Origin of the sequence: Paenibacillus vandeheii (genome assembly GCF_030433635.1) — a bacterium.
Classification (GTDB): Bacteria; Bacillota; Bacilli; order Paenibacillales; family Paenibacillaceae; genus Paenibacillus; species Paenibacillus vandeheii.
This window is the reverse complement of sequence record NZ_JAROCD010000017.1, coordinates 1-57,671: the sequence shown is the minus strand read 5'-3', so window position 1 is coordinate 57,671 and position 57,671 is coordinate 1. Positions and strand designations below refer to the sequence as shown.

General features: G+C 44.3%; 51 protein-coding genes and 1 pseudogene (1 of these 52 running past the window's edge). 19 read left to right on the top strand and 33 right to left on the bottom strand.

Annotated features, from left to right (window positions below):
- From P5G61_RS27410 to lpdA, 4 genes are all read right to left on the bottom strand, one after another.
- A protein-coding gene (locus tag P5G61_RS27410; protein ID WP_301249410.1) for a DUF4317 domain-containing protein crosses the window boundary here: on the bottom strand, positions 1-361 show its 5' end (the start). 812 nt of this gene lie to the left of the window's left edge; the window shows 361 of its 1,173 coding nt (coding positions 1-361); the start codon lies at positions 359-361; the stop codon falls past the left edge of the window.
- A 228-nt stretch (positions 362-589) separates the two neighbouring features.
- Positions 590-1,762: an ABC transporter permease gene (locus P5G61_RS27405; RefSeq protein ID WP_301249409.1), complete on the bottom strand. Its 1,173-nt coding sequence runs from the start codon at positions 1,760-1,762 to the stop codon at positions 590-592.
- Positions 1,746-2,378 carry a biotin/lipoyl-containing protein gene (locus tag P5G61_RS27400; protein WP_301249408.1) on the bottom strand — a complete coding sequence of 211 codons (633 nt, stop codon included), beginning with the start codon at positions 2,376-2,378 and terminating at the stop codon, positions 1,746-1,748. Before P5G61_RS27400 ends, P5G61_RS27405 begins: the two co-directional genes overlap by 17 nt.
- Before the next feature lie 55 nt (positions 2,379-2,433).
- The gene (gene lpdA, locus P5G61_RS27395) at positions 2,434-3,819 is read right to left on the bottom strand and encodes a dihydrolipoyl dehydrogenase (RefSeq protein WP_301249407.1); all 1,386 of its coding nucleotides are present in this window, start codon (positions 3,817-3,819) and stop codon (positions 2,434-2,436) included.
- Positions 3,820-4,209: 390 nt separating this feature from the next.
- Here lpdA and P5G61_RS27390 point away from each other — a divergent pair, with 390 nt between their 5' ends.
- The gene (locus P5G61_RS27390; protein ID WP_301249406.1) at positions 4,210-4,785 is read left to right on the top strand and encodes a TetR/AcrR family transcriptional regulator; all 576 of its coding nucleotides are present in this window, start codon (positions 4,210-4,212) and stop codon (positions 4,783-4,785) included.
- A 307-nt stretch (positions 4,786-5,092) separates the two neighbouring features.
- Entirely contained in the window at positions 5,093-5,173 is an 81-nt protein-coding gene (locus P5G61_RS31975; RefSeq protein ID WP_363325771.1) for a putative holin-like toxin, read from the top strand.
- A 230-nt stretch (positions 5,174-5,403) separates the two neighbouring features.
- Here the strand turns inward: P5G61_RS31975 and P5G61_RS27385 are convergent, their stop codons facing one another.
- Positions 5,404-6,111 (bottom strand): DNA alkylation repair protein, encoded by a 708-nt coding sequence (locus P5G61_RS27385; protein WP_301249405.1) that lies wholly within the window; start codon positions 6,109-6,111, stop codon positions 5,404-5,406.
- 411 nt (positions 6,112-6,522) lie between these two features.
- Between P5G61_RS27385 and P5G61_RS27380 the strand changes: the two genes are divergently transcribed.
- Positions 6,523-7,686 (top strand): glycoside hydrolase family 27 protein, encoded by a 1,164-nt coding sequence (locus P5G61_RS27380; protein ID WP_301249404.1) that lies wholly within the window; start codon positions 6,523-6,525, stop codon positions 7,684-7,686.
- A gap of 164 nt (positions 7,687-7,850) precedes the next feature.
- On the opposite strand, the gene P5G61_RS27375 is transcribed toward P5G61_RS27380, so the two are convergent.
- Complete coding sequence (locus P5G61_RS27375) at positions 7,851-8,702, bottom strand: AraC family transcriptional regulator (RefSeq protein ID WP_301249403.1); 852 nt, start codon at positions 8,700-8,702, stop codon at positions 7,851-7,853.
- 209 nt (positions 8,703-8,911) lie between these two features.
- On the opposite strand from P5G61_RS27375, the gene P5G61_RS27370 reads away from it, so the two are divergent.
- Entirely contained in the window at positions 8,912-10,438 is a 1,527-nt protein-coding gene (locus P5G61_RS27370) for a carboxylesterase/lipase family protein (protein ID WP_301249477.1), read from the top strand.
- A gap of 94 nt (positions 10,439-10,532) precedes the next feature.
- Here P5G61_RS27370 and P5G61_RS27365 read toward each other — a convergent pair whose 3' ends face one another.
- From P5G61_RS27365 to P5G61_RS27350, 4 genes are all read right to left on the bottom strand, one after another.
- Complete coding sequence (locus P5G61_RS27365; protein WP_301249402.1) at positions 10,533-11,138, bottom strand: GNAT family N-acetyltransferase; 606 nt, start codon at positions 11,136-11,138, stop codon at positions 10,533-10,535.
- A 236-nt stretch (positions 11,139-11,374) separates the two neighbouring features.
- Complete coding sequence (locus tag P5G61_RS27360; protein ID WP_301249400.1) at positions 11,375-11,953, bottom strand: DUF4256 domain-containing protein; 579 nt, start codon at positions 11,951-11,953, stop codon at positions 11,375-11,377.
- Positions 11,954-12,143: 190 nt separating this feature from the next.
- Positions 12,144-13,484, bottom strand: coding sequence for a HAMP domain-containing sensor histidine kinase (locus P5G61_RS27355; RefSeq protein ID WP_301249399.1), 1,341 nt, complete (start codon positions 13,482-13,484; stop codon positions 12,144-12,146).
- Complete coding sequence (locus tag P5G61_RS27350; RefSeq protein WP_301249392.1) at positions 13,477-14,169, bottom strand: response regulator transcription factor; 693 nt, start codon at positions 14,167-14,169, stop codon at positions 13,477-13,479. Before P5G61_RS27350 ends, P5G61_RS27355 begins: the two co-directional genes overlap by 8 nt.
- 158 nt (positions 14,170-14,327) lie before the next feature.
- Here P5G61_RS27350 and P5G61_RS27345 point away from each other — a divergent pair, with 158 nt between their 5' ends.
- On the top strand, positions 14,328-15,071 hold the full coding sequence (locus P5G61_RS27345; RefSeq protein ID WP_301249390.1) for a TVP38/TMEM64 family protein: 744 nt from the start codon (positions 14,328-14,330) through the stop codon (positions 15,069-15,071).
- Between the two features lie 82 nt (positions 15,072-15,153).
- Positions 15,154-15,708, top strand: coding sequence for a GNAT family N-acetyltransferase (locus P5G61_RS27340; protein WP_301249389.1), 555 nt, complete (start codon positions 15,154-15,156; stop codon positions 15,706-15,708).
- A gap of 130 nt (positions 15,709-15,838) precedes the next feature.
- Here the strand turns inward: P5G61_RS27340 and P5G61_RS27335 are convergent, their stop codons facing one another.
- The 3 genes from P5G61_RS27335 to P5G61_RS27325 all read right to left on the bottom strand — a co-directional run bounded on the left by P5G61_RS27335 (position 15,839) and on the right by P5G61_RS27325 (position 18,878).
- Entirely contained in the window at positions 15,839-16,999 is a 1,161-nt protein-coding gene (locus P5G61_RS27335; RefSeq protein WP_301249388.1) for a cobalamin-independent methionine synthase II family protein, read from the bottom strand.
- Between the two features lie 304 nt (positions 17,000-17,303).
- Positions 17,304-17,873: an SF0329 family protein gene (locus P5G61_RS27330; protein WP_301249387.1), complete on the bottom strand. Its 570-nt coding sequence runs from the start codon at positions 17,871-17,873 to the stop codon at positions 17,304-17,306.
- A gap of 15 nt (positions 17,874-17,888) precedes the next feature.
- Positions 17,889-18,878 carry a tRNA dihydrouridine synthase gene (locus tag P5G61_RS27325; RefSeq protein ID WP_301249386.1) on the bottom strand — a complete coding sequence of 330 codons (990 nt, stop codon included), beginning with the start codon at positions 18,876-18,878 and terminating at the stop codon, positions 17,889-17,891.
- Positions 18,879-19,280: 402 nt separating this feature from the next.
- On the opposite strand from P5G61_RS27325, the gene P5G61_RS27320 reads away from it, so the two are divergent.
- The 8 genes from P5G61_RS27320 to P5G61_RS27285 all read left to right on the top strand — a co-directional run bounded on the left by P5G61_RS27320 (position 19,281) and on the right by P5G61_RS27285 (position 25,889).
- The gene (locus tag P5G61_RS27320; RefSeq protein ID WP_301249385.1) at positions 19,281-19,787 is read left to right on the top strand and encodes a stalk domain-containing protein; all 507 of its coding nucleotides are present in this window, start codon (positions 19,281-19,283) and stop codon (positions 19,785-19,787) included.
- Between the two features lie 94 nt (positions 19,788-19,881).
- Positions 19,882-20,586 carry a response regulator transcription factor gene (locus P5G61_RS27315; RefSeq protein ID WP_301249384.1) on the top strand — a complete coding sequence of 235 codons (705 nt, stop codon included), beginning with the start codon at positions 19,882-19,884 and terminating at the stop codon, positions 20,584-20,586.
- Positions 20,586-21,626 (top strand): sensor histidine kinase, encoded by a 1,041-nt coding sequence (locus P5G61_RS27310; protein ID WP_301249383.1) that lies wholly within the window; start codon positions 20,586-20,588, stop codon positions 21,624-21,626. The genes P5G61_RS27315 and P5G61_RS27310 overlap by 1 nt, the downstream gene beginning before the upstream one ends.
- Positions 21,627-21,658: 32 nt before the next feature.
- Positions 21,659-22,384, top strand: coding sequence for a cytochrome c biogenesis CcdA family protein (locus P5G61_RS27305; RefSeq protein WP_435874298.1), 726 nt, complete (start codon positions 21,659-21,661; stop codon positions 22,382-22,384).
- Positions 22,385-22,402: 18 nt separating this feature from the next.
- Positions 22,403-22,951, top strand: a complete 549-nt coding sequence (locus P5G61_RS27300; RefSeq protein WP_301249380.1) for a TlpA family protein disulfide reductase — start codon at positions 22,403-22,405, stop codon at positions 22,949-22,951.
- A gap of 16 nt (positions 22,952-22,967) precedes the next feature.
- The gene (gene msrB, locus P5G61_RS27295; RefSeq protein ID WP_301249379.1) at positions 22,968-24,050 is read left to right on the top strand and encodes a peptide-methionine (R)-S-oxide reductase MsrB; all 1,083 of its coding nucleotides are present in this window, start codon (positions 22,968-22,970) and stop codon (positions 24,048-24,050) included.
- 526 nt (positions 24,051-24,576) lie between these two features.
- Complete coding sequence (locus P5G61_RS27290; protein ID WP_301249378.1) at positions 24,577-25,452, top strand: GNAT family N-acetyltransferase; 876 nt, start codon at positions 24,577-24,579, stop codon at positions 25,450-25,452.
- Positions 25,453-25,682: 230 nt separating this feature from the next.
- Complete coding sequence (locus P5G61_RS27285; protein WP_301249377.1) at positions 25,683-25,889, top strand: DUF2536 family protein; 207 nt, start codon at positions 25,683-25,685, stop codon at positions 25,887-25,889.
- Between the two features lie 201 nt (positions 25,890-26,090).
- On the opposite strand, the gene P5G61_RS27280 is transcribed toward P5G61_RS27285, so the two are convergent.
- Complete coding sequence (locus tag P5G61_RS27280; RefSeq protein ID WP_301249375.1) at positions 26,091-30,548, bottom strand: endo-1,4-beta-xylanase; 4,458 nt, start codon at positions 30,546-30,548, stop codon at positions 26,091-26,093.
- Positions 30,549-30,889: 341 nt separating this feature from the next.
- On the opposite strand from P5G61_RS27280, the pseudogene P5G61_RS27275 reads away from it, so the two are divergent.
- From P5G61_RS27275 to P5G61_RS27265, 3 genes and pseudogenes are all read left to right on the top strand, one after another.
- A pseudogene (locus P5G61_RS27275) lies at positions 30,890-31,032 on the top strand (GNAT family N-acetyltransferase); the annotation flags it as partial.
- A 409-nt stretch (positions 31,033-31,441) separates the two neighbouring features.
- A complete protein-coding gene (locus P5G61_RS27270; RefSeq protein ID WP_301249373.1) occupies positions 31,442-33,097 on the top strand; it encodes a leucine-rich repeat domain-containing protein in 1,656 nt (551 codons plus the stop codon).
- A complete protein-coding gene (locus P5G61_RS27265) occupies positions 33,081-33,248 on the top strand; it encodes a DUF2536 family protein (RefSeq protein WP_301249371.1) in 168 nt (55 codons plus the stop codon). The genes P5G61_RS27270 and P5G61_RS27265 overlap by 17 nt, the downstream gene beginning before the upstream one ends.
- Positions 33,249-33,415: 167 nt before the next feature.
- Here P5G61_RS27265 and P5G61_RS27260 read toward each other — a convergent pair whose 3' ends face one another.
- The 11 genes from P5G61_RS27260 to P5G61_RS27210 all read right to left on the bottom strand — a co-directional run bounded on the left by P5G61_RS27260 (position 33,416) and on the right by P5G61_RS27210 (position 47,684).
- Positions 33,416-33,808: an S-layer homology domain-containing protein gene (locus tag P5G61_RS27260; protein ID WP_301249476.1), complete on the bottom strand. Its 393-nt coding sequence runs from the start codon at positions 33,806-33,808 to the stop codon at positions 33,416-33,418.
- A gap of 428 nt (positions 33,809-34,236) precedes the next feature.
- On the bottom strand, positions 34,237-34,449 hold the full coding sequence (locus tag P5G61_RS27255) for a hypothetical protein (protein ID WP_301249370.1): 213 nt from the start codon (positions 34,447-34,449) through the stop codon (positions 34,237-34,239).
- 571 nt (positions 34,450-35,020) lie between these two features.
- Positions 35,021-36,673: a type I restriction-modification system subunit M gene (locus P5G61_RS27250; protein ID WP_301249369.1), complete on the bottom strand. Its 1,653-nt coding sequence runs from the start codon at positions 36,671-36,673 to the stop codon at positions 35,021-35,023.
- Positions 36,674-36,694: 21 nt separating this feature from the next.
- Entirely contained in the window at positions 36,695-37,933 is a 1,239-nt protein-coding gene (locus P5G61_RS27245; protein ID WP_301249368.1) for a restriction endonuclease subunit S, read from the bottom strand.
- Positions 37,934-37,946: 13 nt separating this feature from the next.
- On the bottom strand, positions 37,947-38,852 hold the full coding sequence (locus P5G61_RS27240; RefSeq protein ID WP_301249367.1) for an AbiJ-NTD4 domain-containing protein: 906 nt from the start codon (positions 38,850-38,852) through the stop codon (positions 37,947-37,949).
- 41 nt (positions 38,853-38,893) lie between these two features.
- Complete coding sequence (locus P5G61_RS27235) at positions 38,894-41,950, bottom strand: type I restriction endonuclease subunit R (RefSeq protein ID WP_301249365.1); 3,057 nt, start codon at positions 41,948-41,950, stop codon at positions 38,894-38,896.
- Positions 41,951-42,535 carry a restriction endonuclease subunit S gene (locus P5G61_RS27230; RefSeq protein WP_301249364.1) on the bottom strand — a complete coding sequence of 195 codons (585 nt, stop codon included), beginning with the start codon at positions 42,533-42,535 and terminating at the stop codon, positions 41,951-41,953.
- An 894-nt stretch (positions 42,536-43,429) separates the two neighbouring features.
- Positions 43,430-43,825, bottom strand: a complete 396-nt coding sequence (locus P5G61_RS27225) for a hypothetical protein (RefSeq protein WP_301249363.1) — start codon at positions 43,823-43,825, stop codon at positions 43,430-43,432.
- A 21-nt stretch (positions 43,826-43,846) separates the two neighbouring features.
- Positions 43,847-44,182, bottom strand: a complete 336-nt coding sequence (locus tag P5G61_RS27220; RefSeq protein ID WP_301249362.1) for a hypothetical protein — start codon at positions 44,180-44,182, stop codon at positions 43,847-43,849.
- Positions 44,183-44,948: 766 nt separating this feature from the next.
- Positions 44,949-46,661, bottom strand: a complete 1,713-nt coding sequence (rlmD, locus tag P5G61_RS27215; RefSeq protein WP_301249361.1) for a 23S rRNA (uracil(1939)-C(5))-methyltransferase RlmD — start codon at positions 46,659-46,661, stop codon at positions 44,949-44,951.
- Positions 46,662-46,802: 141 nt separating this feature from the next.
- Positions 46,803-47,684: a diacylglycerol kinase gene (locus P5G61_RS27210; protein ID WP_301249360.1), complete on the bottom strand. Its 882-nt coding sequence runs from the start codon at positions 47,682-47,684 to the stop codon at positions 46,803-46,805.
- A 623-nt stretch (positions 47,685-48,307) separates the two neighbouring features.
- On the opposite strand from P5G61_RS27210, the gene P5G61_RS27205 reads away from it, so the two are divergent.
- Positions 48,308-49,024 (top strand): NPP1 family protein, encoded by a 717-nt coding sequence (locus tag P5G61_RS27205; RefSeq protein WP_301249359.1) that lies wholly within the window; start codon positions 48,308-48,310, stop codon positions 49,022-49,024.
- 135 nt (positions 49,025-49,159) lie between these two features.
- On the opposite strand, the gene P5G61_RS27200 is transcribed toward P5G61_RS27205, so the two are convergent.
- Entirely contained in the window at positions 49,160-49,576 is a 417-nt protein-coding gene (locus P5G61_RS27200) for a DUF4395 domain-containing protein (RefSeq protein ID WP_301249358.1), read from the bottom strand.
- Positions 49,577-49,700: 124 nt separating this feature from the next.
- Positions 49,701-50,642 carry a ketopantoate reductase family protein gene (locus P5G61_RS27195; protein ID WP_301249357.1) on the bottom strand — a complete coding sequence of 314 codons (942 nt, stop codon included), beginning with the start codon at positions 50,640-50,642 and terminating at the stop codon, positions 49,701-49,703.
- Positions 50,643-50,810: 168 nt separating this feature from the next.
- On the opposite strand from P5G61_RS27195, the gene P5G61_RS27190 reads away from it, so the two are divergent.
- Entirely contained in the window at positions 50,811-51,371 is a 561-nt protein-coding gene (locus P5G61_RS27190) for a TetR/AcrR family transcriptional regulator (protein WP_301249356.1), read from the top strand.
- Positions 51,372-51,395: 24 nt separating this feature from the next.
- Here the strand turns inward: P5G61_RS27190 and bioC are convergent, their stop codons facing one another.
- From bioC to bioA, 6 genes are read right to left on the bottom strand one after another with little or no spacing between them, the layout of a single operon-like run.
- The gene (gene bioC, locus P5G61_RS27185) at positions 51,396-52,259 is read right to left on the bottom strand and encodes a malonyl-ACP O-methyltransferase BioC (protein WP_301249355.1); all 864 of its coding nucleotides are present in this window, start codon (positions 52,257-52,259) and stop codon (positions 51,396-51,398) included.
- Entirely contained in the window at positions 52,249-53,037 is a 789-nt protein-coding gene (locus P5G61_RS27180) for an alpha/beta hydrolase (protein WP_301249354.1), read from the bottom strand. Before P5G61_RS27180 ends, bioC begins: the two co-directional genes overlap by 11 nt.
- On the bottom strand, positions 53,034-54,212 hold the full coding sequence (bioF, locus tag P5G61_RS27175) for an 8-amino-7-oxononanoate synthase (RefSeq protein ID WP_301249353.1): 1,179 nt from the start codon (positions 54,210-54,212) through the stop codon (positions 53,034-53,036). Before bioF ends, P5G61_RS27180 begins: the two co-directional genes overlap by 4 nt.
- 13 nt (positions 54,213-54,225) lie before the next feature.
- Positions 54,226-55,215 carry a biotin synthase BioB gene (bioB, locus tag P5G61_RS27170; protein ID WP_435874297.1) on the bottom strand — a complete coding sequence of 330 codons (990 nt, stop codon included), beginning with the start codon at positions 55,213-55,215 and terminating at the stop codon, positions 54,226-54,228.
- A gap of 15 nt (positions 55,216-55,230) precedes the next feature.
- Positions 55,231-55,965: a dethiobiotin synthase gene (bioD, locus tag P5G61_RS27165; RefSeq protein ID WP_301249351.1), complete on the bottom strand. Its 735-nt coding sequence runs from the start codon at positions 55,963-55,965 to the stop codon at positions 55,231-55,233.
- The gene (gene bioA, locus P5G61_RS27160; RefSeq protein WP_301249350.1) at positions 55,962-57,317 is read right to left on the bottom strand and encodes an adenosylmethionine--8-amino-7-oxononanoate transaminase; all 1,356 of its coding nucleotides are present in this window, start codon (positions 57,315-57,317) and stop codon (positions 55,962-55,964) included. The genes bioD and bioA overlap by 4 nt, the downstream gene beginning before the upstream one ends.
- Between the last annotated feature and the right edge of the window lie 354 nt (positions 57,318-57,671).

Sequence of the window (57,671 nt, the reverse complement as noted above, 5' to 3'; positions counted from 1 at the left end):
CCCGTTCATACTTGGCATCCACCAACATCCTTTCCACCAACAGCAGCATCAGGTCCTGCCATTCTTCCGGGTCCCCTGTCACCAGCGCTTGGTGAAGCATCACCTGGGCCGGCTCCTCCGCTTGCTCCTGAAACTTCAACTCGAACAGCTTCTGATCCAGCTCGCCAGTCAGCAATTTTTTGAAATTGCCCATGTATAGCTCCTGTTTCTCTCTATCTACCAGTTCAAACGGATGGCGCTCCCAATGATAGATCTCGTTCGTTTCCTTCGTAATATACACGTTGAGAATATCGTAAATATTCAGTAAATCATGATCCATTTTAAACTGCTTGCGTATATGCGCGACTTCTTTTTTATTCATGATTCGTTAGACAACTCCTCAAGTAAATTGGCCTTACAAGTATAAACGATATAAAAAACCTTCGCTATATAAGTTCAACTAAAGAATATTTTCACTGGTACTCCGATGACAGAACAACCTTCCGATCGCTGTTATCGTTATATGTCATCTGCAATAACTAAACAGAAAGACGCATCAGGAATGATGATTCCCGTGCGTCCGCTCTCGTTTCAATGCTTATCTTTTCAATTAACTGCTGCTCGGCAACATATCTGCATTCAACAGTGGCTCCCGGCTGGCAGACACTTTCCTCGCTTCACGCAAAAACAGTAACCCCATGAGCAAGGACACCACGCCAATAATAATTAGCAATGCCCCCATCTCCTGACTGTAGGCTGTCAGTGCTCCGTCCCGAAAAGCCATTCCGCGAATCAGGCGGTTAAGCCAGTTCATCGGTAATGCCCATGCGAAAATTTGGAACGGCTCTGGAAAGGCCAGCGGCGTTAGTTGAATCCCTGTAGCCAGAAAGGATGGATACAATACGAAGCTGGTTCGAAGATTCACTTTGGACATGTCGCTGGCAGTATACCCAATGAACATACCCAGGAGTGTCAAGGCGAAGGCATACATAACCAGTGGGATACTAAAAAGATAAGGCTCTGCTTCAAATCGCATTCCCGCCACCTGCTTTAACAATCCATAGGATAGAAGCAGCGAAAGGGAACTCAACACAGCATAAGGTACACACCGAATCCATAGCTGGAAAGGTGACTTTCCGTTTGCAAACAGTTTTCCCTCCTGACGAAGCCGAGGTGCTATCGAGCCCGCTGCGCTTGTTGTAATCAGCAATACTACAATATTCACAAAGCCAAGCACCATAAAACCAACATAACTGGAGGTTGGATTGAACAGCATCCGTTGCTGAAGCGATAACGGCGACATGATTCCTTTAGCTGTCTCGGCATCCATTCCTTTCTGGATCAAACTTGTCATGGAAAGGGTCATATTTTCCGTCTGGATGACCTCTTGAATGGCGGTCCGAATTCCGGTTAACCCCGAGGGCATCGTGTTATCCATCAAGATGCCGATGTTCGTCGATTTTCCCTGTTGTTGACGCAGTCCTAATTGATTGGGAAGCATAATGACCGCTACAGCCTGCTCATTGGCAAGCAATGTTTCCGGGCTCATTCGGCTGGCATACACACTTTTGACGCTCATGTATTGGGATGCATTCAATTTGGAAATTAGCTGTCGTGAATATTCACTATGATCCTCATCTATGACCACAACAGGCGATTTGCTGATTTGATTCTGCGAGAACATTAAACCGAAAAATAAGGCTGCAATAAGCGGACCAATAAAGATCAGGCGAACATACTTACTTCCCAATACGTATTTCCACTCATCAATCAGTGATTTCATCAAGTTTCACCTCTGCTGTCATCCCCGGAAGCAAATCAGCATTCGAATCCATCGATATTCGGACCAGAAACATGCTTAAATCTGCCTGCCCCTTTTCCCGTGACATGCGCAAGCTCGCGAATTGTGGGGCAGATGAGATCGAAGTAACAACCCCACTCACCTGTGTTGGCTGATCCGAATACGGAAAATGAACATCAATGCTTTGATTCACTTCAAGCTTTTGAATTTCACTTTCCTGTATGTAGAGGTCGGTATAGTAAGTATTCTTTTGCAGAACGGCCAGCGGCACTCCTGCTTGTACCTGATCCCCCATCTTCACAGCAACTCGGTCAACTAATCCGTCATACGGTGCGAGTACATCCACATCTCCTTCCTCAGCTGATTTTACTTTGAATAACACCTCTCCCTCTTTAACGGAGTCACTTGCAGTCGCACCTGCTTCTACAATCGTCCCTGGACTATTTTGATAAAATAATGTCGTTTGCTCTGCCTCAAGCATACCTTGTTTCCTGCTCTCGGCCTGACTTACCGCATCCTTCCCTTTAAAAGCCAGAAGTGAACCTCCAGCAATGAACACCAGCGCAATCCCGATATACAAACCTGCTTTTATCTTCATTCTTTTATCTCTCCCATTCCCAATTCTCGTATGTGGTTACAAATGCTAGTGCTGTTTACTTTTCAGTTCTCATCTTGTAGACCGCGTTCTCGGCAGCTTCCATGATGACTTCTCCCAAAGTGGGATGGGGATGAATCGTCATTGCCAGATCCTCCACGGTTGCCCCCATCTCGATTGCAACTGCGAGCTCTGATATCAGTGTCGATGCCTCCACGCCCACGATTTGTGCACCAATCACAATTCCTGAGATGGGGTCAGCTACAATTTTTACAAATCCTTCGGTTTCCCTTAAAGCCAATGCTCTCCCGTTGATCCCAAAAGAAGATTTCCCAATAACCACCGGAATGGCTTGTGCTTTGGCTTCCGTCTCACTTACTCCAACACTGGACAGCTCCGGATCAGAAAAGACAACAAGCGGAATAACCTTGTAATCCACTTTGGAGGTAAGACCAGCAATGGCCTCTGCTGCTACTTTGGCTTCATAGGATGCCTTGTGAGCGAGCGCCGGACCGGCTGTAATATCTCCAATGGCATATATATGCGGGATAACTGTTCTGCACTGTTCATCCGTTTCAACGAGTCCTTTATCCGTTACTGGCAAACCTATGCGTTCAAGTCCTAACTGCCCGTCTGTATTGGGTTTTCTGCCGACCGTGACCAATACATATTCCGCAGTAAGCTGGTACTGCTCCTGATTTTTCGAATAATGCAGTGTAATGGACTCGGCATTCTGCTCCACCTTTTCAGCAATCGCGCCGGTTACGATATGGACGTCATTCGCTTTTAATTGTTTGACTACAGGGGCTGCAAGCTCCGCCTCGAATCCGGGCAATACTTGTGCTCCTCCCTCCAGAATCGTTACCTTTGTTCCGAATTTGGCATACATCTGCCCAAGCTCAACCCCAATATAACCTCCGCCGATCACAACCAGACTGCTTGGAACCTCCTGAAGTGACAGTGCTTCCGTGGAAGACAAGATCCGACCCCCAACTGGAAATGCTGGCAGCTCAATCGGACGAGACCCCGTTGCCAGTATGAGGTTTTTAAAAGAAATGCTTTGCTCCTGTCCAGCTTGCTGGATCATCGCTGTGTGCTCATCCACCAGACGGGCCTCTCCTTCAAGAATGGTCACACCCGCAGCCTTTAACAAATAGTGCACGCCGCCTGCCTGCTTGTTCACAACCGCCTGTTTAAAATCCTGAGCATTTCTAAATGTCGCTGCCGCGTCAGCTTGATTAAACTGTCTAAACAAATCATAGCGATGTGATTCCGCAATTAAGGCTTTGGATGGAATGCAACCCACATGCGTACAGACCCCGCCAAGCTTTTTACGTTCGACAATCGCCGTCTTCATCCCCAGTTGCGTAGAACGAAGGGCTGCCACATATCCTCCGGGACCTGATCCAATTACTAATGTATCTACAGATTCAAGCATACTCATATCCTGATACCTCCTGATTTGAAGCTGATTTAAAATATGATGATCGCAATATATTATAACCATCATATTTTGAGGCAGTCAACAACCGTATTTGCCCTTTTGTAAATTAACAGACATCCAGCCACCAAATTGACAGGCTTTATTATGATGACTATAATATTTTAAAAGTATAGAAATTGAACTTAACATTTACACAAGAACGGAGAGGACAGAAAAAACCTGAGGAAGCGAAGCGTTCGCCTTTATCACCGGATTTTCTCTTTTGGAAAAGGGAATCAAAAAAATCTGGGGATAACAGCGATCAGAAGGTTGTTCTGTCATCGGAGTGGAAGGTGTAAATATTCTTTAGTTCAATTTCTATAGAATGTTGAAGCTATGGAGTGAATGATAATGCCCTATCCCAAAGGCCATAAAATAAAAGTACGAGGTAAAATTGTAGAGAGTGCTGCTCGGGCTTTTCGCACCAATGGTATCCAGGACGTTAGTGTGCCGTTCATTATGAAGGGAGCCGGATTGACTCATGGAGGGTTTTATTCACACTTCGATAACAAGGAACAACTGGTCGCCGAAGCCTGCGAATATGCCATCAGTGATACCATCGCACTTCTTCAGAAAGTCGCGGATCAGGAAGAGCAGAACTCCAAAATCAATACAGTCATCGATTATTATCTCAGTCCCTATCATCGCGACAAAACGGAAATGAGCTGCATTTTCCCTGCCCTTTCCGGTGAAATATCCCGCTCTTCTGAGGAGGTTCGGCAGGTTTTCACTCACGAACTGGAACGGATGGTCACTTTTATCTCCAATCTGGCAGAAATGGACGTATGCAAAAGTCGTGCACTGTTCAGTACATTAGTCGGCTCGCTTGTTCTTGCACGCTCTGTTAATGATCCAGAACTAAGCGACAGCTTTCTCGCAGCGGGCAGGCAGCAAGCAAAGGAAATGGTTAAAAGGAAAGATATGTAGAGGTTTCGGGCTTTTTATACGATCCGTAGCTTTGATGCTGTTATATGATTAGTATCTGCTTTCAACATAAAAACACGCCTATAAATGGCGTGTTTTCTCTTATCTGTTTGCAACTATATCATTCTTCATAATAGCCGAGTAACGCTCTCTTTGCACTCACTGTACTGGGTAGTTATCATGCCAAAACTTTTATAAAAACGAATTATTGTTCATCTATTAGCTCCAAGTAAAATATGGTATACTCACAGAGCAATGGAAAGGCTTATATGGGCGGTCGGCTAATCTCCCGGAAGGGAGGTGATGCCTTGTGACAGTATTTGAAGCGATTATGCTAATGCTTACCTTCGGTTCGCTGATTGTAGCGCTGCTGTCCAATAAAGACAAATAGACCGCCCTCTGGCTAAGGGATGCGGTCTATTTAGTCGGTAACCCTGCTTTGGAAGCCCACCGCCCTTAAAAGCGGCTATTGCATCGGAGAGTCGTGTTAGCGCACGGCTCTCTTTGCATTATAAGCTGTTTCTGTCCTTATTATAACATGGTGATTGTGGATTTCAATTCAAAGCATAGCCATGTTATTCACATATTCACTATGCCAGATCTGGCGATATAATGAAAGCTTCAGCATCTTACATATTTACGCTTAAAGCCCGTCCGCCCTTTATCCACAGCCTTTTGGATATTCTCAGAGGCATTCAGCAGCTTGCTCTTTGGCTTGTCCTTGTCGACTTCAACAGGTCCCACAGCCTTGGCAATCTCCACCACCTGCTCATGCAATGGAAGATAGGATACGCCAACGGTGTACAGAAAATTGTTCATGGAATACTTGGTGCGTTCAGGTGATTCGTGAATCGTCTGTTGTACTTGTTTAAGCATGCCGTGCAGTTTACTTTCCTCAAATTCATGATCTGGACGGCTACCAAGTAACCAGCAATAACAGCTCCAGCCTGCCGACATTTTCAGTTCATCCCCGCTCGCAATCCACTTGTCCGAAACGGCTTGGGCAATATCCGTCTCCGCCAACGTGACCGAAACGATGAAGTCAGAGATCATGTAAAAATAAGCAGCGTCGATCCAACGGTCAAAATCAGCTTCCGTCATCGCTTTGGGATCAGCAATCACGCCAGCAAAGTACATCGCATCGTAGTTCCCCGTAGCGTAAAGCAGTTCCGCCAAAGGTTGATCCGTTTTTATTTTCTTCGCGATGGGTTTCATCGCTCCGGTTGCCACGCCAAAGAGCGGCTCGTGTGCGCCATTGGACATATATATTTTCTTTGTTCGTTCTTTGCCCAGCGCTTCCAGCTCTTGCATCACTTCATCCAGATTCACTTCGCAACACCCCTCAACCCTATTCAATTTTGATAGCAGGAAAACACGACGTTTCCGGTTTCATCCAATAAACACAATTGACCCGGAAGCAGGTACTCTTCAAAAAACTTCATGGAAGTTTCCGCTTCATCCTGTCAGATGATTATAACCGATCATAGCATCCCTGCCATCGTTCTCACAGACCACTGAAAGAATTTAACTTCTTCGCAGGCAGACATTTCTCCTTTCTTACTCTTACTCCGACAACATTCTGTATACCTGCCATTTGTCTGGTCGAGAAAGCTGCTTCCACCAGTAGAGCATCATTTGTCCATGTCCAAGCAACGTCTAGCTATGGCTGGAAAGGGTGCTCATCGTTTAAGTTCAGTTTAGTTCTACTAACGAACCCGAGAAGAGGAAGGATGCGAGATCATGAGCAACAACCAAGTGTTAGGCTTTGCCCCCGCCCTGGGCTGGAATTCGTGGAATACGTTTACGTGGGATATTAACGAACAGTTAATTCGGGATGTCGCTGATGTGTTCGTATCGGAGGGTTATCTCGCAGCTGGCTACGAGTATATTGTCATCGATGATTGCTGGAGCCTGAAGGAACGAGACGCAGGCGGCAATCTGGTGGCTGATCCCGAGAAGTTCCCGAGCGGAATGAGAGCGCTTGCTGACTATATCCATGGCAAAGGACTGAAATTCGGGATGTATTCGTGCGTTGGCACGCATACTTGTGCCGGGTATCCAGGCAGCTTTGAGCATGAGTTCCAGGATGCTGCGCTTTTTGCCGAGTGGGGCGTTGATTATTTGAAGTATGACTATTGCTTCAAGCCACGCCACATCTCGGGCGAACTGCTGTACAAACGGATGAGCCTCGCTCTCAAAAACTGCGGACGGGACATCCTGTTCTCCGCCTGCAACTGGGGAGCCGACGACGTATACGACTGGATTCGGGAATCAGGTGCTCATATGTACCGCTCCACCGGCGACATCCGTGATAACTGGGAATCGGTGAAAGAACTTGCCCTGTCGCAGTTAGGTAAACAAAGCTACACCGGCTCTTTCTGCCATAATGATATGGACATGCTGATCGTTGGCATGTACGGCGGAAGCAACAACGATTATATTGGCAGCATTGGTGGATGCAACGACACGGAGTATAAAACCCATTTTTCGCTCTGGTCCATGATGGGATCACCATTGATGATCGGATGTGATGTGCGCAGGGCCAATCAGGTCACAAAGGATATTTTGCTGAATCCCGACCTGATCGCCATCAATCAGGATGCAGAGGCGCGCGGAGCTTATCACATTAAACCAGAGCCGCAGTGGTTTCACACAGACGATGTTTTTATGCTCGTGAAGGTACTTACAGATGGCGATCTGGCCATCGGCTTCTTCAACCTGAGCGATAGCCAGCGAGAACTTTCCCTGCAATTTTGGGATATGGGTCTGCCTTACGCAGCCGGTTACGCCCTGTCGCTGTACGACTGCTGGGAACATAGAGAGCTGGGCGTGTTCCGTGAACGCTTCGCCCCAGTTGTCGCAGCACATGATTGTTTAGTTGTGCGTGCCAAACTGGTGAAATAGATGGCTCAACATCGCCTGTGCACCTCCTGTCAGGTTCCGCTCTCTTCAGACGATGTGGGCATCTACCTCAAATTGATCTCTCGCTCTGCCCAGCAGTTTTTGTGCATCGACTGCCTCGGCAAGAAGCTGAATTGCGGGCGCGAGCCCATTGAGAAGCTGATTCGTTATTTCCGGGAATCCGGCAACTGCGCCCTGTTCCGCTGAAACTCTGCCGTTTCCGCATGCAGCATCATGTACGCTGATGGTGTATGTGATGTTGCTTTCTTGAATACTTTGGAAAAGTATAACGGGTCATTGTAACCAACGGAGTAAGCCACCGATTGAATGGGCAAACCCGATGTCTTCAGCAGTTCACAGGCGCGCCGGATTCGGCAGGATGTAATATATTCCAAGACAGACTTCCCGGTAGCTCCCTTAAACTGTCGAAACAAATAACTACGTTCCAGATTGACTGCCTTTACGATTTCCGTAACGGTCAAGGCTGGCTTCCAGTAGTTCTGCTCAATGTACTTTCTAGCCAGCCAGACATAATCCTTGGTATCCACCTGCGGCTCCTTAGGATAATATTCCATGTAATAGGAAAGCAGGAGACGTAAACGGGCATCCGCCCGAAGAATTTCATAGGGCGATGCGCCCGAGTTCCACGCCAGATGAAAAAAGGGCTGCAGCGTCTCCGGCGCGACCGTCACCACGGGTTCTACCTCTGAAAGCTCTGTCAGCTCCAGCAAACGCCCGGCATCCTCGCCGCTGAACTCTACCCAAACATACTCCCACGGATCAAGCGGGTCAGGGTAATAGTAGATCTCCTTTTGCGGAAAAATGATAAAGCTTTCCCCCGCACCCAGCCGAAACACACGGCCGCCCGTCTCGAGCGTCCCTTGGCCGCGAATAATATAGTGTAGCGCATAAACGTCACGTACTCCTGGCCCCCATTGGTGAAGATTGACTGGCTTGTGACCGCCGCTGATAAAATACAAATGAATGGCTCTGCTGCTCTCATGCCAAATCGGATTCAACCTTGATTCCCCCTAACGCATATCTCAATCTTTATATATCATCCACGCATTTTTTATTTTGTTTGAATACTGGAAAGCTCCCTGAAAGTTGCTTATTATGGAAATAGAGGGCACCTCGCCCCACAGATTTGTAAGCGCATCCATACATCTTTGATCAGCATGATTGATATAACGCTTTATCCAGAGAGGAGAATGTTGTGTTGCTTAGAATGGTAACGGTAGAACACGGACAAGTGCAAGGGCTGCCCGCGGCGGACCCGCGTATTACCAGCTTCAAGGGAATTCCTTTTGCCGCACCTCCTGTAGGTGAGAATCGCTGGCGTGCTCCGCAGCCGCAGTCCAATTGGAATGGCATTCTGAAAGCTTTTGATTTTGCCCCCACCTCCATGCAAGCCAAAACGGTCATAGACGATAACAACATCTATACCCGCGAATGGGCCGTTGATCCGAATCTGCCTATGGACGAGGATTGTCTGTATCTGAACGTCTGGACGCCTGCCAAGCGCACGGAGGAGAAGCTGCCTGTCTTTGTCTGGTACTTTGGCGGAGGGCTTCAGGTCGGAAACACGGCCGAAATGGAATTCGATGGAGAACGGATTGCTCGCAGAGGCATTGTTGTCGTCACGATCAACTATCGGCTGAATGCCTTCGGCTTCCTGTGTCACCCCGAGATCAGTTCCGAATCTCCCCATGCACCGGCCAACTTTGGACATCTCGATCAGCAAGCAGGTACCCAGTGGGTCAAACGGAACATTGCCGCCTTTGGCGGTGATCCTGACCAGATCACGATCGGCGGGCAGTCGGCAGGCGGAGGCAGTGTGCTCAGCCAGATGACCTCTCCGCAAAATAAAGGCTTGTTCCAGCGAGCCGTCATTATGAGCGGTATAGCTACCGAGCTGTACCCGAAGGTCCGCGTGCCTTCTGTCCGTTCCACACTGCGAGAAGCAGAGCAGGAAGGGGTTGAATTTTTCCGTTTCCTGGGCGTATCCTCTCTGGCAGAGGCCAGACAATTGGATGCCGAGTATGTTCGCGACAAAGCTCTGGAATACAAAGGTTTCTGGGGCACCGTCATCGACGAACAATTCTGTGCAGGCGATCCGTTTACCCGCTTTATTCAGCAGGAGCGTGAGCCAATCCCCGTCATGCTGGGACATACTTCTTCCGAATTCTGGACCCGACCTGCCGCAGCCAATATGGAAGAATTGAAACAGATGGCCGCAGAGCTATTCGGCGAGGAGGCTCCTGCCTTTTTGCAGCTATGTGAGGCTGATACCGGCCAAATAGAGCGTGCCCTGCAACACGCATCTGTCCGCATGATCCAGCACGCCACCCTGCTGGCCATCCGCGCGAACAGCGGTCATCCGTCTGAAACGCCGCTCTACTATTACAACTTCGACGCCGAGATTCCTGGCTGGGACCAGCCGGGTACCTTCCACTCCGTCGATCTGTGGTTTTTCTTCGAAACACTCGCCAAGTGCTGGCGTCCTTTCGTGGGCAAACATTACGATCTGGCCCGCCAGATGTGCAATTATTTGTCCAATTTTATTGCTACAGGTGACCCGAACGGTCCAGACTCCACCGGTAATCCGATGCCTCATTGGATTCCTTGCACCACGGAGCAGCCGTATCTCATGGAATTTGGCGACCAGTCTCAATTACAGAAGGCAGATCCCGGACCGATGCTTGCGTTTCTAGTGGAGCAGTATTTCAAAAAGCAGAGTGCACATATTGTTTAAGACATGAAGCTTGCCTTCTCATGAGATATGTATGGGCCATGCTGACGCATGGCTCTTTTTAACCGTGTGAATAGTCGATTCTATGCTCATTCGCCTACTTGAGCGCCTTCCCCACCATAGAATCCCGATGTGATACTGCATAGTCTTCTCTTAAAATACCGTACATTTCCAAATCAATAATTCCTTTGCCTGACCATAAAGTTGCTTGTCTAAGCGTCCCCTCATGGATGAAGCCGTTTTTTAATAGCACCTTTTTCGAATGTTCATTTGCAGGCATCACTTCTGCCTGAATTCGATTGACGTTAACCTTCGTGAACAAAAATTCGAGCAACATCCCCACCGATTGGGTCGCAATCCCCTTCCCCCAATGTGATTCAGCTAAAAAGTAACCGATCGTCACCATATTCACTTTCAGGTTAACATCAACGACTTCGATAATGCCAAGCAACCGTTCGGGTTCATTAGTAGCGAATATGCCCCATTTCACCCTTACCCTTTTATTGTAATCTCTCTCGAAATGCCCGATCATCTTCTTCACAGTATCTTTATTATGCTTGGGTATGATACCGCAGTATTCGAATACATTCTCATTATCATAGATTTCAAAAACTTCGTTAACATGCTGATCTTCCATCTTTTTCAATACCAATTCATCTGACTTTAGGATCGGAAATTGATCATAAACTGCTTCCACATTCATTCCGTCACCGCCCTATATTTTTAATTGGAAAATCAGCTTTTGATTTGGACTACCAAAATTATACACCCCGTTTATCTGAACAGGATACCTCACCTGTACTTCGATTTCATAAATTTACTATAGGGCATTATCACATGATTAGCATATATCTATGACCAAAACAAAAAACTCAAGTCGCAAAACCACTTGAGCTTAAAACATAGGTAGATATTATTTAGGTTTATGCCCTTAACGAGTTAGACCCTTAACGAGCCGCGAAATCCTCTTGCAGCATAGTAGGATTCTGCTCCATTGTGATATACAAAAACCGTGTCATAGCGACGATCACAAAAGATGGCTCCGCCCAGTTTTCGAATATTAGCAGGTGTTGTCACCCAGCTCGACGTTTTCAAATCGTAGCTTCCCAGCTTCTGCAGCTCCCGGTATTGCTCTTCATTTAAAAGCTCAATGCCCATGTCCGCTGCCATTCCAACCGCATTATTCTGTGGTTTATGCTCTTTCCTTGACTCCAACGCTTCACGGTCATAACAGATACTTCTCCGGCCCTTGGGGCTTTCCGCTGAACAATCTACAAAAATATATTCGTCTGCCTCACTGTCATAATCAACAACATCCGGTTCGCCGCCAGTCCTCTCCATTTCATGGAGTGACCACAGTTTTTCAGGTTGAGCTTCCAATTTTGCTTGCAGGCTGGCCCATTCCATACCTGGATGACGGTTCATGTTTTTTTCAAAACGCGCTTTCAAGGCTTTGAGCAGTCCCTCACGTTGTTCTGACGATAACTCCCTCTCACTTCCAAATGTGCTCGTTGTCATCTATATTTCTCCCTTCAATAGGTTGTTTCTTTGTTAGATGTTATAAAGTCAGATGTTAAAATAGCTTCATCCTGTCATAGTATCCCAGCGAGTCCAGCTCCCTGAGCACTCGTTCCTTGTCTAACAGTGGTTAGTTCATTTTTATTACAGCTTGTAAGTAGATAACTTAACCTTATTCAATCTTAGTCTATCATTGGCCGTAAGTCTGCTCTTTTTTGATAACGGGCAGCACGATTTGTAGTGAAAAGGTATCTTCTTCCTGCGATACCATCAGCGTGCCGCTATGTTGCTCTATGATTTTCTGACAACTCACCAGCCCGATCTCGTTGCTGTCTTTCTTTTTGTCTACAGGTTTAATCTTATTCTCCACTTCAATCGAGACCGTTTGTTGCTGCAAAGCTACCTTGATATGAACAGGATATGAGGTATTCGCGTATTTCTGAATGTTGGAAAAGATATTATCAAACACACGGCGAATAGCCACCAGATTGATCTCCAGCAAAAATTTTGAATGATCGGCATCCGGCTGAACCTGGACATCGATATGATCCAAGACCACCAACTGCTCATCGATGAGTTGATCAATCAGCGCTCTGCCCTCGTACGTTTCAAACTCCACTTCCTCTTCCTCAGCGGCTGTAGACACCGTGAAATACTCAAACAGTTTGTCCGACAGCGCTTTGATCTGATATGCTTTCTCTCGGCTATTATGGATATACTGCAACAGATCATCCTGTGTCTTATACTTGTTGAGTTCGATGATATCCATATATCCCAGCAGAATCGTGAGCGGGGTACGCAAGTCATGAGATATCGCCGTGATCAACTCGCGGTTGGCCATCCTCACTCTCTCCTCGCTGCTGAGTCGCTCCACAAATGATTTTCTCATCTCATCAATACTTAAGGCAAGCGAAGATAGCTCATCCTTGCCCGAAACCGTGATGCTGTAATCCAGATTCCCACCTTCCAGTATTTTGATCTCACGTTCAAGCAACCCAATATACGACGTCTTTTTGTTAATAATCAGTAGAAAAGAAATAATGAACACAATGAGCGCGATGAACATACCAAGAATCAGAATGAGGTTGTAGTATTGGTACTCATAGAAACCAACCAGATAGATTTGGGCATCCTGATCAACGAAATGAATGGTGGTTACGGGTATTTTCGATGGCACGAATTGAGTTAAAAGCTCTTCATTGATCGCAGGATCAATCTCCGTGTTTGAGGAAAAAATCAATTTGTCTTTTTCAAAAATGTACAGATTTAAGTATCGCTCATGACTTATCCATGCAGACAATCGCTCATGATCACGGGTTGACACGTTCTGGTCATTCACGAATGCTTCGAATCGATCCAGCGCATCTCGCTGCCTGTTCTCGACAAAAGTCGATTTGCTTAAATAACTATTCAATGCCGTCTCACCAACAACCTGTAACACAATGAACGCACCGATGGAGATAATCAAAGAAATAACTATGGCGAGAACCAGTTTGAGCTTCAGTTTTTTTCCGATGAGCAGTCTATTCAATTTTGTACCCCTTCCCCCAAACGGTCTTCACATATTGAGGGTTCTGCGGATCATCTTCCAGCTTACTTCTCAAATTACGAATATGAACCATGACGGTATTATTACACGTATAAAAGTAGGGTTGTTTCCATACACTCTCATAGATATTTTCCGCCGAAAATACCTTTCTTCGTTTCTTAGCCAGCAACAGCAGAATCTGATATTCAATATCCGTCAACGAGATTTCCTTCTCGCCAACAAACACGGTTTTTGCATCCTGATGGACCGTAAGATCCTTAATGATAATTTGATCCGCTTCTTCCGTCTTCTCCTTGCCCCGATAAACATAATACCTCCGCAGTAAAGCCTTCACCCTCGAAACGAGTTCTGTATAGGAAAAGGGTTTGGACAAAAAATCATCACTGCCTGAGGAAAATGCCAATTGTTTATCCGAATCCTGCGTTTTTGCCGTAAGAAACAGGATCGGTGCGCTTGTTTTTTCACGGATTTCCAAACACGCCTTCAGCCCCGATTTGTTGGGCATCATCATATCCAAAATAATGAGGTCCGTCTCTTCATTCACTTTATCAATCGCATCCTGACCATCGACCGCTTCAATGACTTTATAATTCTCGCTCTCTAGCAGGATCTTTACAATTTCACGGATTTCACTGTTATCGTCAGCAATTAATATCTGCTTGTTCATGCTAATCCCTCCGTCCAACTCCAGTATAATATGCGCCTATTGCCAACGACCAGCAAATACCATCGACTTAAGAATTCTTCAGAAGTTATGTAGGTGACTCTTAATGATTGCGTTTTATACTGTAATCAGTAAGGTCATATATAAAGGAGTCTTCAGCTATGCCAAAACGTTCAAAAAAAACAATGACGAACCTAATGCTCGGTCTATTAACGGTTTTGTCCATTGGTTTGCTGGTCTATTATGCCCCGGCCTTGATTAAAATCATGTCATCCATGGACAATTTCAGAGATTATATTCATTCAACCGGACATTGGGGTCCGATCATGTTCATTCTGTTCCAGATACTTCAGATCGTGGTTGCGCCTATTCCGGGAGAAGTGGTACAGGTTGCAGGCGGATATATATACGGGACCACAATTGGTTCATTCTATACAACCATAGGTTTAATATTGGGTTCGGCGATTGCTTTTTACTTCACGCGTTTCATCGGTCGTAATTTCGTGTCGCGCCTGTTACAGAAAAAAGAGTATAAGTGGACGTCCTTCATTCATGATGAGAAAAAATTCTCTGCCTTTTTATTTATCTTTTTCGTGATTCCCGGTTTGCCGAAAGACATGCTCGTATTTGTTGCCGCCCTTACATCCATGAGTTCATTAAGATTCTTCACGATCCTTCTGGTTGGTCGTCTGCCGTGGATCATCGCCTCTGCCGCTGTGGGGTCCACGATTCATATGCAACAATACACCATCGCCATTATAATCTCTGTCATCGCTGTTGTTGGTTTCGTGCTCGGCTATATGTATAGAGATAAATTGATGAATTTGTTCTCCAAAGTGGAGAAAACAAAAGGGAAAAGTACTCCTGCCAAACCCAAGGCATTACCCAGCTTTAGTAGAGAGTAGAGATTTGGTAAGAAAAAAAGAATAATAAAAGATATAACAACAAATGATCATGCTGCTCAGATGATAAATGGAGGTCTTACTCATGCAGACAATCGAAACTCATCGATTGAACTTAAGAAATTTCACTGCAATCGACGCAGCCGGATTGTTGGAGTATACAGCAAATCCAAGAGTGAACTGCTTTAGGGATCACCAGATTTCGACGTTGGAGGAGGCTGCAGCGGAGGTCGAAAAAAGAAGCAGTGACGACTCCCATATCGCGGTCTGCCTGAAAGACAGCAACGAACTGATCGGGGAGCTATTTGGTATGAAGGAAGAACGAGATTCGGATACGTATGGTATTGGATGGAATTTTAATGCCAGATTTGAAGGGAAAGGATACGCAAGTGAGAGCGCGAACGCCTTCATAGCGTATCTCTTTACGCAACAGGAAGTAAGAAGACTGTACGCATATGTCGAGGATGATAACTTCCGGTCACAGAAGCTGTGTGAGAAACTGGGTATGCGCCGGGAAGGCTGTTTCATAGAATTCGTTTCATTTGTTAAAAATGAAGACGGCACGCCAAAATACGAGAATACGTATCAATATGCCTTACTGAAAAAGGAATGGCTTGCTCAGCATGCACAGCAGAGTTGATCATATCCATCCATATCGAATCCATATCAATTCACAACAAGGAACGTTTCTACAACAAAAGCGGCGACCTCTCCCTGGTTGAATTCAGGAAAAGGCCGCCGCTCTATGAAACGTTCTCTTTATTTGCGATTTAGTTGCTCCAGTACTGCTTGGCAATCTTTTGGCCTTGATCGATCTTTGCCCATTGCTCGGCTTCGCTTAGCTCGTTACCGCCATCGCAGGATGCAAAGCCGCATTGATGGGACAATAACAGGCGATCCTTATCGATGATTTTGGATGCTTCGTCAAGCAAACGGATGACGCGCGCTTCATCATCGAGTGTACTCAATTTGGATGACAGCAAACCTAATACAACTTCCGTTTCAGGTCTGTCTTTGAATACTTCAAGCGCCTCAATTGAACCTGCACGATCATCATCCCACTCCAGGAAGAAACGGTCATACTTCAACTGCTTCAGAAACAGATTGGCGATTTTCGCGTAAGATCCACCACCCATGTTGCGGGAATCATAATTGCCGCGGCAGTTGTGTGTCCACATTTTCAAGCCCAGGCTATGACCGAAGTCAATTACGGTATTGTTAATATCAATAAATTCGGTAGCGAGACCCTGTACTTCCTCTTGATTAATATGCTCCCCTGTAAACGGAGAGTTCGGATTGTCGTCTGCAAACAGCTCCCACAAGCAATCATCGAATTGCAGGATTTTCCCGCCCGCCGCAGCGAATTCTTCCACAAATTCCTTATATGCCTTCACAAGACCCGCTTTGAGTTCCTGTTTGTTCTGATAAACAGCATCCGTGCCGCCAATATTATCCGACCAGGAAAGTTCACCGAAGATATGGGATGGTGATGGTACGCAAAGTTTCGTTTGCTGGTCACCAGCCGTGTCTTGCAACTGTTTGAACAGTTGAATGAAATGATGATTCTTTCCGCTCAGTTCGCCCGTAATACGCAAGCCGATATCTTTGCGTGTTTCATATTTCGAAGTCCCATCCACGTCTCTGAAAAAATAGCCATGATCCGCGATATAGCGCTCAACTCCACCAAAACCCCACACAAAATCCAGATGCCACATCGATTTGGAAAACTCTCCATCTGTAATAATCGACAGGTCATGCTCGATCTCCTTCTTCACAACCTGTTGGATTGCCTCCGTCTCGCATTTCTCATAACCTTCGAAGTTTTCATAGAATGGATATTGGATATCATCACGATGTTCAATTTGCGTTTTATATGTCAGCAGCTCATCGGGCCGCAACAAACTCCCTACGATCTGGAACTTATCAGTCATGTAAAAACCCCCTCGTTGTATACCATTATCATATCATGCAAAAAGGGGTTAGAAGAGATACTTAAAAACCATAACTAGTTATAGCTAGAAGCTATAGCAAACAAAAAACCTTATGCTGATGCTTACCTTCGGTTCACTGATTTGTAGCGCTGCTGTTCAATAAACACAAGTAGACCGCCCCCCGAGCAAAGGTTGCGGTCTACTTGACGTATATCCTCTTGTTCAGCCCGCCGCCCTTACAAGCGGATATTGCGGCCAGAGCCGTGTTGACGCAAATACGATCAACACATAACTCTCAACTGATTTATAACGTACTACGCCTTAATTCATAAAAATACTGCACGGCTGGATGCTTTGACTTTATCTTCTCGGACATGTTCAAAATCCGCTTTTTGCCAATACGTCTGTCTACCAAAGCAAGAATATTAAACAAGATATCGTTGGTCTCCAGATTATCCTCTATCGAAGTGGATAAAAACGTAGTCGCTGCAACCGTAAAATTCGATTTACTTAATGATGACTGTGCTGACAATAGCTCCTTCGCAAGTACTGAGCTTTTTCTGCTTCTTGCAATGACTTCAAGACGATCCGCTGGAACGGTCCCTTTGGTATCTTTTATGACGGCTTCTATCTCTTCATCGCTCACAGGAATCAGGATATCCGGGTCGTTCTTGATCTCCTGCTCCGTCTGATACCATCGAATTGGGCCATTCATATCACTCATATTGAGTACGTTCTTTTTATCTACGGTAATATAACAATTTCCTGATTTATCAGGTAAATAGCGGTAGCTGGTTGCCCGGTACTCAACCCTTCCAACTAACGCAGGACTGAGGAAACTTTCCAGCTGTTGTTTCAATTTACTCCAGGACATGTGACCTCCTGTATTCTATTCAATTTCCTCTACCCCATCTTGATCCTTACTTCCAAATTCATCGAGTAACGCACGTACTCCACTTGTAGACTTAGCGTTCATCAAGCTATTTCTAAGTTCACTTGCCCCTCGAAATCCACGGACATATATTTTGAAGAAGCGGGCAAGCGGGCTGAACGAACGTGGCTCCTGTCCTGAATATTGATCATAGAGATCCAAATGCAATCGTAGCAGATTAAGGAATTCTTCACTAGTATGTTCCTTCGGCTCTTTCTCAAAAGCAAATGGATTTTGGAAAATACCGCGCCCAATCATAATGCCATCCACACCATATTGCTCAGCGAGTTTCAAGCCGGTCTGACGGTCAGGAATATCTCCGTTAATCGTGAGAAGTGTATCTGGCGCCACCTCATCACGGAGTTTCTTAATCTCCGGAATCAGTTCCCAGTGAGCATCTACTTTGCTCATTTCCTCTCTGGTCCGCAGATGAATGGACAGATTAACAATGTCCTGTTTCAGAATATGGGTTAACCAGTCGCGCCATTCGTCTACAGCAGTGAAACCGAGCCTTGTTTTTACACTAACGGGCAGTCCCCCCGCTTTGGCGGCCTGGATGATATCCGCAGCGAGTTCAGGACGGCAGATCAGACCGCTTCCCTTCCCATTCTCCGCTACATTCGCTACCGGACATCCCATATTAATATCGATGCCTTTGAAGCCTTCCTTCGCCATCCCGATACTCATCTCACGAAAGAATTCCGGTTTATCTCCCCAGATATGCGCCACAATCGGCTGTTCATCTGCTGTAAAAGTCAAACGCCCGCGCACACTTTTGTTCCCCTCCGGGTGACAATAACTTTCTGTATTCGCAAACTCCGTAAAAAACACATCCGGTCTGCCTGCTTCACTTACGACATGGCGAAACACTACATCTGTCACATCTTCCATAGGCGCCAAAATAAAAAATGGTCGTGGTAAATCACGCCAAAAGTTTTCCTTTGTCATATCCAAAACCCCTCTATATATACCAGGACAGTCTATGTCCTTATTAATAGTAAAAAATCGTAACTCATGCATCTGCATACTCATCATTTAAATTAGCATTAGCAGTTTCATTACAATTTACATGTTGATGTCCTTGCTTCTTCTTCACTTATACCATGTCAGCGTAACATCGTTCAAACATCAGTATATGTTAATCAAAGACATACCATTGAGTATATCACATACACAAGAAAGCGCACTTCCTCTTGAGAGTCGAAAGTAGAACTTCACCCCTCCTTGTTACCTTGGGACAAACCATAGGGTACACGTCGTAATGAAATCGTAATACTTAGCTTAGAGAATCGTAAGCTATCCCACTTATGCTAATCCATGTAAGAAAAAAACCATTGGAGTGTGATAAGAATGATGAAAAGAAAACAAGGCAAAATGATGATCATGACGGCGGTGTTAATGCTGTCGGTGGCATTTTCCGGATTAGCAAGTGCAGCAGAGATGAAAACAATTAAAAAGGATGGCATGGAGCTTGTTAACTTGAGACAGGCGGCGGCAATGTATGACTACAGCATTAAATGGGACAGCACAGATAGATCAGTAACCTTGATGTACATGGACGATATGGACGACATGGATGGAAACATGATGAATGATGACAACATGATGGACGACGACATGACGATGAAAGACGATATGATGGCGAAAGATGACAAGATGATGAAGGACGGCATGATGATGGACAGTGAAATGAAGCCAGCGGGAAAAATGATTAAAGTGTGGATCGGCTCCAAGAAAGTCATGGTTGATGGTAAGCAAGTAAACCTAGGTACCACTCCTGCTATTTCCAATGACAGCACTTATGTATCTGATATGCTGATTACTAAATACATGAAGCCTGCTGAAGCAATGAAATGAAATGAAATGAAATGAAATGAATTCGGCCAAGTAGCACCATCACCATATGGTATGATTAATCAAATGTATTTTTTGGAATATGGGGTGGGTCAGTTTGAATGAACGAGTACTGGTCGCTGATGATGATACGAATATTACAGATGTTTGTCGCAGGTATCTGGAACGTGAAGGTTATCTCGTCGTGACTGCTAAAGACGGTTTAGAAGCTTTGGAGCTATGGCGTAGTCAAACTCCAAATCTGATTGTGCTCGACCTGATGATGCCACATAAGAACGGTTGGGAAGTATGCAACGAGATTCGACAAACCGAGGATATCCCGATCGTTATGTTGACTGCCCGCGGTGAGGAGCAGGATCGTCTGATGGGACTGACGATGGGTGCAGATGATTACTTGACGAAACCTTTCAGTCCAAGAGAACTCGTTTTGCGAGTGCAAGCAATCCTGCGCAGGATGCGATACGCCCAGATAACGCCTGTTACATCATCTGAACATACCATCAAATACGAAGGACTCACCATTGATGTCGCGAAGCGTGAAGTGGAGATCAGTGGGCAAACGATTGATTTGACGGTTACCGAGTTCGAGATGCTGTACTTATTGGCAAGCCATCCAGGTCAGGTGTTTTCCCGCACCCAGATTCTGAGCAAGATTTGGGATTTTAGCTACGAGGGAGATACAACGACCGTTACCGTACACATTCGGAGATTAAGAGAGAAAATCGAACAAACGCCTTCTGATCCGAAATATATCAAGACAGTCTGGGGCATAGGCTATAAGTTTGCGGGTGATGGCAGCTAATGAAACTGCGTACTTACTTAGTATTGTCCAGCCTGACGGGAATTGGAGTACTCTTAATTTGTTTATTCGTCAGCTACTCTAAAATGCTGCTCACTATTGAACAACTTTATTGGTTGTCTGGTATAACGGCTGGGGTAGGCTTGCTCTCGTTTATCCTTCAGTATCTGTTGACTAAGCCATTAGAGAAATCCATTGCGCGGATTACACAACAGACCATGCGAATTGCCGAAGGGGATTTCCATACCGAAGTCCCCTTAATCGGTCCGCAAGAGTTCGAACTGCTGGCACAGCAATTTAATGAGATGAGCTACAAACTGAAGGAGAGCTTTGACAGTTTGCATCATTCCGAATCTGCTCGACGAGAACTGATTGCGAATGTCTCCCACGATTTGCGGACACCCTTGGCATCCATCCAATCGTTTGTCGAAGCATTGGAGGATGATGTGATTAAGGATAAAGATACCTTTCAACGCTATCTGAATACCATTCGATTGGAAACAAAGCGCTTGGGAGGGCTTATTCATGACCTGTTCGAATTATCTAGTCTGGAGGCAAAAGGCGAAATATTCGACCCGCAGCCTTGTCATGCTGATGAGTTGCTGATCAGCACATTGGAGAGCTTCTCCTTCCATCTCGCTGAGAAAAGGTTGACCGTCGAGATCGATCTGCCGGATAAATTGCCGGCTGCTATGATGATGCCGTCGCAAATGAAGCGGGTCCTGTCCAATTTGCTGCAAAATGCCATTCAATACTCTCCTGCTGATGGAAAAATCGTTCTAGCTGCCGCTGAAACGGGTCAGTATTTGCGAATTTCCGTAACGGATGAAGGCGATGGAATGGAAGCGGCGGAGACTTCACGTATATTTGAAAGATTTTATCGGATTGATAAATCACGCAGCAAGAGTAATGGAGGCGCCGGGCTGGGCCTCGCAATCGCACAATCGATTGTTCAACTCCACGGCGGTGAAATTGGGGTACAGAGTACTAAAGGAGCGGGTAGCTGCTTCTGGTTTACACTTCCGATATATTTCAGTCGCTAACCATAGGTTCGATAAGTCGTATTTCTCAGGTGGTGATTGATTTGGCCAGTGATTTTGTATTCCTTTTCGGTGTATTTGGGGCGGGGTTATTATCGTTTTTTGCACCATGTATTTTGCCGCTGCTCCCGGTATATGTGTCTTATTTGTCAGGAAGCCTGGTCAACGGTACTACTCAGGGAGAAGTCGGCGCGAACGCTGTTCGGCTTCGATCTGTACTTGTTCTGCGAACTTTACTGTTTGTCCTCGGACTATCCGTAGTGTTTATTTCACTCGGTTTTGGTTCCGGCATTCTTGGCAATGTTATCACAAGTTCCGGGTTCATTGCAGTTTGCGGAGCCATCGTTGTGCTGTTTGGCATTTATCAAACGGGATGGATCAAACTACCTTGGTTGGAACGAGAAAGAAAGCTGTCAAGCCATCGTAGCACGCAGGGTGGATATATAGGTGCTTTCCTGCTTGGCCTGACATTCAGTTTTGGCTGGACTCCTTGCATCGGTCCTGTACTGGCAGCGATCCTCGGTATCGCAGCAGGTGAAGGATCCCCTGTTTATGGAGGGTTTCTCATGTTTCTTTACACCCTGGGGTTAGCGATTCCTTTTTTGGTCATGTCCGTATTCTCGGAATATGTAATGAAGCGAGTTCGTCGCTTGTACCGGTTCATGGGAGCAATCAAAATGGTGTCCGGCTGTATTCTTATTTTAATGGGACTGCTGCTAATGACAGATCGGCTAAACACGATTGTGAGCTGGTTTCAATAATTATTGGGGGAATTCGGTATGAAGATGTCTTGGAAATGGATGGGATATGTACTGATATTAACTGGCTTATTGGTTTCCTTGACCGCCTGTGGTTCGAAGCAAACCCTCCAACCAACGGATATGGGTTCGCCAACGATGATGAACAAAGGTGAGGCTGCACCTGAATTTTCATTAAACGATCTGAAAGGCAACACTTTAGAACTTGCGGATCTCCAGGGGAAGAAAGTGTATGTGAAATATTGGGCTTCCTGGTGCTCCATATGTCTTGCAGGCCTTGAAGACTTGAACACACTTGCCCAGCAAGAAAATGATTTTCAAGTCATCACGATTGTTACACCCGGTTATAAAGGAGAGAAATCCTCCCAGGAGTTTACCGACTGGTTTAACAAGCAACCTTATACTAATTTAACCGTACTTTTGGATGAGCGTGGTGTATGGGCTAAGGAATTCGGAGTACGAGCATACCCGAGTTCTTTTTATATTGACTCCGATGGGAAATTGGTCAAATCAGTCCCGGGTCATGCATCCAACGACCAGATCAATGAGACTTTGAAGGGGATTTTGTGAGGAAGGATGAAGTATCATGAAAGGTACCCTGTTAAGCTTGTGTCTCCTAACCATTGCAATTGTAGTGTCAGCTTGTGGAAGCCGGGTTGAGAATGACATGGTATCTGCATCGTCCCGGACCATTAAGACAATGAGCGTTTCCGAGAATGATCTACATCACCTCTACTTGGCTGGTGGCTGCTTCTGGGGTGTGGAGGCGTATATGTCCCGCATTCAGGGAGTTCAAGATGTAACCTCGGGCTATGCAAACGGCGAAGGAGAAGCCCCCACCTATGAAGAGGTTATTCGTGGAGATCGGGGGTTCGCGGAGACCGTTCATGTAAAATATGATCCGAAGCAAGTCACTTTGCAGAAATTGCTTGACTCTTATTTCAGAGTTGTTGATCCGACCAGCCTAAATAAGCAAGGTAATGATAGAGGTATTCAGTATCGCACAGGGATATTCTATACGTCACCTGAAGATGCAAAGATTATTCAGCAAGCTGTAACTCAAGAGCAAGAGAAATATGATAAACCCATCGTAACGGAAGTGCTGCCTCTGCAAAACTATTATCTGGCGGAAGAGTATCATCAGGATTATTTGGAGAAAAATCCGAACGGATATTGTCACATTGACTTGAGTGTTTTGAATGAGCAAGAGATTGTGATCGATCCTGCTCAATACCCCCGTCCAACAGATGAGCAATTAAAAGAACGTTTGACAGATGAACAGTACGCGGTAACTGTTAACAATGATACTGAGCATGCATTTAGTAACGAATATTGGGATAATGTTGAACCCGGTCTGTATGTGGATATCGCGACGGGAGAGCCATTATTCACCAGCCAAGACAAGTACGATTCCGGTTGCGGATGGCCGAGCTTCACGAAGCCGATTGCACCTGAGGTTGTAACATACCAAACGGATAAGAGCTTCGGAATGGAACGCACAGAGGTAAGAAGTCGCTCAGGTGACATCCATCTTGGGCATGTGTTCGATGATGGTCCCGAAGATCGTGGTGGTAAACGGTATTGCATCAACAGTGCATCCATCCGGTTCATTCCGCTCGACAAGATGGAAGCAGAACATTACGGATATCTGTTGCCCTTGTTGGATTAGAAGGATTCTGAATAGAGTTTTGCTTAAGCTTAACAAGCATAGTACCAATAATGAAAATCACCCTCCATCCATTCAAAACAACGGATGGAGGGTGATTGCTGAGAAATTAGGAATAGCTTTGACCCTCCCTCTTATCCTATCATTTGCATAATCGCACAAGAAGGACGCAGCCCCTAATTCAAGCACTTACTTCAAGTCTCTATCTTTCAACGAAATATCACTGAAAATCTGAGAATTCATGCTTAAAAGTATTCTGGCATGGACAGGTTTAAGAATGATTGGCTACAGTAAAAGTTCGTTCGATTTCCATCGTATCATCCCCTACTCTACTTGGTCGTTCCATGTAGGGCGAAAGGTTTGATTAAAAAGAGGGGTTTTGGATTTTTTGCTGAATAATATTTGGAGCTATGTCAGTGAACTTACTTATGAGCAGAATAGTTGAATATAGTCATATTCTACCTAGTAAATACGGGATCATACCATGAATATACATACAGTCTTTTTGATGATTACGGAGGAGAATACAATGCAGGAACTTATATTTACAAAGGATTACAAAAACAATGAAACACTTAGAACGAGTTTTTTCGAACTTGCTACCAACACGTTTGGTTTAAGTTTTAAACAATGGTATCAAAAAGGGTTTTGGAGCGAACGATACATTCCCTTTTCATTTGTTGAGGGAGATAAAGTTATTGCAAATGTCTCAGTAAACATTCTTGAGTTAATTATTAATGGAGAGAAGAAAAAAGCTATACAAATTGGAACAGTGATGACACCTCCTGAGTATCAAAGAAGAGGATTATCTGCAAGTTTAATGGACAAGGTTTTAGAGGAATATGAGAACAAGGTTGATATCATGTATCTCTTTGCCAATGATACGGTTCTTGATTTTTATCCCAAGTTTGGGTTTAAATCCGTAGAAGAGCATCTATTTTCAATGGACTTTACACCAAGCCAATTGGAGCATACAGACATTAGAAAACTAGATGTAAGTCAAGAAGATGATTTACGTTTGATTTACAAATTTGCATCAGAAAGATTGCCCGTTTCTCAACATTTTGGAACTGATTACACTCATGGAATAGTAATGTATTATTGCCTGAACGTTTTCAGTGATGATATTTATTACTTGGAAAACGAGAACGCTATAGCTATTTATAAGAAAGAAAGCAATCACATGGACCTCTTCGATATGATCAGCTTAAAGGAAATCAACATTCAAGATATTTTGACTAAGATTGCTGGAAAAGATACTGAAAAAATCACTTTCCATTTTACCCCTGACTATAAAGGTGTCGATATAAAAAGTAATATCTCATATGATGGTTTATTTGTTAGGACAAATGGTGAAAACCTCTATCCTGTACATGTAAAACACCCTATTACATCTATAGCCTAATGCTAGGTCGGGCAGATTTTTTTGTCATTTAAACTCCAATTTCAGAACTGGGTAGAAAGAAGAGTTTTGATATGCAGGCATAAAGATAAATTCTGTAATTGTGCTTGCATTTCTTCCTTGAATAATTGCGCTTCGTTTGCTCTTGCCGAATAGGTAAAGCTATTCTACAATAAAAGCTCGGCAGGCTTTTGTACCTGCAAATCGTGACATGGAGGAGGCCTGAATCAAACATGGAAATTACGCTGGATATTATCAAAGACAAAGTCGAATGCCTGCAGGCTTATGACTTCCGTGAACTGGAACGAGCGATCGAAGACCGAATCGGAATGAACAAGGCGCTGCTCCTACGGGTGAAGCAGGTCCAGCATCAAGTGACGTTCGACCCGCTTCGCAACAAGATGTTATATAGTGCAGTTGTGCATTTTGCCGCAGAGTGATGGACGAGTTTTATACTTTGCTAGCGCCCATTAACAAAAGTATACCCGATCTTTACGGAACCCATGGAGAATCCGCCAAAGATGGTATTTACATTCTCCACGCCGCCATGCATTCGATATGAAATAGTAGAACTACCCCCGTCTGGATTACACGGGGGTAGTCTTTTTTATCAGCTGATTTAATTAAACCTAACCTTACATTTACATTTCCCAGATCCGGTAGAGAACCATCGCTGCTTCAGCGCGGGTCAATGGTTCGGCTGGTGCGATTTTGTCATTTTTGCCGTTAACAATTCCGCTTCCTACGAGGGAAGCTACACTATCCATCGCGTAAGTGGAAATGCTTGCAGCATCGGAATAAGGAGCTAGATTTCCATTGCCTGCAGATTGCTTACCAGCAGCTTTCAGGGCTTTCGCCGTAAGAACCATCATATCTTGCCGGGAAATGCTGCTGTCTGGTTTGAATGTGCGATCTTCGAATCCAGATGCGATACCAAGTTCTTTGGCAATAGCCACAGCCTCTGCATAGTGAGCGGTTGGCTGTACATCGCTGAAGGCTGCCCCGTTCGTGCCTGAGCCCTTCAATTCAAGTGCTCGGACAAGCAAGGTGATAAAGTCTGCTCTCGTGATAGAAGCTGCAGGAGCGAAGCTGTCATCAGAGATTCCTTTAATAATATCGCGTGCAGCCATCGCTTCGACTGCTTGTTTTGCCCACAGGACATTTTGCACATCGTCAAAAGACTTGGTTACGTAGGCTACAGCATAGGTGCTGAAATGAGTGGTTTTGAACACCATCGAGCCGGATTTAGTATCATAGTGTCCACTTGGTACGGCTGTTGCCTGTCCTTGTTTGTCAATGTAAAGAATCACGATCTGATGTGCATTGACAAGTTCCAGTGCAGCAGGCGTGTACGGAACAGATACCGTTACAGGTGCCGATGGGTTGTTCCAGGCAAGGATACGGTCACCAGCTTTTACGCTTAGGTCGATCACCGGACGGCTGCCCACATTAGCACGAACGTCTGCACTCAAGTGATCTGGTGAGACCTTGTTAATCTGAATAGAGACTTGGTCTGCTTGTTCCGTGATATTAGTAAGCATGTTGGACGGAATTTGAAGTGTTGCAGTGTCCGTCTTAAGCACAAACTCAACATTATTGTTGCTTTGCAGGAATGAAGTTGGCAATTGCACAACATAGGATTGTACATTTGCCTGCTTCGGCAATTCGATGGTAACCTGCTTCTTGCCATTTGCACCTGGAGAAGCTTTTTCAATGGCTTTATTTACGCTATCTCTCGAAACGGTTGCTGTGGCTGTTCCATTTTCGACTTTTATTACCGGTACAATCACCGCGTCGTTGCCCGGAAGCTGTGGTTGAGGCTGAGAAGTAGTACCGGGGCTGGACCCGCTGTTGCCTCCGTTATTGTTACCACCGCCGTTGTTACCACCATTGTTACCACCGCCATTGTTGCCGCCAGAAGAAGGTTTGCCAGTCAGCGTCAATTCACCGAATACGGACGTATCCTGGTAACCTTGACCGGATGGATCGTTCCATGCGTTCACGCTAATTCTGTTGCCATCTTTGGCATCATTAATCTGCGCATCAAAGCCGATTTTGGCATTGTTCGCAGGCTTAACCTTTTTGAACGGAATCTTCATTTCAACTGTGTAGTTGGTACCGGAAACAGAGACTTTCGATTCGAAGCCTGCAGCGATTTCCGCAGGATTAAAGGAAGCGGCGTTCTCGAAATTCACTCTGTATTGTCCATCATCGTCTTGGAAGTTAGCTGTTTTTCCGTTGTTTTCATCGACGAATACTTCAACGGAATCCTGCTCCCATACATTCGGGTTGGACTTGTTCAGTTGATCATCTCTGACTTGAACGAGCACATACAGATTGTCATCATCCCAGAGTGCTTTGGCTGTTCCTGTCGCACCTGACCATGCCATTTGCTTCGTATCCAGTTTCATTTCAGGAGCTTTGCTCCATACACTGTCTACAGAGCCATCAATAGCTGGTGTCCCATAGTGCGCGCTTGATTTCTTGTATTCAAGGGCTTCGGGTGGATTTTCCGCCATGTACTTTTGCGGATCAACGACCGCGTAGAATGCCTCTTTGGCTTGAAAATTCTTGTCAAACAAGGTTGGATTCTGCTCGGCTCTCCAGCTGGTGCTGTCATTTAATCCCCAAAAGGTTACACGTGGAATATGCTCGCTATTCTTCTTATAGAGATCCATCAATTGGGCATACAGATAGGCCTGCTGCTTCGCTTCTTTTTCAGTGATTGCAGAGTTGGTGCCTGCCATAATGTCCAATTCGGTGACACTGACTTCTACACCCAAAGAAATGAAACGTTCGAGCGACATCTTGACATTGTCCAATCTCGTGCCCAAATTATAGTGGGCTTGCATGCCGATGCCATCAATCAGTTTCTCGCCGGGGTGATCTTTGGCGTAATTCTCATTGATCTCTTTCACCATGCTGTAGATCGCTGTAGCTTTATTCTGGTTGTCATCGTTGTAATCATTATAGTAAAGCTTGATATCCCAACCATTCTCGTCAATGACTTCTTTGGCTGCAAGGAATGCTTCCTCAAGAAAGTCAGGGCCGATGGCTTGTAACCAGCCGGAATTACGCAATGCATTTTTCCAGTCTTCTGGATTAGCCGGGTTATCGTTCATCGCTTCGTTGACAACGTCCCAGGAAATAACTTGGTCACCAAAATGCTCAACGACCGTTTTAACATGTGTTCTTAGATTTGTCAGAGCTTCCTCACGGCTCAGCGGTTCACCACTCGCTGCCGTATAAAGCCATGTAGGAGACTGGGCATGCCATACGAGCACATGACCGTGCAAATCAAGGCCCGCGTCCTTTACTCTTTGGACTAGAGCATCTTCTGCGGTGAAATCAAATTGTCTGTCCGCGTTATAAGCATAATCCGGCTTCATATCATTCTCAAACGTGACGACATTGTGATGCTTCTTCAGAAGCTTGAGCCGAGTCTCGTCAAAGGTAGCCGGATTAACAATGTTCCCGATCAGGAAATCATCCTCGTAAATATCCTTGAGGTTAGGAAGATCTTCTTGAATCGGAGGCGCAGCAGCTACAGGTCCCAAATATTTTAGAGCAAAGTCATCTAAGAAAAAGGTACGGCTGCCACCGTCATTATTTGCTGTTTCAATATAAGCATTGAGTACGCTTGGAGTAGTGGTGAGCGTATACTTCCCCGTTAAGTGTACCCATTCCTGATCGGTAACGGTTGCATTTGGTGAAACGTTGGCAAAGCCACTGTCCGCATATTGAACACTAATACGAAGAGTTGTAGGCGCTTCGCCAGGTGCCATTTTCACCCAAGCAGACAGCTCGTATTCATGGTTCTTTGCCATTTTTCCAGTTGCATCAACCAAGGCTGCATCATATTGTGCCATAGTCGTTACAAGCAAGCTTTGCTTGCCGCCAGATGTATGATTATCGTTTTGGGAAAGAACTACCGTTTCACGGCCGTTCCGCGCTTTGAATCCATCCAGGCCATCCTCAAAATCGGCAGAAATGCCCGTTTTATCTACAATCTCTGGTGCGGTTTGATCAGGGGTTACATCGGTGATGATGACTTCATCAATGTAAATATCCGAGGTTAACGTGTTGTCCGATGGTTCAACATAGATGATAACCTCATTCGTTTTAGAAGGGATTTCATAGCCTTTAGTTTCAAATAACGTCCATTCGGAAGCGTTTACAAGCTTGTTGCCTATAAGCCAAGGATACTTCTGGTCCTCCACTAATATTTCAGAATTTATTTTGGATGCCAGATGGAACTGGCCTTCACCTGAACCGAGTCTAACCTTGAGAGAAATATCATACTTACGGTCCGATTTCATCTTGCCAGTAAGTTCGAGAGCAGGAACGGCCTTCTCATCGGCCCGGTTGAAGAATTTCAGAGATTTCGTACCTTCGGAGGCTAAGTTATCAACGACCGCAGTATCCCCGCTCGATCCCCAACCCAGCTTGCCCCATCCACCGGTATTTCCATCTTCAAAGCTTTGGTTGAGGACTATAGTGGGCTCGGCAGGTGCTCCTGCTTGGGTAATAGTGATATCCCCAATATAGAAAGAGACACCCTTACCCGCTTCATCAGATTTAATCCGCAGAGCTGTCTTGTCCACACTCGTCACGGTAAGAGGGGCGGATAGCGTAATGCCTTGTCCCCCTATAAAGTCGGAAGAGCTAATTTCCTTGTATCCCTCTGAGTCAGTAACGCCCTTATTAGATACAATCTCCAGGACAGCTTTTCCAGCTGCAGGCGGGTTAGCATCAGTATCGACATAAACGGAAGCGGTTACAGAATACTCTTGGCCAACCGCCAAACCCAGGTCACCGAATGCGAGGTCCACACCATCCCAGTTATTAGATCGGTTACTAACTTTTAGAGCTGCTCCATCATCATTGCTCTCAAACGGCTTGCCCGTTACAGCGCTCAGCTGGGCGTCGCCTGATGGAGTTACCTTGCCTTGACCATTCTGGAATGTTTCCTGATACACAATTCGTGAATTAGATGCCGCTAAATCCGCAGCGCTAACTGCCGGAGCTATCAAGCCGCCCGGAAGAAGCAGAGCCGCTGCGAGTAACCCGGAAACGACCTGCTTAAATGATTTCCTCATTCGAAGCATTCCCCCCACACCAAGTTTTTTTATAAACCATTTAAAGCGCTTACATAATTTACTGCAGCCAGCCTCCTTTCCCACAGATAATACCACTTCATGGAAGAGAAATCTTACTCCAAATTAAAGGTGAATCCTAGTTTATTACAGAACTATACCAAGTCTGATACGGGTACGGTCATGATCTTCATTCCGCTAATCAGGCCGCGGCAAATAAATTCGTCGCAGCACTCACAACAGATCCCCTCTTCACTAATTTGAATTATCACCACTTGGCACTATTGAACAGGTGTCAGGTATCCCAGCGTTCCTTGAATTCGATGCTTGATATACCAGCTTAAACAGTGATGACACATCCTGATTATCGGGGAAAGGACTTTCTGCACGTTTAATGAATAAAGTTTTAGAGGAATACGAGCACAAGTACGATTACATGTACCTTTTTGCCAATGAATCGGTGCTTGATTTCCACCCAAAGTTTGGGTTGATTTTTTTAATAATGCCTACCACCAGCCATACTTAAAAAAGATCAAAAAGGAGCAGGATTTCCCTGCTCTGATTTCCCTGCTCCTTCGCTATGTGGAACTTCTTTCTCTCATCAAACGTAAATTCACAAGGTATAATGAAGTCAGATGACCGTTCAGCATGATCTTATGACCATCATAATGAAGGAGGGGACATTCGTGGCGTTTATCCCGTTAAACTGTCCCAATTGCAACGGAAGAATTGAATACAAAGAGGGTGAGATTTTAAAGTGTCCCTATTGTGAAACAGAGCTTTTATTGAAGCAAAATCATGTCTATTACGTAGACCAGACCATTAATCATTATCACGGAACGCCCCCTAAAGCACCGCGGAAGCAGGCTGTCTCCGTAAAGCTAATGCTGATACTAATGTTAGTCCTAACTGGCGCGATCGGTACTTATTTTTATTATAGCAACAGCTCCACCTATTCAAGAACAGAAGCCAATCTGCCTGTGCGAAAGATGCCCGAAAGCGAGGTTCTGCTCTCATTTTTGCGAGATATCTTCGACAAAGGGTCTGCCTTGCCGACAGAGGAGGAATTGGCTCGTCTTCGCTATTTAACCGTAGAGCATTCGGAGAATGATCAGTGGAAGTTTACATATAGCCTCTCCGATCCCTTCAGCGATGAACAGGCCGAGAAGATCACTTATGTTACTCAGGACAAGAAACTGAATAGCCAGCGCATTGATCAGCGAGATTTTGAAGCTTTTAAGGGACTGACGGCATTGGACCTGACGAATACCTATGAAATCGCCCAGACGGAACAAACCACTTTGGCCCATATGTCCGGATTACAAAGTTATGGAGGCGCTTTTAACGAATCCTTCAGCAAATTTTCGGGCTACTTTGGCGACAAGTCTAAAATTACGGAGCTTTCCACTCAGCTTCGCAGCAATCAGGAATTGGCCCTGCTTCTGGAGTTTCCTAATCTGAGCTCGTTATCCATTACCTATGTGGATGAATCCGTAACGGATTTCTTTCTGTTGAACAAGCTGCCGCTCAAGTCCCTGTCGCTCACCTTTGTCGATGAACTGGGATGGTTGTCCTCCATGACCGGGCTGTCATCCTTATCCATACAACACAGTGAAACCACTGACCTGCAGCCGTTGTACGCCTTGACTCAGCTTCAGGAGCTTCATTTGTCCTTTTTAACGAATGTGAAATCCATCGACTTTGTGCAAAACATGCCTGCTCTACAAACGCTAGATATTGAAAATGTAAACTTTTCCAACCTGGAGCACTTGACCGGCAAGGCCTCCATTACTAAACTACGCCTGGCTTCTCTAAGTCAGCTTAGCTCGGTAAAGGCCATAAACAGTCTGCCCTCTCTGCGGGAACTAGCTCTGTCCGGTTACTATGAGAACGCAGAGACGTTATCTTTACCTAATGTGGGCCGAGTGGAAATTCCAAGCTCCTTTCTCACTGGGCTGAAGGCGCCCGCTACAACCAGCCTGACGCTCCGTGGCGGAAGCGGGGAATTGAACTTGACTGCGCTGGGGAAATTCCCGAAACTGGAGCAACTCTCCCTCTGGGAGATCAGTGAAATAACCCATCTTGGCGCCCTGGACGGTTTGCCTCGTCTAGAGACTCTGAACATTTACGATTCGTCACTATATAAGGAGAGCGATGCTTTATTTCGTTTGAAGCAGATCAAATCTCTGATGTGCTCAGAGTGTAGGCTGAATTTCGAACAAAAATCGGCCGCAGAGAACGGCGTACTTGAGCATTTGACCTTAGAGCAGCCATATTTCAGCATAAACAACACCTCTGTTACTGAAGTTGACCAAATGGTGCCTTACTTTGCCAAAATGTCGGCTCTGCGTTCCTTCACTCTGCAAGACAGCAATTTGGCTTCTATCGAATTTATGAGTAACTGGCAGGCCATAGAAGAGCTTCATCTCGAGAACAATGCCATTTCCAATATAGAGACCCTAAGCCAGCTGCCTAATCTGCAAAAGGTATATCTCTCAGGTAATTCCGTACAAAACAAATCCGTGCTTGGCACGGGTGTGCAGGTGTATTGACCTCCATGAACTGGAACTAGCAATTGAAGAGCGAATCGGAATGAACAAAGCGCTATTGCTGCGGGTGAATCAAGTCCAGCAGAAAGTAATGTTTGATCCCATTCGCAACAAAATGTTATATAGTACAATCGTGCATTTTGCTATAGATTGATGGAACGACAACAATTGTAGCAGATAAAAACCCGGATTGGGCACTAAGATCCAATCCGGGTTTTCTATTGTTTGTACAGGCAACTTCAAGGCACCAACATTTTATTGAATATAAGAAAGGGGCTCCCCTTATGCAGTTCTTCCTGCATGGGGAACCCTTTCGGTGCTTTAAATCCAGTCAGAAGCCTTCAATATTCTTTGAACGATAGCTGCAACCTCAGCACGGGTGATATTGGCTTTCGGAGCCAGTTCGTCTGCTCCTCTGCCGCTGACCACACCTGCCTCAAGACTTGCAGCAACAGCAGCTTTAGCCCATTCCGAGACATGGCTTGCATCGGTGTAAGGCTTCAGAAGTTCATTGCTGTCCTTAATCGCCAGCTTCTCCTGAAGACCTGTAATTGTCATAGCATTGGACAAGATCACCATGGCTTGTTCACGAGTAATCTTCTCTTCCGGACGGAAGGTTCCATCCTCAAAGCCTTCGATCAACTTATACTCATAGGCTGTCAGAACAGCAGGATTATACCAATTGGAAGCATCTACATCTGCAAAAGGTGCTATGCCTTATACCGGCTTCAGTCCCAAACCTCTCATCACGATCGCTGCAAATTCGTCACGTGTCATATCCTCATTTGGATTGTATAGATCGTTTACCAACGCCATTCACAATCAGGCGGGAGCCCATATCATTGACAGCATCTTTAGCACAATGATTTTCCACATCTTTAAACATCAATGGGTGCCATACCACCGAATACAGACTGTTGTTTAAGCTGCTAATTTGAGCATATAACTTACCATCTTCCTCTGTGACCTTAGTGGGAACGTGACGAACAGATCCGTCTGGATCTGTAACGATACCTGTAGCAATCTTGTTCAGATCGATTCCTTCAGGCAGGCAATGGAACGTTCCACATACACACTATACTTGGTCACATCCACTGCTTGGTCTGCTAATATTGCTTTGACTGTAAAGTCAAAAGAAGGAGTTACCAGCGTAAGTGCATTTTGCGCCGCGGCATCTCCGCAACCTTCAGCATATTCGCTTCTGGAGAAGCGATACGGATCTGAATCTTAATATTCTCCGGCGCTACCGCCGTTCCCAATCGCTTGGAGATTGAATCAATATCGAGCTGCTGAGCAGGAAGGGTATAGCTTGCATTTCCAGTTTTCACAACCAGTACCGCCTGCTTCTCTTCCATATTATTGACCATCTGTCAGGTCAGTTCACAATAATGATACTGGATTCGGAAGAGACCGATATAGTCACTACTGCGCCTTGTCCCTCAGCTTTCAGTTGGTGTCCAGTTGTTGGGGATCAACGGTTATTGTTGTCACCGTGCGTTCACCCTCAGTAGGAGCTATGGATTTAACGATTCGTTCTTCCTTACCATTCATCAAGACAATGACCGCATTTTATTAAGATCATGCACGAGAGAATCACGCCAATGACACCCAACAAGAATGCGCATATTGAGTCGTTTCACAGTTTGTTGGAAGCAGAGTGCCTACAGTGTTATGAGTTTGCAACTACCAGGAAGCCTCTGAGATCGTGACGAACTATATCCGTTTTTGGCAAGAGTCTTGTGTATGTTAGCAGCAAACCTAACACTGTGGTTCCACTATCTAACCACAGTGTTCTATGAAATGAAATTATTATCAATTACTACTACACCTGACAAATTTATGAATTACCTCTTATTAATCTGCCTATTTACGGTGAAGAAGCAATGTTTATTTCCATACTCTGCTCCCAAGCGCATGTGAAAAAAGCTAATGTTCAATTCCTCTTGACTTTTTTCTAATACTATTATTTCCTAAAAGACTGATTAGTTTACTCAGTTCTTCTTTAGCCTCATCGTTTGTCCCTTCCAACTCATTCAATAACCCAAACAAGTTATCATACGAATTCGCAATTTCTGCTCTAACTTCCACCAATTCTTGAGCCACTTGTGAAAGTGGAACACCTTCTTCTTCTTCAAACGTTTCGACATATCTTGGGATGTTTAAATTGTAATCATTCTCTTTAATTTCATCCAACGATGCCACATGAGCAAATTTTTCAACGTCTTTACGGTCACTATATGTTTCAATAATTTTGTTGATATTTTCAGGAGAGAGTTTGTTTTGATTCTTCCCTTTTACAAACTCTTTTGAAGCATCAATAAACAAAATATCCTTACTCTTACGAGCTTCATGACCTTTGAACACCAGTATACAGGTTGAGATACTTGTGCCATAGAACAAGTTAGCTGGCAATCCAATAACAGTATCTAATAAATTATTGTCTATGATCTTTTGGCGGATTTTACCTTCAGAGGCACCTCGGAAGAGTACCCCATGCGGCAACACGATAGCCATTGTTCCTGCTCTATCTAAATGATAAAGTCCATGAAGAACAAAAGCGTAATCTGCCTTAGATGCAGGCGCTACACCATAACCCATGAAACGTGTATCTTTTTCTCGATCAATATTTTTTGTATCCCATTTATGAGAATATGGGGGGTTTGATACAACCGCATCAAACTTCAAAGGAATTTGTGTGCCATCTTTTTCAGCAAATGGCCAGTCAGTATAAAGTGTGTTTGCACGTTTTAATTCCATATTGCGGTAATTTACCCCATGCATCATTAAGTTCATACGAGCTAAGTTATAAGTCGTAGCATTCAACTCTTGCCCGTAAAACTCGACGCTTCCTTCTTCATCACCATTTGGTAATTCTTTTTGAACTGTCAGAAGAAGTGAACCTGATCCCATTGTAGGATCATAAACACGGAATTGACCTCCAGTACCAACTGCATCATTCGTGACAATTTTCGCCAGGATTTTACTAACTTCATGAGGTGTATAGAATTCCCCACCTTTTTTACCAGCACTGGCAGCAAATTGTCCAATCAAATACTCGTAAACGTCACCCAAAATGTCACGGCCTAAATCGTCTTTAAAAGTAAAATCGTTAATAATCAAAACGATTTCATTTAAAGCCTTTGCACGTTCGTTTGTACTTGACCCTAGACGTGTGTCCCCAAGGTTAACATCTGAAAATACATTAGCAAATTCCGCTTCTGCGACTGCGTTACGTTTGGCATTTGTATTGAACGAGTCAAACATGTCTTGGAAGTCACTAGCTTTGATTTTGTGATTTTCAATTTTGTATACGATGTTCTTCCAAGTATAGGCTGGGTCAATTGCATATCCGATACCTTTACTGATTTCTTCAAGGTAATCTTCTTTTTCAGTGTCTTCTGTCACTTTGTAGAACTCTTCCAGATTATTGGCTTTCAAATATTCATCTTGATTCTCTGATAAATAGCGATAGAACATAAATGGTAAAATATAATTCTTGTACTCACTTGCATCCATTGTTCCTCGCAGTTTGTTAGCCATTCCCCATAGTTTTGATGTAATATCTTTTGCATTACTCATTTTTTGTGTAATCTCCTTTTTTTATACAAACATTTGTTGAAGCATTAATTTCTTTAAATCTTTCAGCAAATTCAACTCACGCTGATGAAGGGTAATGAAGTGGTCGAGATTCATGAAAAGATGCCCAACTTTTTCTTGTTCTTCCTTCTTAGGAACTAACAAATTTGTTTCTCTAATCGTTTTTAACCCTAAATTTTTTATAGTAGTCCCAGTCAGGTTGTTCATAAAATAACTATAGATACTTGGTGTTTGAAAATAAGCATAAATGAATCTCTTATCAAAATCTGACACGGTAATGTAAGCGGCACTCTTACCTAACATAAGTTTCTCACCGTTGTACCAAGCAAGATTACCTATTGTACCGTTAATTGACATTAGCAATGTATTGTCGTTTAAAGCCTTGTCATCCTTAGATTGTTCTTCTTCAGTAACACGCTTAGTTTCTTCAGTAATTACAATTCGTCCATTCACCAGATTATTACCATTTATAAAATACACATTTCCATCATTAGTATATGTCGGCGTTCCATGCAAACCATCACCTATTTTTAAAGTCCCATCTAGAAGCTTACGCGCTTCCCAAGCATCAGTAAAACCTGCAAAGCGAATTTCAGGAACATTAGCACCATCTTTCGGAAACATTTTTTGAAGTAGAATTTTTTTCGTATCCTTTAGTAGTTCTAACTCGCGTTGATAAAGGGTGATGAGGTTGTCTAATTGATTAAAAAATGACGAAATTTTTCGTTGTTCATCCACTGCAGCTGGATAAACCACTATACCACTCAATGCGTTATCATCGCTAACTTTCATATCGTTTTTAGCACCCTTATTTACCAAGGGCTGCAAGTAACGATTTAATCGTTGATGGCTTTCAAAATATCGTTCGACAAAGTTGCTGTCAACATTATCATTTGGTTTATAAACGGCATAAAGCGTTGAAACAATACCTGCTTGTCCATTATTAGATTTGATAATTCCAAACGGATTAGATTTTAACGGACTCTTTGTATATACCACATCACCCTTTTCAACTACCCCATAAGTTGCAACTGATACACCAGCAAATGAACGTCCTTGAAATTCAATCTGATTAACTATTCCAAACTCGCCAGAAACTGATAACACATCTTCTTTTCCAAATCGCTCATCTCTGTTCTTTACTTTTGAAGTTGTTAAATATTCGTTTAACCGTCTCTGTTCCCAAGCATTCGTAAATCCTATGAATCTAATTTGAGGTGATTGTGTTATTTTATCACTCATTTCTAATCTCCTTTTATTTTAAATATTGAATTGCTAACGCAATTAACGATAAACAGCGGTTAAAAAAGTAATCATAGTGGCGATTATCCGTAATATCTATTTTATTTGTCTCATGATGACGGATTCTAAAACTATTACCAATTTTCGTTAGTGCCTTAAATTCACTATCAAAAATTTCAATAAAATCAGATTTCCCACTGCTCATATCATATACCACTTTGGTTACGGAGCCAGGTTTATCAAGATTAGTATAATAAGTTTTCAAGCGCTCAAGGGCATCCCATATTTTCTCAACTGAATCTTGGCGAGCTGCTGGATTTGGTGTTTTGTATAATGCAATTGCGTCTTTCATCAATTCTCTCGTACCATCTTCAGAAATCTTCTGTATTTGTGTCTCTATTTCAGGTGAAAGCGGGGTGTTCTCTACTACACGCTCAATAAGTTTTCCTCGGGTTAATGTAAACAATAATCCAGACTCTTGGAATATTTCGTTTAGTTCATTTCGATAATCATCGAAAACATTTGTTGTATCCAAGCAATGAATATCCCAATAATTTTTGTAACGATCATCATTCCATCCTTCAGAAATATCTTTTATATTTTGAGCAACATATTCTATAAGGTCAATTAATGAATATTGATCATAATCATCATTATCTTGTGGTGCAGCTATATGACCATCCTCATCCCTAAAAATATCAGGAATTTTTATTGCCATTCTATTTTCAAATTGATTGCGGTTAAATTCAATATAATACTTACCCGTAAAAGAGCAGCGCTGCTGAAGTCTAAAGTTATGCGTTAGGTTATTATAATATTTTTGACATATGTTTAGTAGTGAAGTATAAACTTCTTTTGAAACTTCAATAGTACGTGTAATTGGTTTTCTTAATCCATGACGTTCTGTGTATAAATGCATTTTTATTCTCCTTTTTTAATCCACATAATTTTATCATTTAACTATTCTTCTTTCTTAATTTCGTCAGCCATTTCGTAAAATGCCTTACGGAATTCAATCCTATATCGTACCCAACTCAAAGCTGCAATCTTTTCAACTGCAATTTCTTTATAATCTGCTCTTGCTTCATTCATGATTGCTGTTAACTCCCCTTGTTTATCCATATCCTCTTGACCTAAGCGATGTTTCTTAATCAAGCTTTCAAGTTCCTTAGGCTTTGTGCTGTTATCAAGTCCCCAAGTACGGATGAAGTTCGTTACAAGTTGGATATTCGTATCCTTTTGTGCTCTATCCATAGCTTGATTCATTTTTTCAACACTTCGAGGTGCTGGATAATCATCAAATACAAACTCTTTCGAGAAAATTTTAGATACAAAGTTGCGAACCTTAGATTTTTCTCTATCATTATCTGATTTGGCAATTTCAATATGGATTTCATCACGTGTCTCTTCCGCTTTAGACATAAAGTTTGCATGAACTTCGTCAGCCATTCGAGCAATTAGATCAATCAAGTAGTCGTAGTTGATGGTAACATCGTGAATATGAACCATAGAGAGATTGACTTGCGAAATATCAATGTCTTCTCGCTTCGCACGTCGTTCTTTCAACTCGCCGGCGATAACAGTTGTTAAAATGACTTCCTGCTCCTCAGTAATACCTAGAAGTTCATAGAACTCTTCGGGATGATCATAGGCGGAAACAGGATTTTTATCATCGTCTTCAGTATATTGCTTCAACTGACTAAGTAAGCGATTATACTCTTTCAAATTCTCAAAGACTTCATCTTGTGCTTTTTCACTTGGTGGTAATTGCACAAAATCATCTGTAAGTGATCCAAGTTTCTTGATGATTTCTTGCACCTCAGCTTGGACCTTGCTAAATGGTTTAGAAATAATACCAGACTCTTCATTGCCTACTTTCAACTCTTCAAGTGAAAGCTGTTCAGCAGCCGATGCACGATTCGAATAGATAGCAAAAGCCTTATTCATTTCATACTCATTTTGCTCTGGCCAACGATAATTCACAACATTTCCCCAAGGCTTATCGACAAGGTTATGCATCCGGTTTGTACGTGAGTATGCCTGAATCAAGTTTCCACCTTTAAGTGTTCGATCAATATAGAGCGTATTCATCTCAGGAGCATCAAATCCAGTCAAAAGTTGGTCAACAACGATAACCAAATCTAAATAGTTACCATCATCAGCTGTCTTGTTCAAACGTCGTGCTAAGTCTTCTGTGTAGACTTTAACTGTCGTCATATCAAAAGCTGTTCCGAACGTTTCGTTATAGGCTTTGATGGCTCTGTGCAAGTTTTCGTTCGTTTTTAGTTGATGAATATTATTAGATGTATCTACTGAGAAACTCACCGCAACCTTTAATCGTTGCTCGACAGGACGATTCGCATTTTCCTCAGCAAATTTATCGAAGTATTCCATTGCTCTTGGTGTACTTGCTCTATTACCACCAACGTGAACTGTAAATAAAGCATTATACTTACGGTCATTTGAACGTTTCTTCCAGTTATCGAATATTTCCTTGACTACTAAGTTCACATGTTCTGGACTATAGTCGTAAACACTACCACGAACATTATCGTCGATATCATCTTGAGTAGGATTTTCGGGAGCCTCAATCGTTTCCTTGAATTCAACGTTAAACCCTAAGACATTTTTATCCGCAATTGCTTCTTTGATGGTATAAGCATGTAGCAGCTCGCCAAAGATCTCTCGTGTCTCGGGAAATTTTGGCGTACCTGTATAGCCAACCCAAGCAGAATTTGGAATAGCTTTCCGGATCATTTCAAGCATACTTTCATTTTCAGTACCGTCACCAGTTGAGCGGTGGGCTTCATCAACGATAAAAAGGATACTTTCATTTAGCGGCTTGAAGCTATCTCTCGCTACATAACGCGACATTTTTTGAATACTTGTCACAATAATATTCTTATCACTCTTCTTCGTTAATTTGAGATGAAGGTCAGAAATATTAGCAGTGTCACTCACTACACCCGTTTTCCCTTCAAATCCTGCAACAGGATCATAGGCTTTATATGCATCAGATGTTTGGTTCGTGAGCGCAATTCGGTCAACTAAAAAGACAACTTTATCTACGTTAGACAGACGACTTGCAAGCCATGCTGTCTTAAAACTGGTAATTGTCTTACCTGAGCCTGTAGTGTGCCAAATGTATCCCAATTTACCATCATCGTATTTGAAGTCAAATTTTCTAACTTTATCAAGCACACGCTTTGTGGCATAGACTTGATATGGACGCATGACTTTAATACTTTCTTTGTTTTTAGTACCGTCTAGTACCATGTAGCGTGTGGCCAAATCATGAGCCATTGGTATTGATAATACTTTATCCGCAAACGTCTTCCACGAACGAATAGGGCGAGCATTACTTTCTTCTTGCCAGTTAAAAGCAAAAGCTCGGTTAAAGCTTTGGAGTGGGGTATTTGCCATATAACGAATATCAAACGGCGTCATCGCGATTAAAATTTGCAAGGTTGAAAAGATACCACTGAATTGTTTTTCAGCAATATACTGTTCCATCTGGTTTAAAGATTCTGTAGCGCTATGAAGTGCCTTCTTTAATTCAATTTGAATAATTGGTAAACCATTAATAAGCAACGTCACGTCAAACCTGCGATTGGGCTTACCATCAACTACTTTTGGCCGCTTAATTTGATTTACTACTTGATAAACAGTATTTCCACCACCGACTTGAGCTTGGTCGAATACTGTCAGAAAAACATGTTTACCATTATCAAGGTCAACTTCAATTTCAGAAACACCATTCACGCCATACAGAAACTGTCCAGCACGGTAAGGTGATTCGATACTATTGATGATTTTCTTTACCTGATTAAATTCAGTTACAGACAATGGTTCATCTAAACGAGCATGATTGTTTTGCTCTAGGATCATTTTAAAGTTATCCCAGAGTTGTTCGGTTGTTTTAATGCTTTTTTTATACTCCCATTGTTTTACACCACCGATTTTAGTCAAATAATTGACAACTTCATTTTCAAAATCTAATTCCGATTGACTTTTCATCTATTTATCCTCTTCCTTTAAAGTTTCTTCAATTATCGAACTCGTAAACTGCTCAATCAAGACTGCGTATTTGTTTAACTTACTTTGTAGTTTCAATGTTTCTAAGTAAATAGCGCCTATTTTCTTCTGTTCCTTGAGAGGAACAATAGGAACGTTAATCTCACCAAGGGCACGAAGTGGGATTCTTAAAACAGGACCAGTCCCCTGTAACTCTTTTTCTTTTTGACGCTTCACATCTTTGTAAGTATTAAATAAGAAAAGAAAATATCGTTTATCAAATTGTTCAGTGTTAAATTCTATTTTTGTAAAGTTAAGAGACAACACTTTACCAACGTTGTTTTTACCGACTATCGTTGCAAGCTGTAACGAGTTACTCATAACAACATCACCTTCATTTAACAACAGGTTATATTGAGAGGAACGTTTTACCTCATTTTCAAAAAATACATCCTCATGTTTATAATCAGCTTCAAAAGACTGCTGGTCATAATAATTCATTGTTTGATTTTCAAACTGTTTTTGCGCCCTTGTTGGATTTATACCTGGGATAAATGTCACGAACTCTTTTAAAACTCTTCTTTCCAAATTATTTACCTCCTAACTTTGAATACGATTTTTCGAAATATTTCTATATTACAAATTAAATCACTTTGGATTTATTTTGTCAAACGATATTATGAAATATTTTAATATTTCAATATCGAGTTTGAGAAAAGTCTAAAGCAACTATTCTGAAAGCAAGGTCCGAGAGACAATATGTCCTGTATTTATGAACTTGGTGATGTAATTACTGCCGAATCAGAAATCATTTCTGAACATAAGAAAAAGCAGTACAGAATTCAGAATGCGAACTCTGTACTGCTTCATTAACTTTTTTACCTGCAGTTATAGTACACTCGGTTAGGGATAATTTAATTTTTCCTTGTAGCTGATATCGTAAATATCTAATGCTTCCTCTTTCGAGCGGAATAGTTCCAGCCTCCTGTTCCTTCTTCTTTGCTTCATTTCAATGACATGCGAACATTCACCACGATCTAGTGAACAGTGTACGTTTTCAGTGGGATTGCCTAGGCTTTCATTTATTCACCTTCTTTTGATGTTACGCTTCCTTTGATTAACTCGATGACATGCCTAGCAAACTCATCAGATAGTCGTATTCTGTCCCATCCGTATTGTAATGCGCCGAAAGTTTTTCCTCCCACATTAGTTACCGGATGAACATGGTCGTAAGATGCTACGATACTGGATGTTGTAATGTCGAATGTAACCCAAGAATCACTGTATTCCGGACATAAATTCTTTGTTTCTAACTCCCAAGACCATCTGCTTGAGCTATCCAAAATGTAAGGAGCGCTAACCACTTCAAAATAACCTAAGAGCTTCGTTGTGCCAACCCATAACAAATTAAAAGCAAGACTCAGGATACAAGCTCTATACTGCCGTTTTAACGAACCTTTACTCTAGTTAATAAACGCTTACTCAGAAAAAACCTCTTTCTAAAAATTCTGTCACTTCGTTTATTGGGATTACCCATAAGTATCCAGCTTCTCTTTTACCATTTGCTAAGATACCAAGAAGCCTAAACGGATTATCATCATCTCTTCTGTAAGAATAAACAAACGACCCACTCATTCCGTTAAAGACAGGTAATTTATGCCCTAGTTCCCCGAACTCATTAATACCTTCAACGCCAGCCAGTAGAACAATTCTGTTAGATGCTTCATCTATCCGATCAATAAAAGTTGTATACGGTGTCGTGGTCATATCAACTATGAAGTCTTCATAATCAATATTCGTTTCTTGTCCAGTAATACCGTGTAGAAAAACAACATTTGAGATTTTTTCAAAATACCCGAGAGGATCTTCATCAATCAATGAATCATCAAGAAAACATTTTCAATTCTCTTGTTCCATAAACCGAGCTGACTGGAGATTTATCTCAAATACTGCAATATCGTTTTCCTTTTCCTCTATATGTTTTACTAATGTAAGCTTCTTCGACTCTTTTCCATACTGGTAAGGAATTACAACATCAGTCAGCCTTGCGTTTTCCGGCACCAAACTTAGTACATGTCTCGCAGTCACCACGAAATACCTATCCTTGTATTTAAGGAACCCAGCCGATCCTAATGATCCAAGCTCAAAGCCTGGAACTCCTGTCCTATTAAAGACACGAGTTAGAATCGGACCTGACCATTCCTTGCACTCTATAGTTTCTGCAACAGTTCTCATGATCGCCTCCCTTAACCGGTTCAGGGCGACATGAATGACCTTATGTCCATCCTTTTGGAGATCAGTTGTTTGCCCATTTGACTTCATACTCAATATCTCACCTTTTCTTCAAAGGGAGCGGTTTTTATTCCCTGCTCAACTTTGGGAACGGATCGCTCTATCTAAACAAATCGTTCAATATATCGGTAAGCTGCTTTGAGCTTTTCTCATCAAGGAGGTTATTTTTTTTGTCACTTAATCACTCTTTTCTGAATAGCATTTCATTAATTCTATAAAAGTAAGTAATTATCCACTTCTTGTTCGAACCACTTCCTCAATTCGACTAGATTCTTTTTCTGTTCGGCTAAGAGGGTTGCGACTTATATAATTTAGATTTGATATTTATAAACCACTCAAGTCTTGGTATAAATAGATGTTCGATTATATAAATGTTTCACCCCACAAAGAAAGAGAGGTCGGAACCTCCTACTTTAGAATTTTTTTCTTTAAATAACTAATTATTACATTTCTACTTCACTGCCATAATATAGCATAACACTGCAATTATAAAAAGCAAAAACCCGACCTCATGCGGTCGGGTTTTATATGGTGGAGGCAAGGGGATTCGAACCCCTTTCCCAATAATTGAAAACGCCCGATTTGAAAATCAGGCATCTCCCAATTAATTTATTAATTTGTCAACAATCAACTCTACTATTCCCTCGCCTCTGTTTTACACTATTAGTTCATCTGTACTACTCCCCAGACCCACTCCACAACTGCAATTTCAGTCATCTGTACCATTCCTCACTAACAAAGCCACCGACTCCACATGTGCTGTATGCGGGAACATATCCACCGGCGTTACCTCAACCGTGCGATACCCGCCATCCTCCAGCACACGCAGATCACGTGCCAACGTGCTCGGATTACAACTCACATACACCACGCGCTCCGGCTTCATCTCCAGAATCGTATCCAACAAACGTGGATCGCAGCCTTTACGCGGTGGATCGACAACGATGACGTCGGCCTCGATGCCTTGCTCTTTCCAGCGTGGAATAACGTCCTCTGAAGCACCGACTTCAAACTTCACGTTTTTCATCTCGTTCAAGAGCGCATTGCTGCGAGCGTCTTCGATCGCTTCAGGCACAATCTCCACACCATACACTTGATCCGCATGCTGCGCGAGGAAAAGAGAAATCGTCCCGATGCCGCAATAGGCATCAATGACGGTCTCTTTGCCGCTCAGGCCGGCGTACTCTACCGTTTTTCCGTACAGCACTTCCGTCTGCACCGGATTCACTTGATAGAACGAACGCGGAGAGATGGCAAACTGTACATCCCCGATATAATCGTAAATGACGTCACGGCCCCACAGAACGCGGGTTTCATCGCCAAAGATAACGTTCGTCTGTTTCTTGTTCACGTTCTGGCATATGCTCGCCACATGCGGAATCGCTTCACGAATGCTGCCGATCCACTCATCCTTGTACGGAATGTCTCTGCCATTCGTGACCAGAACGAGCATCATCTCGCCTGTACGGAACGCCTTCTTCACCACCACATGGCGCAACAGGCCACGGCCTGTCTCTTCGTTATATGCACTGATTCCAAAATGACTGCCGATCGCCTTCACCTTCGCCACAACTTCATCGTTGTGCTCATGCTGAATGAGACAGGTCTCCATATCGATGATCCGATGACTTCCTTTGGCGTAAAATCCACCCACCAAGCCGCCTTCGGCTGCTCCAATTGGCACCTGTGCTTTGTTCCGATAGCGCCACGGCTCGTCCATACCCATTGTAGGCAGCACACGAATAGCGTGCTCCGCATCTTCTTCGTTCATGACCCCTTCCATCCGAAGACGAATACGATTGCTGCCGTTCATTTGTTCTTCAGTAGAGGTTTGTTCAGGTTGGATTGTCTGTTCCTCATCCTCCACCTCCACCAACACATTCAACTTGCCGATCCGCTGCAAATTATCCACCACCAGCTGGCGTTTCCACGCAAGCTGTCCGGCATAACTCATATGCTGGATCTGGCAGCCGCCGCACTGATCGTAGATCGGGCAAGGCGCTGATACGCGATCCGGGCTGGCTTTCACGATCTCCAGCAGTTTGGCGTAGCCGTACTGCTTCTTGGTTTTCATCACTCTCACGCGTACGGTTTCACCCGGAAGCGCACCCTGCACGAACAACGTGTATCCATTGGCACGGCCGACACCCTCACCGTCATGGTTCATACCGATGATGTCGATGACAGTCTCTTCGTTTTTGCTAACCGGAAGTCCTTCGATTGGTGCCGATTCACGTTCCCGTCCCTTCGGACGAACGGCAGAAAGAGATGCGCCTTGTGGCCGCACCTCTTTCCCTTGCTGACGTGTTGATGGACGAGATGATTTGCTTGGCTGACGGGACGCTGAAGCATTCCCTTGCCCCGGAGAGGCAGCCGAATTCCGGCGGTTTTTTCCACGACCGCTGCGGTTCGTATTAGACAACGTACATTCACTTCTTTCTTGTTATATGTTCATCCCTTGTGCAAGGGAGATTCCATTCATTTTCAGGCACCATGAGATTATACGTGATCCCATTGCACACGACAACAGGAAATCACATTTTCTCCCCGATCTATACTACGCTTAACGATACAGCATCAGGTGATGACGCAGGTTCGTAAAAGTCGCAGGCAATGTGCCGCCCAACTCGCCATCCAGGTTCAACTGTACATAGCCCGGCGATGTTACTTCCATATAATCCGTTTGAAAATGGACAACCTTCTTATCATTCAGATGTTCACCGCGCAGCGCAAGGGTTACGAGGCGAATCATGTCAGCCAGATTACATTTGCGCACACCGATCACATCGAACAGACCATCATCAATGGTCGCACCCGGAGCCAACTTCTCGAACCCCCCGACCGAATTGGTATTGGCGATAAGGAATAACATGAATTCATCATGGATCTCTTCCTGCCCCGCCGCACGGATAACCAGCTCCTGCGGAGACAGACTCGCCATTTTCTCAATACCCTTCATATAGTAGGCAAGTTGCCCAATCATCGTTTTCAGACGGCTTGGCACCTCATAGGTCAGTTCGGTTAACGAGCCTCCACCTGCGATATTGATAAAATATTTATCATTCGCCTTGCCCAGATCGAGCGGACGAAGCTGCTGGTTAATAACCAGATCCACGTAATCTTCCCACTGTCTAGGAATACCCAGCGCACGCGCAAAATCATTCGTCGTTCCCAAAGGAAATACACCCAGCGGTGGACGATTCTCACGCTCAGCCATACCATTAATGACTTCATACAACGTACCGTCGCCGCCAGCGGCAATAATCATGTCATATCCACGCTCAATCGCCAGCTCCGCCTCCCGGGTTGCATCTCCCTCACCCGTTGTTGCGTGACAAGAGGCTTCAATGCCACCTTGATCCAAACGCTGCAAAATATCAGCCAGACGTTTCTTCATTTCTTCCCGGCCCGAGGTCGGATTATATATTAAGCGAGCTTTTTTCATCTCATACGCCACCTATTCCACATTATCCATGAGTCTGAATGACCTCATTTTGTTTCCACCTGCGAGTGACCACAGCCGGGTATCATTTTACACAATGATTCATTTCCGTTAATCCTACGCCAACACTTTTCTCTACCTATATATATGCATGAGGAATTCCGTCTCATTCCATAGCCTTTATATTCTATCATATCATCAAATGTGAAGATGTCCTAGCCTATGATGAATAAGTAATTATTATCATATCGAATCAGTTCAAAATTTTACATCAGGATAACATTATCAATACATGCTAAAGAATTTACTTACTCCACACTATCCATATATTGGCATTCATGCTCTCTCTTATCTTCCGAACTTGTCTATCCTTTACAAAATAAACCTTTCGCACTCCTCTTGAATCTAGTCCTATCGTTTTCCTGTCGTTCATAACCATCCATCACCATTCTGCCCGCTTGGGCCGGAAATAGTCTTATCCCCTCTCAAATCATGAGAACAACCATATCCTTCAAAAATTTTACAAATATCCAAACGAGATGACAAATAAAATGAAACCTTTTCCAATATAGTCGTAATGCATCCTCAACAAATCACACTATCACACCCATGAAGGAGATCACCCAATGAAAAGAATCGTATTATTGCTCATGGTTTCACTCTTGGCCTGTATTCCCTTTGTCACAGCTGTCGAAGCAGCCGTAATTAATCATGATCAGGTTGTCGGATTCCAGGAAGTAAGCCCCGTCACAGTCACGCAAATGGCAGCCAAACGTTTTCAACCTTACCTAAAAGTCTACCATGGATGTGTTCCATTCCCCGCAGTGGATCAGCAGGGCAATACTAACGGCGGCTTGCAAACTTCCGGTTCACCGAATGGAAACTGCAGTTCAAGCACAGGCCAAGTGTACTCCCGTTCGGCATGGCACAATGGCGTATGGGCGATTATGTACGCATGGTACTTCCCGAAAGACTCCCCTTCCTCCGGCCTCGGCCATCGTCATGACTGGGAAGGCATCGTTGTATGGGTAGACAATCCCGCAGCACAAAATCCTCAAATTCTCTCCATCGCCTATTCAGGACATGGGCAGTTCACGAATGTTGCACCAAGTAATACGAACCTGAACGGTACGAATCCTTTGATTAGCTATAATAGTACCTGGCCTCTAAATCATGAGCTTGGTGTAACGGGGACCGTGGGTGGAATGCAGCCTTTGATCGGCTGGGATGATCTAACGTCTGCCGCGCGTGATGCCTTGAATACGACAGATTTCGGCAGCGCTAATGTTCCTTTGAACGACAGTAATTTTATCAACAATTTAAACAAGGCTTGGTTTAGATAAAGGAGTCTTTCTCTCTCCATTTGAATACATGCTTTGTGCTGAGAACAGATTTAATCGCCCTCCCCTTTTGAAAATAGTAAAATCCCCTTCAAGTAGACAATGAACTTGGAGGGGATTGACGTATGGAGTTGCGGCTCAAAAACCAATCTTTCTGCCTGCACGTAATTGCTTATACCAGAAATATACGGTGCAGCCCACACAGTAACCGAGCAATGCGGCACTTGCAGCGAGGAGAAGCATCGACGAGAAAATATAACCCGCTACCTGCCAACCAAGGCCGAATGAGACAAGTGCCAGCGTAAGAAACAATACGGCCAGAACATTGTTGAAGCGTTGCAGTTCCACTGCCTGCGTCTCTGTCCCTTTTCCAGTTAACACCGCCTTCCCAATCTGTACAAACAGATTAAGCTTGCCTCGAGATGCCAGACCGACGACTTGGATGATCCATAACGCTCCCAGAATTAACGGCTGGTTGAACAGAAATGAGAGGATAACAAATAGCACAATCCCAATCTGGTTCGCTTTGACATAGCGCATAGGTACTTCCCGCATCTTCATATCTCCTTATCCCCATTTTATTAGTTGGTTTAATTGTAGTCGGGATTGGGACATTGAGCAATAGGAAAATGTGTGCAGGATGCTCACTATAGGCAAATTTCCAGAAGAAATTTCACTTTTACAGTGAGTCATCTTTTTTGAGATTAGAATATTCCTTTTTGAGAACATCCCAATGAGGAGTCGGCGTGTGGGTAGCCTTTTTCCAATCAGTAAATGCATTATCTAGCGCCTCAATCTCCCCATAAGAACCTGCAACCAGTTTATGCACCGGAAGCACACTATAGATCTTCAATAGAAGGTAAAACATCCGTTGATGCTTGCGAATCAGTTTGGCCTGAATCTCCGGTATTATCGTTATGCCCATAGCCTCCAGCACGCGAAAGCCCTCATCCATCGCCCCAATCATATGCTGGAGCTGCTTTCTGTTCCCGTCCAGCTTGATCATCTCACGCTTCTCATTAAAACTCACCGCATTAAGCATCAGAATGGGCACCATATGGCTTTTTAGCCAGGCATCGATATCGTCCAGGTAATTCAACTTGTATTTCGTCTTCTCAAAAGCTTGATCCAGTATCAATTTAAAGGCAATCTCACCGTCCAGCCCACCAATCACCATTTGCCCGTTTGCTCCACCAATGGATAACATCCTGTCTTCTTGCCGCCGTCCACCGCTGACCTGAAAACCAAACGCGATCCTTTTTTCCTCCTTGCTGTTTTCCTCCAAAAAGATTTGCATGCGTCGTGCATCTGCGTTGTTGCCGACAATCACAATATTGCTGCTCTGATTGGCCGCCAGAATGGGAAGCACGGATGGAAAATCGTTATATTTCATAACCACGAAGATAAGATCATAGCGATCATTTTCTTCCAACGTTCTTGTTACCCGAACCGGATCAACGGTCGTTTTAAACTGGAACACATGACGAATGACGATACCATCCCTCTCCAGTTCCTCTGCCCGCTTCCCTCTAGCCAGAATGGTGACGTCATTTCCCCCGCGCATCAGCACCTGCGCCAACTGACTGCCCAGAACGCCTGCGCCATACACTAATATGTTCATTAGTTATCCCTCTATTTCAAATTTTTATGGATATCCGTTGCTTTATCAACAGTTGTTGATAAAATAAGAGTAACAAAGCATCTGCAACGCTTCAATCGCTAAAACATCCGTTTTTGTTGAATAATCAACGAATGAACCCATATTGTTGAAAACTTCTGAGGAGGAGCCATGGACAGACGAGTTGTCAAAACAAGAAAAGCCATTACCGAGGCCTTTATCGGGTTGTTGGAAGAGCGGGATTTCGAGCAAATTACGATTAATGACATTGCTGATCGAGCGAATGTTAACCGTGGTACCGTCTATTTGCACTATACAGACAAGTTTGATCTGCTGGATCAAAGCATCGAGACGTATTTGCAGCAATTGGTGGAGAGCTGTATGGTCGAGAGTCCTACCACTCCGATGACCGTTAAGGAGGCTTTGCTCCGAACCTTCCGTTACCTGGAGCAGCACGCTCCCGTTTATACCACGCTATTAACTCGAAAAGGCATCCCTGCATTCCGAAATCGACTCATGACGCTCCTGATTCAGGGGGTCGAAGAGCAGGTGGATGCGTGCGGCATTCACAAGGGACTTAACAGGGAGATCACTGTACAATTTCTGGCCTCTGCGGCCGCTGGTTTGCTGGAATGGTGGATTATGAATTCCATGCCTTATCCAGCAGAGGAGATCGTCGAAGAATTAATCTCTATGCTGGAACTTCATCTGATTCTTCCCGCTACGGTATAGGGTTAATATCGCTTTATTCCATGATTAATACGGGGCCAATGATTCGATAAATAGGAGATCGTAAGTTGCTGCGACTCCTCCCTGCATGCTGAACTTATTCTCATACTCCTGATACATATCGGTGAACAATCGACGCAAGCTGTAACCTGATACCCTTACTGCTTCTGAAGTGCTGGCTCCCATCCCTTTAACCGAATACAGAAAATCTCTTGCGGAAGCATAATTTTTCTTATGAATTGAACGCTCACAATTGAAATTCGAAAATCCGGATTCCTGAAGCATGGTTTCCCATTGGACAGGCGATGCAAACGACAGTCCATGTCGCTGTGGTTCCAGTCCGTTAGCTCGATAAGCTTCATTAAATGCCTCATGCATTTCACAAAATGTATCCGGCCCGAAGGTCGTAAATATCAGCAAGCCTCCGGGGCGCAGCATACGCCGCAGTTGACTCAGTGTTTCCTGCGGAGAATTTAGCCATTGAAAACAGGCGTTAGAGACGATGATATCCACTGAGGACTCCGGAGCATTTACGGCCCACATTTCGATATCTGCCTGTAGAAAACGTAAATTATCCGTTGTACAATCCCCAGTACCTGGATGGTGTGCTGACCGGAACCGTTTCGAAGCCAATTCGATCATCTCGGGTGCAATGTCAATTGCAGTGATCTTCGCACTGGGCCATGCATTTACTACGATTTGAGTCAGAGCCCCCGTGCCACAACCGATTTCGAGAATGCTCGGCTCACTTGGGAGCCCTTTATTTTTCCATTCTGCGAGAGATCTTGCTAACTGATCAGCCATCGAACGCTGCACATGTGCATGTGTATCGTAAGAAATCGCACTACGATTAAATTGGCGTTGAACAGCACTATTTCTACTATTGGTCACGCCACCACCTCCTCCATTCATCCGCTATGTGTGCTTCCCTTCCCAAAAAAGGTGCATGCCCGCAGGCGGTTATTGAAATTAACTCGGCATGGGGTAATTGAGCCACAAGCTCCAATCCAGCACCGTAAGGACAAATCTTATCCTCAGTCCCGTGAAAAAGAAGAACCGGACAATCTATACTCGGCAGTTGAGACAAGCAATTTTCGGTTCGTAACAACTGAAGACCTGCAAGTAGTGCTTGGGTTGTCCAGCTACCCATTTGAGGTAGACTTTCAGCAAGGCCTGTCTCCCATTCTTGCTCCGTAAACATCATCTTTCGAAAATTCGTTTCAACTGCATGTCGATCCCTTGAGATCCCTTTGATCATCTGCCTAACGTATGCATCTGCCATGCCGCGGTCAAGCTCTTCTTTGGATCGGGTAAAACGCGCGGTTGCACCGAATAACACAAGACCATCAGCGTAGCCTTTAGCCGCTAATCTAAGCGCCAGCAAACCTCCAAGCGACCAGCCTGATACCAAAAACGGCCCGTAAATCGCCTTTTCCCTGCAAGCCGACCCTCCACCAAATAAAATATTCCTCACTGCCGTCTCAGCTAGACATAGCATGTTCTCCGGAGAATCGGCAGTGCTGTAATCAACAGAAATATGCCGGAAATCAGGCAACAACAGGCGAAGACGTTCAAACACCGCATCAGGCATACTCCAACCCGTTAGCCACACTATGGTTCCGCTTGTCTCTTGCTTTATTTGCAGTAAACTCTGATCCGGTGCATTCATGAGTTCACCACCCCCAATTGAAGCCCGATCTTGCCGATTAACGAAGCTGCATCGCTCAGTTCATTAGGGGTATGATCAGCTGATAAAGAGAAGCGAATTCGCGCTGTGCCTTCAGGAACAGTAGGCGGCCTGATGGCAACTCCGGCAATACCACCTTCTTCAAGGACCGCACTGAAACGAAGAGCTCTTTCGTTATCACCGACGACTATTGGAACAATAGGAGAATCCCCGGGCTCAACGTTAAATCCGGCATCACCAAGTGAAGAACGAAACAACATACTGGCTGAGTAGAGACGTTCACGACGCCAATGATCATTTTGTACCAAGGTTAACGCTGTTGAAATACCTGCGACGAGAGAAGGAGGTAAAGCCGTTGAATAGATGAGCGGCCTTGCTTTGTTGATGAGAAAGCGGATTAATGCACGGCTGCCGCAGACATAAGCTCCATATAAACCAAACGATTTGCTAAATGTCCCCATATGCACATCCACATCGTTTTGCAGACCAAGCTTAGAGCATAGTCCTTCACCCCGTTCCCCGTAGATCCCCCCGCTGTGGGCCTCATCCACCATCAGCATTGCCCCGTACTCCTGTTTGAGCGCAACGAGTTCTCGCAAGGGTGCTTGATCCCCATCCATGGAAAAGACGGCATCCGTAACAATCAGCTTACGTCGTTTATCCCGGTGTTTGTTCAATAACACCTTCAGATGCTCCATATCATTATGCCGATACCGGGCATGCTCTGCGCGGCTCAGTACAATCCCATCCACGATACTCGCATGGTTTAATTGATCACTGAAAACCACATCGCCCCGGCCCACGAGTGCACGAATGACACCGGAATTAGCCATATAGCCATTTGCAAAAACAAGCGCTGCCTCACTATGCTGCCAAGCGGCCAGCGCTTCTTCCAGACGGCTATACAGGGGTCGATTCCCGGTGACAAGGCGAGATGCCCCCGAACCCCCTCCTTCGGTAACAAGCGTCTCGCGAATCGTATTAATGATAGCGGGATGTTGTGCGAGTCCCAGATAATCATTGGAGGCCAGGTTGAGGAGCACTCGATCTCCTCTCAGCGTATAACCCGGACCATCCGGAACCGCGGCACTGTCACGTAAGTAACGTTCATTGGAAGTATTCGCCAATAACGCCAGTTCTTTTTCCATCCAGTTCATAATCTGTACCGCCTTAAAGAGCATTTAGCTCAATCTCAAAGCCCAAATCTTCAATCATTTGATGATCATTCGAGATTTCTTGACCTGCTGTCGTTAGATAATCACCTACAAAGAGTGAATTTGCCGCATACAGTGACAAAGGCTGCAGTGTACGAAGGTTGATCTCACGTCCACCGGCAACACGAATCTCTTTGGATGGGCAGATGAACCGGAACAATGCCAGTACCTTGAGTGCCTTCATCGCCGGAGTGCGACCCGCGCCTTCCAGAGGAGTTCCCGGTATCGCATTGAGAAAATTAATCGGAATCGAATCTGCATCAAGCTCACGCAGTGCCAAAGCCATCTCGACAATCTCCTGATTACTCTCCCCCATACCGATAATGACACCGGAGCAGGGGGACATGCCGTATGCTTTTACCTTTTCCACGGTTTCAATTCGCTGGTCATAGGTATGCGTGGTGGTTATCGACGGGTAATTGGCTTTGCTGGTGTTCAGATTGTGATTGTAGCGGTGTACGCCTGCGTCAGCCAAACGTTCTGCTTGGCCGTCTTTCAAGATTCCGAGACAGGCACAGATTTTAAGCGGCATCGTTTCACGGATTTCTTTAACCGCTTCTACAACTTGATCCAGATCCTTATTGGTCGGACCCTTCCCTGAAGCTACAATGCAATAGGTTCCTGCTTTACGTGACATAGCTTCGCGTGCTCCCGCAAGAAGGGTTTCTTTGTCGAGCAAGCTGTATTTTTGAATGGGTGCCGTTGATACGATGGATTGTGAGCAGTAACCGCAATCTTCGGGGCAAAAGCCGCTTTTGGCGTTGATGATCATATTCAGCTTTACTTTTTTGCCGTAAAAATGTCGTCTTACATGAAAAGCGGCTTGCATCAGCGGCAGTACCTCATCGTCGTTTGCTTCAAGCACGGCAAGCCCCTCTTCAATGGTTAAGCATTCGCCATTCAATGATTTCTTTGTAAGTGACAACCACTCTTGATTACCGGACATTGTGTTCACCTTCATTCATCCTCCCATGGATTGAACTGTTATTGCTTGTCTGATTGGTGTTAACTGGATCTTCTCTCGAATCACTTGGATCAACAGTTCCGTATCGATTTCGCCCGTTAAACACGGAAAGCGTCCGAGAAAGGATATGCCGCAATAACGTTCAATCAGTTCAGCGTTCGTTGCAGCGCTCGAGTCGTTATACATTTCCTTTGAATCACCGTCGTTCAGAATGAAGCCTACGATTGGAACCCCATGTTGCTGAAGGTAAGATACCGTAAGAAGTGTGTGATTAATTGTACCTAGACCTGAGCGGGCAACGATCAGAGCTGGTAACCCAAGCTCCGAGATCAGATCTACTACAAGAGAGTCTTCAGTCAGCGGAACAGCGACGCCCCCTGCCCCTTCGATGAGTACCGATTCATATCGATGGATTAGCGGCTGACCAGCGGTGATAATCTCCTGTAACGTTATAGTCACTCCATCCTGCTTGGCAGCGAGCATCGGGGTAAGAGGAGCTTGGAATGTAAATGATGCCACCTCCCCGGCACGTTCATGAATTCCGCTGTATTGCAATAGACGTTCTGCATCGGTTTCTCCGCTGCCAAGAAGTACACCGGACTGCACGGGCTTCCAGATGCCTACATTCAGATTTTCAGCACGAAGCGCAGCAGCAAGAGCTCCTGTAACGATTGTTTTCCCAACATCGGTGTCCGTGCCTGTTACGAATAATCCGCGAATTACATTCATCATTCCAAGCCACCTTCGGTGACATCAAGAATGGATTTCATCAGAATATCGGTCATTGCATCAAGCTCAGCCTCTGTGCTGGCAAGAGGAGGAATGAACACCACGACATTGCCAAGCGGTCTCGTAAGCATGCCAAGCTCTCTGGCCCGCCCGGTTACACGAACGCCGATACGTTCAGCCCAATCGTAAGGTTCGCGAGTCTCCTTATCCCGTACAAGCTCAATTCCTATCATCAATCCCTTCTGCCTGATATCACCGACATGCGGAGAATCTTTAAGGGCTGCGAGCTTGCCTTCTACAAAAGTCGCTTTGACTCTTACTCCTTCTACCAAGTTGCGCTCTTCAAATAATTTCAAGTTAGCCAAAGCTACTGCACAACCGAGCGGGTTACCTGTGAAGGAATGTCCATGGAAAAATGTTTTCTGCTCTTCATAATCGGCATAAAATGCGTTGTACACTTCATCCGTTGCCAATGTCGCTGCCACAGGCAAATAGCCACCTGTAAGGCCTTTGCCTATCACCATCAAATCAGGTGATACCTCTTCGAGATCACAAGCAAACATAGCGCCTGTCCGACCAAAGCCTGTCGCCACCTCATCGGCTATGAACAGTACGTCATAAGAACGGCAAAGTGCTGCCATCTCGCGTAAACAGCCCTCTGGCATAATAAGGATGCCACTAGCCCCTTGAACAATTGGCTCCACAATGATGGCCGCGATTTCGTCTGCGCTGGTTTCAAGTACATTACGCAATGCGGTTAACGTAGCTTGCATGGCTTCCATTTCTCCGTTCTCATGTCGATAAGCGTAAGGATATGGAATGACAAAAGTAGGGAACAGCATCGGACGGAACACATCATGGTACAACGGAATTGCACCGACACTAACCGCACCAATCGTATCTCCGTGATAGGCTTGATTCATCGTAATAAACTTCGTTTTACCCGTTTCCCCTCGGTTCTTCCAGTACTGAAATGCCATTTTCACTGCGATTTCTACACCGGTTGCTCCCGAATCCGAATAAAATACTTTATTTAATCCTTCTGGTGAAATCTCTACCAGTTTTTCTGCAAGCTCAATCGCAGGCACATTAGCCATTCCGAGTAGCGCAGCATGTGCGACACGTTCCAACTGATCCGTTATGGCTTGGTTCAGCTCCGGTACGTTATGCCCGTGAACGTTAAGCCACACCGAGGAGAAGCCATCGTAATAAGCACGTCCTTGGACGTCATATAGCATAACGCCTTCGCCACGCTCGATAATGAGAGGATCGGAGTTATTGTAATCTTTCATCTGCGTAAAAGGATTCCATAGATGAGCCTTATTTATAGCTGCCAGTCGTTCATAATGTGTCATAAGATATCACCTTCCGTTAGAGCATTTCAATTGTTAACCAAAATATTTTATTTAGGTTAACAATTGAATGTTGACATCTTATCAGACAAAAACTTTCCTGTAAAGAGAATCATTTCTGAGTTCTAACCCTGATCCTCCATTCTGTCTGACTGGAATGAACCCGGAATTGCGCCTCGTAATGGGCACTGCCGAATACAAAAAAACACGCCTGATTTCGGCGTGTTTTAGTGTTTGATAGAGATTAGAATACTGAGCACTCCACATGTCAAAAGTGCAAACAAATCATGACCACCCGTCCAACGGGTGGTTTGCTCTTGGGGTATAACCCCCTGTTGCCAAACTGCGCCTAAAGAC

What these genes read in the sequence shown, in the direction of transcription:
- P5G61_RS27400 (WP_301249408.1), bottom strand. Translation starts at nt 2,378, where the DNA reads ATGAAGATAAAAGCAGGTTTGTATATCGGGATTGCGCTGGTGTTCATT.
- P5G61_RS27390 (WP_301249406.1), top strand. Translation starts at nt 4,210, where the DNA reads ATGCCCTATCCCAAAGGCCATAAAATAAAAGTACGAGGTAAAATTGTA.
- P5G61_RS27290 (WP_301249378.1), top strand. Translation starts at nt 24,577, where the DNA reads ATGCAGGAACTTATATTTACAAAGGATTACAAAAACAATGAAACACTT.
- P5G61_RS27310 (WP_301249383.1), top strand. Translation starts at nt 20,586, where the DNA reads ATGAAACTGCGTACTTACTTAGTATTGTCCAGCCTGACGGGAATTGGA.
- P5G61_RS27345 (WP_301249390.1), top strand. Translation starts at nt 14,328, where the DNA reads ATGCCAAAACGTTCAAAAAAAACAATGACGAACCTAATGCTCGGTCTA.
- msrB (WP_301249379.1), top strand. Translation starts at nt 22,968, where the DNA reads ATGAAAGGTACCCTGTTAAGCTTGTGTCTCCTAACCATTGCAATTGTA.
- P5G61_RS27380 (WP_301249404.1), top strand. Translation starts at nt 6,523, where the DNA reads ATGAGCAACAACCAAGTGTTAGGCTTTGCCCCCGCCCTGGGCTGGAAT.
- bioF (WP_301249353.1), bottom strand. Translation starts at nt 54,212, where the DNA reads ATGAACTGGATGGAAAAAGAACTGGCGTTATTGGCGAATACTTCCAAT.
- P5G61_RS27340 (WP_301249389.1), top strand. Translation starts at nt 15,154, where the DNA reads ATGCAGACAATCGAAACTCATCGATTGAACTTAAGAAATTTCACTGCA.
- P5G61_RS27300 (WP_301249380.1), top strand. Translation starts at nt 22,403, where the DNA reads ATGAAGATGTCTTGGAAATGGATGGGATATGTACTGATATTAACTGGC.
- P5G61_RS27200 (WP_301249358.1), bottom strand. Translation starts at nt 49,576, where the DNA reads ATGCGGGAAGTACCTATGCGCTATGTCAAAGCGAACCAGATTGGGATT.
- P5G61_RS27240 (WP_301249367.1), bottom strand. Translation starts at nt 38,852, where the DNA reads ATGCATTTATACACAGAACGTCATGGATTAAGAAAACCAATTACACGT.
- P5G61_RS27280 (WP_301249375.1), bottom strand. Translation starts at nt 30,548, where the DNA reads ATGAGGAAATCATTTAAGCAGGTCGTTTCCGGGTTACTCGCAGCGGCT.
- P5G61_RS27335 (WP_301249388.1), bottom strand. Translation starts at nt 16,999, where the DNA reads ATGACTGATAAGTTCCAGATCGTAGGGAGTTTGTTGCGGCCCGATGAG.
- P5G61_RS27250 (WP_301249369.1), bottom strand. Translation starts at nt 36,673, where the DNA reads ATGAGTAATGCAAAAGATATTACATCAAAACTATGGGGAATGGCTAAC.
- P5G61_RS27320 (WP_301249385.1), top strand. Translation starts at nt 19,281, where the DNA reads ATGATGAAAAGAAAACAAGGCAAAATGATGATCATGACGGCGGTGTTA.
- P5G61_RS27360 (WP_301249400.1), bottom strand. Translation starts at nt 11,953, where the DNA reads ATGACAACGAGCACATTTGGAAGTGAGAGGGAGTTATCGTCAGAACAA.
- lpdA (WP_301249407.1), bottom strand. Translation starts at nt 3,819, where the DNA reads ATGAGTATGCTTGAATCTGTAGATACATTAGTAATTGGATCAGGTCCC.
- P5G61_RS27220 (WP_301249362.1), bottom strand. Translation starts at nt 44,182, where the DNA reads ATGAGAACTGTTGCAGAAACTATAGAGTGCAAGGAATGGTCAGGTCCG.
- P5G61_RS27365 (WP_301249402.1), bottom strand. Translation starts at nt 11,138, where the DNA reads ATGAATGTGGAAGCAGTTTATGATCAATTTCCGATCCTAAAGTCAGAT.
- P5G61_RS27350 (WP_301249392.1), bottom strand. Translation starts at nt 14,169, where the DNA reads ATGAACAAGCAGATATTAATTGCTGACGATAACAGTGAAATCCGTGAA.
- bioD (WP_301249351.1), bottom strand. Translation starts at nt 55,965, where the DNA reads ATGATGAATGTAATTCGCGGATTATTCGTAACAGGCACGGACACCGAT.
- P5G61_RS27330 (WP_301249387.1), bottom strand. Translation starts at nt 17,873, where the DNA reads ATGTCCTGGAGTAAATTGAAACAACAGCTGGAAAGTTTCCTCAGTCCT.
- P5G61_RS27210 (WP_301249360.1), bottom strand. Translation starts at nt 47,684, where the DNA reads ATGAAAAAAGCTCGCTTAATATATAATCCGACCTCGGGCCGGGAAGAA.
- bioA (WP_301249350.1), bottom strand. Translation starts at nt 57,317, where the DNA reads ATGACACATTATGAACGACTGGCAGCTATAAATAAGGCTCATCTATGG.
- P5G61_RS27195 (WP_301249357.1), bottom strand. Translation starts at nt 50,642, where the DNA reads ATGAACATATTAGTGTATGGCGCAGGCGTTCTGGGCAGTCAGTTGGCG.
- P5G61_RS27370 (WP_301249477.1), top strand. Translation starts at nt 8,912, where the DNA reads ATGGTAACGGTAGAACACGGACAAGTGCAAGGGCTGCCCGCGGCGGAC.
- P5G61_RS27180 (WP_301249354.1), bottom strand. Translation starts at nt 53,037, where the DNA reads ATGAATGCACCGGATCAGAGTTTACTGCAAATAAAGCAAGAGACAAGC.
- P5G61_RS27405 (WP_301249409.1), bottom strand. Translation starts at nt 1,762, where the DNA reads ATGAAATCACTGATTGATGAGTGGAAATACGTATTGGGAAGTAAGTAT.
- P5G61_RS27205 (WP_301249359.1), top strand. Translation starts at nt 48,308, where the DNA reads ATGAAAAGAATCGTATTATTGCTCATGGTTTCACTCTTGGCCTGTATT.
- P5G61_RS27255 (WP_301249370.1), bottom strand. Translation starts at nt 34,449, where the DNA reads ATGGAAGAGAAGCAGGCGGTACTGGTTGTGAAAACTGGAAATGCAAGC.
- P5G61_RS27325 (WP_301249386.1), bottom strand. Translation starts at nt 18,878, where the DNA reads ATGACAAAGGAAAACTTTTGGCGTGATTTACCACGACCATTTTTTATT.
- P5G61_RS27245 (WP_301249368.1), bottom strand. Translation starts at nt 37,933, where the DNA reads ATGAGTGATAAAATAACACAATCACCTCAAATTAGATTCATAGGATTT.
- P5G61_RS27270 (WP_301249373.1), top strand. Translation starts at nt 31,442, where the DNA reads ATGTTAGTCCTAACTGGCGCGATCGGTACTTATTTTTATTATAGCAAC.
- bioB (WP_435874297.1), bottom strand. Translation starts at nt 55,215, where the DNA reads ATGTCCGGTAATCAAGAGTGGTTGTCACTTACAAAGAAATCATTGAAT.
- P5G61_RS27285 (WP_301249377.1), top strand. Translation starts at nt 25,683, where the DNA reads ATGGAAATTACGCTGGATATTATCAAAGACAAAGTCGAATGCCTGCAG.
- P5G61_RS27190 (WP_301249356.1), top strand. Translation starts at nt 50,811, where the DNA reads ATGGACAGACGAGTTGTCAAAACAAGAAAAGCCATTACCGAGGCCTTT.
- P5G61_RS27235 (WP_301249365.1), bottom strand. Translation starts at nt 41,950, where the DNA reads ATGAAAAGTCAATCGGAATTAGATTTTGAAAATGAAGTTGTCAATTAT.